This window comes from Pseudohaliea rubra DSM 19751, from assembly GCF_000764025.1.
In the GTDB taxonomy this organism is placed as follows: domain Bacteria; phylum Pseudomonadota; class Gammaproteobacteria; order Pseudomonadales; family Halieaceae; genus Pseudohaliea; species Pseudohaliea rubra.
Map to the genome: position 1 here is coordinate 1 of NZ_KN234765.1, position 47,920 is coordinate 47,920.

The 47,920-nt window shown below is 64.2% G+C and carries 41 protein-coding genes; 33 read left to right on the forward strand and 8 right to left on the reverse strand.

Annotated elements, in window-relative coordinates; all coding sequences use genetic code 11:
• Window positions 1-255: 255 nt before the first annotated feature.
• Entirely contained in the window at window positions 256-1,317 is a 1,062-nt protein-coding gene (locus HRUBRA_RS08890; protein ID WP_052094574.1) for a LysM peptidoglycan-binding domain-containing protein, read from the reverse strand.
• 196 nt (window positions 1,318-1,513) lie between these two features.
• On the opposite strand from HRUBRA_RS08890, the gene def reads away from it, so the two are divergent.
• The 5 genes from def to HRUBRA_RS08915 all read left to right on the forward strand — a co-directional run bounded on the left by def (window position 1,514) and on the right by HRUBRA_RS08915 (window position 7,178).
• Window positions 1,514-2,020 (forward strand): peptide deformylase, encoded by a 507-nt coding sequence (def, locus tag HRUBRA_RS08895; protein ID WP_035516421.1) that lies wholly within the window; start codon window positions 1,514-1,516, stop codon window positions 2,018-2,020.
• A gap of 4 nt (window positions 2,021-2,024) precedes the next feature.
• Complete coding sequence (gene fmt, locus HRUBRA_RS08900; RefSeq protein ID WP_035516423.1) at window positions 2,025-2,972, forward strand: methionyl-tRNA formyltransferase; 948 nt, start codon at window positions 2,025-2,027, stop codon at window positions 2,970-2,972.
• Window positions 2,972-4,264 (forward strand): 16S rRNA (cytosine(967)-C(5))-methyltransferase RsmB, encoded by a 1,293-nt coding sequence (rsmB, locus tag HRUBRA_RS08905; RefSeq protein ID WP_035516425.1) that lies wholly within the window; start codon window positions 2,972-2,974, stop codon window positions 4,262-4,264. The genes fmt and rsmB overlap by 1 nt, the downstream gene beginning before the upstream one ends.
• A 73-nt stretch (window positions 4,265-4,337) precedes the next feature.
• The gene (trkA, locus tag HRUBRA_RS08910) at window positions 4,338-5,714 is read left to right on the forward strand and encodes a Trk system potassium transporter TrkA (RefSeq protein WP_035516426.1); all 1,377 of its coding nucleotides are present in this window, start codon (window positions 4,338-4,340) and stop codon (window positions 5,712-5,714) included.
• A 15-nt stretch (window positions 5,715-5,729) separates the two neighbouring features.
• Window positions 5,730-7,178 carry a TrkH family potassium uptake protein gene (locus HRUBRA_RS08915; RefSeq protein ID WP_035516428.1) on the forward strand — a complete coding sequence of 483 codons (1,449 nt, stop codon included), beginning with the start codon at window positions 5,730-5,732 and terminating at the stop codon, window positions 7,176-7,178.
• Window positions 7,179-7,188: 10 nt separating this feature from the next.
• On the opposite strand, the gene djlA is transcribed toward HRUBRA_RS08915, so the two are convergent.
• Window positions 7,189-7,980, reverse strand: a complete 792-nt coding sequence (gene djlA, locus HRUBRA_RS08920) for a co-chaperone DjlA (protein WP_035516430.1) — start codon at window positions 7,978-7,980, stop codon at window positions 7,189-7,191.
• 161 nt (window positions 7,981-8,141) lie between these two features.
• Between djlA and glyQ the strand changes: the two genes are divergently transcribed.
• Genes glyQ through HRUBRA_RS08935 form a run of 3 tightly spaced genes read left to right on the forward strand, consistent with a single transcriptional unit; the run spans window position 8,142 to window position 12,561 of the window.
• Entirely contained in the window at window positions 8,142-9,086 is a 945-nt protein-coding gene (gene glyQ / locus HRUBRA_RS08925; protein ID WP_035516432.1) for a glycine--tRNA ligase subunit alpha, read from the forward strand.
• Window positions 9,083-11,158: a glycine--tRNA ligase subunit beta gene (gene glyS, locus HRUBRA_RS08930; RefSeq protein ID WP_035516433.1), complete on the forward strand. Its 2,076-nt coding sequence runs from the start codon at window positions 9,083-9,085 to the stop codon at window positions 11,156-11,158. The genes glyQ and glyS overlap by 4 nt, the downstream gene beginning before the upstream one ends.
• Before the next feature lie 29 nt (window positions 11,159-11,187).
• On the forward strand, window positions 11,188-12,561 hold the full coding sequence (locus HRUBRA_RS08935) for a DNA recombination protein RmuC (protein ID WP_052094575.1): 1,374 nt from the start codon (window positions 11,188-11,190) through the stop codon (window positions 12,559-12,561).
• Window positions 12,562-12,609: 48 nt separating this feature from the next.
• On the opposite strand, the gene gyrB is transcribed toward HRUBRA_RS08935, so the two are convergent.
• The 4 genes from gyrB to dnaA form a co-directional block, all read right to left on the reverse strand.
• Window positions 12,610-15,033, reverse strand: coding sequence for a DNA topoisomerase (ATP-hydrolyzing) subunit B (gyrB, locus tag HRUBRA_RS08940; RefSeq protein WP_035516434.1), 2,424 nt, complete (start codon window positions 15,031-15,033; stop codon window positions 12,610-12,612).
• Entirely contained in the window at window positions 15,030-16,181 is a 1,152-nt protein-coding gene (gene recF, locus HRUBRA_RS08945) for a DNA replication/repair protein RecF (protein ID WP_052094576.1), read from the reverse strand. The genes gyrB and recF overlap by 4 nt, the downstream gene beginning before the upstream one ends.
• Before the next feature lie 270 nt (window positions 16,182-16,451).
• A complete protein-coding gene (gene dnaN, locus HRUBRA_RS08950; RefSeq protein ID WP_035516435.1) occupies window positions 16,452-17,555 on the reverse strand; it encodes a DNA polymerase III subunit beta in 1,104 nt (367 codons plus the stop codon).
• Window positions 17,556-17,656: 101 nt separating this feature from the next.
• On the reverse strand, window positions 17,657-19,072 hold the full coding sequence (dnaA, locus tag HRUBRA_RS08955; protein WP_035516437.1) for a chromosomal replication initiator protein DnaA: 1,416 nt from the start codon (window positions 19,070-19,072) through the stop codon (window positions 17,657-17,659).
• A gap of 534 nt (window positions 19,073-19,606) precedes the next feature.
• Between dnaA and rpmH the strand changes: the two genes are divergently transcribed.
• The 21 genes from rpmH to glmS all read left to right on the forward strand — a co-directional run bounded on the left by rpmH (window position 19,607) and on the right by glmS (window position 39,539).
• Window positions 19,607-19,741 (forward strand): 50S ribosomal protein L34, encoded by a 135-nt coding sequence (gene rpmH / locus HRUBRA_RS08960; protein WP_035516438.1) that lies wholly within the window; start codon window positions 19,607-19,609, stop codon window positions 19,739-19,741.
• 38 nt (window positions 19,742-19,779) lie between these two features.
• Complete coding sequence (gene rnpA / locus HRUBRA_RS08965) at window positions 19,780-20,136, forward strand: ribonuclease P protein component (RefSeq protein ID WP_035516440.1); 357 nt, start codon at window positions 19,780-19,782, stop codon at window positions 20,134-20,136.
• A complete protein-coding gene (gene yidD / locus HRUBRA_RS08970) occupies window positions 20,133-20,360 on the forward strand; it encodes a membrane protein insertion efficiency factor YidD (protein WP_035516441.1) in 228 nt (75 codons plus the stop codon). The genes rnpA and yidD overlap by 4 nt, the downstream gene beginning before the upstream one ends.
• 6 nt (window positions 20,361-20,366) lie before the next feature.
• Complete coding sequence (yidC, locus tag HRUBRA_RS08975) at window positions 20,367-22,055, forward strand: membrane protein insertase YidC (RefSeq protein WP_035516442.1); 1,689 nt, start codon at window positions 20,367-20,369, stop codon at window positions 22,053-22,055.
• Between the two features lie 10 nt (window positions 22,056-22,065).
• On the forward strand, window positions 22,066-23,445 hold the full coding sequence (mnmE, locus tag HRUBRA_RS08980; protein WP_035516445.1) for a tRNA uridine-5-carboxymethylaminomethyl(34) synthesis GTPase MnmE: 1,380 nt from the start codon (window positions 22,066-22,068) through the stop codon (window positions 23,443-23,445).
• 438 nt (window positions 23,446-23,883) lie between these two features.
• Window positions 23,884-25,782, forward strand: a complete 1,899-nt coding sequence (mnmG, locus tag HRUBRA_RS08985) for a tRNA uridine-5-carboxymethylaminomethyl(34) synthesis enzyme MnmG (RefSeq protein ID WP_035516447.1) — start codon at window positions 23,884-23,886, stop codon at window positions 25,780-25,782.
• A gap of 1 nt (window position 25,783) precedes the next feature.
• Complete coding sequence (gene rsmG / locus HRUBRA_RS08990) at window positions 25,784-26,416, forward strand: 16S rRNA (guanine(527)-N(7))-methyltransferase RsmG (protein ID WP_035516449.1); 633 nt, start codon at window positions 25,784-25,786, stop codon at window positions 26,414-26,416.
• Window positions 26,413-27,204, forward strand: coding sequence for a ParA family protein (locus HRUBRA_RS08995; protein ID WP_035516450.1), 792 nt, complete (start codon window positions 26,413-26,415; stop codon window positions 27,202-27,204). Before rsmG ends, HRUBRA_RS08995 begins: the two co-directional genes overlap by 4 nt.
• On the forward strand, window positions 27,204-28,085 hold the full coding sequence (locus tag HRUBRA_RS09000) for a ParB/RepB/Spo0J family partition protein (protein WP_035516451.1): 882 nt from the start codon (window positions 27,204-27,206) through the stop codon (window positions 28,083-28,085). Before HRUBRA_RS08995 ends, HRUBRA_RS09000 begins: the two co-directional genes overlap by 1 nt.
• Window positions 28,086-28,269: 184 nt before the next feature.
• On the forward strand, window positions 28,270-28,698 hold the full coding sequence (locus HRUBRA_RS14715; protein WP_052094577.1) for an ATP synthase subunit I: 429 nt from the start codon (window positions 28,270-28,272) through the stop codon (window positions 28,696-28,698).
• A 41-nt stretch (window positions 28,699-28,739) separates the two neighbouring features.
• Window positions 28,740-29,618, forward strand: coding sequence for a F0F1 ATP synthase subunit A (gene atpB / locus HRUBRA_RS09010; RefSeq protein WP_035516452.1), 879 nt, complete (start codon window positions 28,740-28,742; stop codon window positions 29,616-29,618).
• Between the two features lie 39 nt (window positions 29,619-29,657).
• Window positions 29,658-29,894, forward strand: a complete 237-nt coding sequence (gene atpE, locus HRUBRA_RS09015; RefSeq protein WP_035516453.1) for a F0F1 ATP synthase subunit C — start codon at window positions 29,658-29,660, stop codon at window positions 29,892-29,894.
• Window positions 29,895-29,968: 74 nt separating this feature from the next.
• Window positions 29,969-30,439 carry a F0F1 ATP synthase subunit B gene (locus HRUBRA_RS09020; RefSeq protein WP_035516454.1) on the forward strand — a complete coding sequence of 157 codons (471 nt, stop codon included), beginning with the start codon at window positions 29,969-29,971 and terminating at the stop codon, window positions 30,437-30,439.
• A gap of 12 nt (window positions 30,440-30,451) precedes the next feature.
• Window positions 30,452-30,988: a F0F1 ATP synthase subunit delta gene (locus HRUBRA_RS09025; RefSeq protein WP_035516456.1), complete on the forward strand. Its 537-nt coding sequence runs from the start codon at window positions 30,452-30,454 to the stop codon at window positions 30,986-30,988.
• Window positions 30,989-31,004: 16 nt separating this feature from the next.
• Window positions 31,005-32,549 (forward strand): F0F1 ATP synthase subunit alpha, encoded by a 1,545-nt coding sequence (atpA, locus tag HRUBRA_RS09030; protein ID WP_035516458.1) that lies wholly within the window; start codon window positions 31,005-31,007, stop codon window positions 32,547-32,549.
• 15 nt (window positions 32,550-32,564) lie between these two features.
• Window positions 32,565-33,428 (forward strand): F0F1 ATP synthase subunit gamma, encoded by an 864-nt coding sequence (atpG, locus tag HRUBRA_RS09035; protein ID WP_035516460.1) that lies wholly within the window; start codon window positions 32,565-32,567, stop codon window positions 33,426-33,428.
• Window positions 33,429-33,479: 51 nt separating this feature from the next.
• Window positions 33,480-34,877, forward strand: a complete 1,398-nt coding sequence (gene atpD, locus HRUBRA_RS09040) for a F0F1 ATP synthase subunit beta (protein ID WP_035516462.1) — start codon at window positions 33,480-33,482, stop codon at window positions 34,875-34,877.
• A gap of 18 nt (window positions 34,878-34,895) precedes the next feature.
• A complete protein-coding gene (locus tag HRUBRA_RS09045) occupies window positions 34,896-35,324 on the forward strand; it encodes a F0F1 ATP synthase subunit epsilon (protein ID WP_035516464.1) in 429 nt (142 codons plus the stop codon).
• Window positions 35,325-35,463: 139 nt separating this feature from the next.
• Window positions 35,464-36,141 (forward strand): TIGR00153 family protein, encoded by a 678-nt coding sequence (locus HRUBRA_RS09050; protein ID WP_035516466.1) that lies wholly within the window; start codon window positions 35,464-35,466, stop codon window positions 36,139-36,141.
• 129 nt (window positions 36,142-36,270) lie between these two features.
• A complete protein-coding gene (glmU, locus tag HRUBRA_RS09055) occupies window positions 36,271-37,707 on the forward strand; it encodes a bifunctional UDP-N-acetylglucosamine diphosphorylase/glucosamine-1-phosphate N-acetyltransferase GlmU (protein WP_052094578.1) in 1,437 nt (478 codons plus the stop codon).
• Between the two features lie 2 nt (window positions 37,708-37,709).
• Entirely contained in the window at window positions 37,710-39,539 is a 1,830-nt protein-coding gene (gene glmS / locus HRUBRA_RS09060) for a glutamine--fructose-6-phosphate transaminase (isomerizing) (protein ID WP_035516467.1), read from the forward strand.
• A 13-nt stretch (window positions 39,540-39,552) separates the two neighbouring features.
• On the opposite strand, the gene HRUBRA_RS09065 is transcribed toward glmS, so the two are convergent.
• Window positions 39,553-39,900: a UrcA family protein gene (locus HRUBRA_RS09065; RefSeq protein WP_052094579.1), complete on the reverse strand. Its 348-nt coding sequence runs from the start codon at window positions 39,898-39,900 to the stop codon at window positions 39,553-39,555.
• Window positions 39,901-40,234: 334 nt separating this feature from the next.
• Here HRUBRA_RS09065 and HRUBRA_RS14720 point away from each other — a divergent pair, with 334 nt between their 5' ends.
• Entirely contained in the window at window positions 40,235-41,968 is a 1,734-nt protein-coding gene (locus HRUBRA_RS14720; protein ID WP_052094580.1) for a tetratricopeptide repeat protein, read from the forward strand.
• Between the two features lie 22 nt (window positions 41,969-41,990).
• On the opposite strand, the gene HRUBRA_RS09075 is transcribed toward HRUBRA_RS14720, so the two are convergent.
• Complete coding sequence (locus tag HRUBRA_RS09075) at window positions 41,991-44,093, reverse strand: TonB-dependent copper receptor (RefSeq protein ID WP_052094581.1); 2,103 nt, start codon at window positions 44,091-44,093, stop codon at window positions 41,991-41,993.
• Window positions 44,094-44,313: 220 nt separating this feature from the next.
• Here HRUBRA_RS09075 and HRUBRA_RS09080 point away from each other — a divergent pair, with 220 nt between their 5' ends.
• From HRUBRA_RS09080 to HRUBRA_RS09090, 3 genes are all read left to right on the forward strand, one after another.
• Window positions 44,314-46,167, forward strand: coding sequence for a choice-of-anchor I family protein (locus HRUBRA_RS09080; RefSeq protein WP_035516468.1), 1,854 nt, complete (start codon window positions 44,314-44,316; stop codon window positions 46,165-46,167).
• A gap of 210 nt (window positions 46,168-46,377) precedes the next feature.
• Window positions 46,378-47,394: an arginine N-succinyltransferase gene (locus HRUBRA_RS09085; protein ID WP_052094582.1), complete on the forward strand. Its 1,017-nt coding sequence runs from the start codon at window positions 46,378-46,380 to the stop codon at window positions 47,392-47,394.
• Window positions 47,395-47,396: 2 nt separating this feature from the next.
• The coding region (locus HRUBRA_RS09090) for an N-succinylarginine dihydrolase (protein WP_035516470.1) at window positions 47,397-47,920 on the forward strand (524 nt) is incomplete at its 3' end.

Here is a 47,920-nt window from a genome sequence, read left to right on the forward strand (position 1 = left end):
CGTCGCAGGCTGCCGCCGGCACGCCGGCGCGGCGCCAGGCTCCGGGGCCGGCAGCAAGGCACTGTTCACTGTCGGGAGAAGCAGCCAGCAGCGCGCGGGCGGCCGCGGGCGTCAGGCCGTCACAGAAGTCGAGCAGCAGGCAGTGGGCGAGGCTGTCCCCGGGCATAACTCATCCCTGGCCGGGCGGCGCCTGGTGCGCCGCGCGCGCCGCGTCCCTGCGGCGCGCTTGTGTCCCGTTCAGCGTAAGAGTCTACCCTAGGGGTTTTTCACTTTGTCCATCACTTTCAACACCCGGCTGGCCTTGAGCACGAGCGCGTAGCTGGCCTTCTCGGACACCTCGAAGACCATCGCCAGCCCCGCGCGCACGTCCGGCAGGCGCACGTTGTCGCGGGCGATCTCGTCAAACTGCATCGCCCCGGCCTTGTAGATAGCGAGCACGTGTCCGCGCTCGAGGCCGTCGCGGGCGCCCTTGTTAAGAACCACGATGTCGGTGGTGCCAATCTGACTGACGCCGCCGTCGACAGCGATCATGAACGCGTTGTCGAGGTTCACGGCCGGCGCCCGGGGCTGGAAGGTGGCGTCGAGGATACGCTCCTCCAGCGGCAGGAGCCGGTCGGTGATGCGCACTTCCTCGGTCACCCGGGTCACTTCCAGTTCCGTGACCTCGTCGCGGTTACTCGAAAGCAGCTGCGCATCGCCGATATCCTTGCCCTGGTAGCCGAGGATCTCCAGGGTCAGTGGGTCCCGGTAGACATCACCGGCGCGATAGATCCCGTAGCTGCGCTCGCCATCGGGGAAATGGCCCCGACCGTAGACGCGATCGCCGGCCGCGCTGATGAGGCGCTCTTCCGAGGCGGCGACCACGTAGGCGGCGTTGTCCAGTTGCTCGGCGTTGAGGATACGGTGCCGACGCAGGAAGGCACCGATCTGGTCCAGGGGAATCACGGGGATCGCAAGATCCCGCTGGGAGACACGCATGTTGGGGGTGAGCTTGACGTCCCGGCCCCGGCGCACCGCGAGCCGCGGCTTGCCATCGACCCAGCTCAGATAAAGCTGGTCACCGGGAAAAATAAGGTGCGGGTTGTCGATCTGCGGGTTGACGTCCCAGAGCTCGGGCCAGAGCCAGGGCTCATCGAGGTACATGCCGGCAATGCCCCAGAGCGTGTCGCCCTTCCTGACGACGTAGGTCTCCGGCGCGCCCTCGGCCAGTTCCAGCGCGGCGGCCGGCGGCGCGACGATCCCCAGCAGCAGCGCAAGGAGCACGGCGCAAAGTGCCCCCGTTGAGACATTGCTACCGAGTGATCTCGAGTTGCTCATGGCTGGCCCGCTGTTTTTGTGCAGTCGTCCTGGACGGCTGCTTCCCCCGACGTCTGCGTTGCAGCCGACGTCGCCGGGCGCAAAACAGACCTGTATAATCAGAGTTTGCTGTGACGGCGGGCAACTGACAAGTCCCCGCGGGACTATTCACGCCGCCCGCAGGATTTCCCGGGAGAACGCACAAGGGCTGCTGCCAATGGCAATCATGGACATTCTTTCTTTCCCCGATCCGCGGCTGCGCACCCGCGCCGCTCCCGTGGAGTCCGTGGACGACACGCTGCGCACGCTCGTCGATGACCTCCTCGACACCATGTATGACGCTGGCGGCATCGGCCTGGCGGCGACCCAGGTCAACGTCCACCAGCGTCTGCTGGTCATGGACACCTCTGCGGAGCGCAATGAGCCCCGGGTCTACATCAATCCCGAGTTCGAGGTACTCGACCAGGAGCTGGGGGAATACGACGAGGGCTGCCTCTCCGTCCCCGGCTTCTATGAAGCGGTTAACCGGCCGCAGCGCATCCGCGTGTGCGCCCTCGGCCGCGACGGCGAGGTGTTCACAGAAGAGCTGGAGGGTCTTGCCGCGATCTGCCTGCAACACGAGGTGGACCACCTCGACGGCAAGCTGTTCGTCGACTACATCTCGCCCCTCAAGCGCCAGCGCATCCGCCGTAAGCTGGAAAAAGCCCAGCGCGTGCGCGCCTGAGCCAGTGAAACTCCTCTTCGCGGGCACGCCCGAGTTCGCGCGCATCCATCTGGAGGCGCTGCTGGCAGCGCCGGCTCACGACGTGCTGGCCGTGCTCACCCAGCCGGACCGGCCCGCCGGGCGCGGCAAGCGCCTGAGCGCCAGCCCGGTGAAAGAGACCGCGAGCGCCGCCGGCGTGCCGGTGCTGCAGCCGCCGACCCTGCGCGATCCCTCGGTGCAGGAGACGCTCGCCGCCTACGCGGCCGATGTGCTGATCGTGGTCGCCTACGGCCTCATACTGCCCCAGGCCGTGCTTTCCCTGCCGGCCCGCGGCTGCCTGAACGTACACGCCTCGCTGCTGCCCCGCTGGCGCGGTGCGGCACCGATCCAGCGCGCCATCGAAGCCGGGGACAGCGTGTCAGGGGTAACCATCATGCAGATGGATGCCGGCCTCGACACCGGCGCCATGCTCGCCACCGCCAGCTGCCCTGTCGACGAGGAAACCACCGCCGCTGACCTCCATGACCGCCTGGCGGCCCTGGGCCCGCCCCTGCTCCTTTCCGTGCTCGCCGACCTGCCCGCGCGGCAGGCCGCAGCCGCTGCCCAGGACGACAGCGCCGCCAGCTACGCCAGCAAGATCGACAAGGCCGAGGCGGCCCTGGACTGGACGCTGCCCGCGGTACAGCTGGCGCGACAGATCCGCGCCTTCAATCCGTTCCCGGTCTGTTTCACTACCTTGAACGGGGAACGGCTGAAGGTCTGGCACGCGGTCACGGCGACGGGACCCTCCGGCGCACCGGGAACGATCCTGGCAGGCGACGACAGCGGCCTGCTCGTCGCCTGCGGCGAGGGCTGCCTGCGTCTCACGGAGCTGCAATTTCCCGGTGGCCGTCGCCTGCCCGTGGCCGAGTTGCTGCGTGCCCGCGCCGACCGGCTGGCGCCGGGCACGCGCTTCGGCACAACGCCGGCCTGATGGCCGCCAATTCCCGGGCCGTCGCCGCCGGCGTTATCGCCGGAGTGCTCGCCGGCCGCTCCCTGGATGCCCTCCTCGCGAGCGCCCAGGAGCAGATCGCGGAGCGCGAGCGGCCACTGCTCGCCCAGCTCTGCTACGGCACCCTGCGCCTGGCACCGCGCCTGGAGGCCCTCGCCGGTAAACTCCTCGACCGCCCCCTGCGCCGCAAGGATCAGGACGTTCATGCCCTGCTGCTTCTTGGCCTGTACCAGCTCGACGCCACCCGCATTCCGGATCACGCGGCGGTGGCAGAGACAGTGGCCGCGACAGCCACGCTCGGCAAACCCTGGGCCCGCGGACTGCTGAATGCCGTGCTGCGGCGCTACCGGCGGGAGCAGGCGGCCCTGGAAGCAACCCTGCCGCCGGCGGCTGCCGCAGCGCACCCCGCCTGGTTTTTCCGGGCGCTTGCAGCGGAATGGCCGCAGGCGCTGGAGCGTATTGTCAGCGCCAACAACAGTCAGCCGCCCCTCACGCTGCGGGTGAACCGCCAGCGCAGCAACCGCGCCGCGGTACTTGCGGCGCTGGCGGGCGCCGGGATCGAGGCGCGGACGGGAACGCTGTCCGCAGATGCCATCACCCTGAGTCGACCGTGCCCGGTGGAAGCACTGCCCGGTTTCGCTGCCGGCCTCCTGAGCGTCCAGGACGAGGCGGCCCAGCTGGCGGCACAGCTGCTCGCTCCCCGGGACGGTGAGCGCGTGCTGGACGCCTGTGCAGCGCCCGGCGGAAAGGCCTGTCACCTGCTGGAGATCGCCCCGGGCTGCGCACTCACGGCCCTGGACGTGGACCGGCATCGCCTCCGGCGCGTTGAAGAGAATCTGAACCGCCTGGGACTGGCTGCGCGCTGCCTCACCGGCGATGCTGCCGATCCGGCTTTGCTGGCCGGTGAAGAGCCTTTCCAGCGCATTCTAGTGGACGCCCCCTGCAGCGGCAGTGGGGTTGTTCGCCGGCATCCGGACATCAAGGTGTTGCGCCGGGATGACGACGCTGACCGCCTGGCGACGCGCCAGCGGGCAATCCTCGAGAGCTGCTGGGCCCGCCTCGCGCCGGGGGGCCGGCTGTTGTACGTCACCTGCTCGATCTTCGGTGCCGAAAACGATGCCGTCGTCGAAGCGCTGCTCAAGGCAGGAAGTGACGCCGGCGAGTGCACGCTGGCGATCGCCGGGGCCGAGCGCACTGCCCATGGTTATCAGCTGCTACCGGACGCAGACGGCACCGACGGGCTCTACTACGCGCTACTGGAAAAAGCGTCCTGATGCCGGCGAAGGCTTACAATCGCCGCGGGTTTTCTTTAAGGTTCATGCACGTCAGCGGGGCGGTCAGCGCGGCATGAAAATCATCATCCTCGGGGCAGGACAAGTCGGGGGTACCCTCGCCGAACACCTTGCCGACGAGAAGAACGATATCACCGTCGTCGACACCAACAGCGACAAGCTTCGCGCTCTCCAGGACCATCTGGATATCGGCACCGTCACCGGCGAGGCCTCCCACCCTGATACGCTGGAAAGCGCCGGCCTTGCCGATGCGGAGATGCTCATCGCGGTGACCAACAGCGACGAGATCAACATGGTCGCCTGCCAGGTCGCGCACACACTCTACCGCACCCCGCGAACTATCTCGCGCGTCCGGGCCACGGCCTATCTCGACCGCCAGGAATCGCTCTTCAGCCGCGAACACATCCCCATCGACGTCATCATCGGGCCCGAGCAGCTGATCACCGACAGCATCCGCCAGCTCATCATCAACCCCGGCGCGCTGCAGGTCATGGACTTCGCCGGGGGCAGCGTGCAGCTGGTGGCGGTGCGCGCCGTGCACGGCGGCCCCATCGTGGGCCAGGAGCTGGCGGCCATCCGCAAGCACATGCCTGACGTGGACACCCGGGTAGCCGCCATCTTCCGCCAGGACCGGGCCATCATCCCCGAGGGTGACACGGTGGTGCAGGCCGATGACGAGGTGTTCTTCATCGCAGCCCGCAAGCACATCCGCCAGGTAATGGCCGAGCTGCGCCGGGTTGACAAGCCCTACCGCCGGGTGATGATCGCCGGTGGCGGCAACATCGGCGAGCGCCTGGCCGCCGGCATCGAAAAGGATTACGCGGTCAAGCTCATTGAAAACAGCTACGCCCGCTGCCGCGATCTGTCCGAGCGCCTCAAGCACACGCTAGTGATCGACGGCAGCGCCTCGCAGCCGCAGCTGCTCAAGGAAGAAAGCATTGAATCCGTTGATGTCTTCTGCGCCCTGACCAACAACGACGAGTCCAACATCATGATGTCGATGCTGGCCAAGCGCCTTGGAGCCAGAAAGGTGATCACCCTGATCACCAACAAGGCCTATGCGGAGCTCGTCGGCGACGAGATCGATATCGCCATCTCGCCCCAGGAGATCACCATCAGCAGCCTTCTCGCCCACGTGCGCAAGGGGGAGGTCAGTAACATCCATTCCCTGCGCCGCGGCGCCGCCGAGGCGCTGGAACTCACGGCCCTTGGCGATGCCTACTCATCACGGGTCGTGGGCCGCAAGCTGGAAGACATCGCGCTGCCGGAAGGCGTGACGATCGGCGCCATCGTCCGCGGCGATCAGGTACTCATCGCCCATCGCCACGTGGTGGTGGAGACCGGTGACCACGTGATCCTCTTCGTGGTGGATAAGACGCGCATCCCGGCAGTGGAGAAGCTCTTCGCCGTCGGCCTCGGCTTCTTTTCCTAGGCCCCGGGCAGGCGCATGCAGCTCGCCATCTCCCTGCGCATTCTCGGCCTGCTGCTGACACTTTTCTCCAGCGCCCAGCTGGTGCCGCTGGTGGTGGCGGTGGTAGCCGAGGACGAGACCGTGCCGGGCTTCCTGACTGCCTTCGCCATTACCCTTTCCTCCGGTCTGCTGCTCTGGCTGACCCTGAGCGGTGCGCAACGGGAGCTTCGCATCCGCGACGGTTTCCTGATCACTTCGCTTTTCTGGACGGTACTCGGGCTGTTCGGCGCACTGCCCTTCGCCCTCACCGGGTCCCTGGATGTGAGCCCGGTGGACGCCGTCTTCGAATCGGTCTCCGGGCTCACGACTACCGGGGCGACGGTACTCGTGGGCCTGGACGACCTGCCCACGTCGCTGCTCCTGTACCGCCAGCTGCTGCAGTGGCTCGGCGGCATCGGCATCATCGTGGTCGCGGTGGCTATCCTGCCGATGCTCGGCATCGGCGGCATGCAGCTCTACCGCGCGGAGACGCCGGGGCCGAGCAAGGACAGCAAGCTGACCCCTCGGATCGCGGAGACGGCAAAGGCCCTGTTCATCATCTACCTGGCCCTTACCATTACCTGCGGCCTGGCCTACTTTGCCGCCGGGATGACGCCCTTCGATGCGCTCTGCCACGCCCTATCCACCGTGGCCATCGGCGGCTTCAGTACGCACGACGCGAGCATGGGCTACTTCGACAGCAACCCCATCTACCTGATCTGCACCCTGTTCATGCTGGTTTCGGCCATCAGCTTCGGCATGCACTACAGTGCCTGGAGCCGGCGCACCTTGAGCCACTACCGGCAGGATTCTGAAACCCGCTTCTTCGGCAGCGCCATGCTTGTCTGCGGCACCGCGACCATCGCCTACCTAATTGCCTCAGGCACCCTCGAGGTCGAGGACGGTATCGTTCACGGCCTGTTTCAGGCCGTGTCGATCACCACCACCACGGGCTTTGCCACCCACGACTTCGCCGCCTGGCCCGGCTTCCTGCCCATGATGCTGATCATGTTCTCCTTCATGGGCGGCTGCGTCGGTTCCACCGGCGGGGGCATCAAGGCCATGCGCCTCATGCTCATCTACAAGCAGGGCATCCGTGAACTCAAGCAGCTGGTGCATCCGCACGCGGTGATCCCCCTGAAAGTCGGCAACCGGCGGGTGGAAGCCACCGTGGTCAGCGCGGTCTGGAGCTTCTTCGCCGTCTATACGTTTGTATTCATCGTGCTGATGCTGGTGCTCATGGCCACGGGGCTGGACTTCCTGACGGCCTTCTCGGCCATGGCGGCGACCCTCAACAACCTCGGCCCGGGCCTGGGTGCAGTAAGCGCTAACTACGCCGATATTGGAGATTTTGCAAAGGGTGTACTCTGCCTGGCCATGCTGCTCGGCCGCCTTGAGATCTTCACGCTGCTGGTTCTGTTCACGCCAATGTTCTGGCGCCAGTAGACCGGCGGTCTCAGCCCCGGTCCCGGGCTTTGCGGATCATCTCGTAAGCCACCTGGATCTCCTGAGCGCGCTCCGTCGCCACCTTCAGCATGTCCTCCGGAACCCCCCGGGCGATGAGCTTGTCCGGGTGATGCTCACTCATGAGCTTGCGGTAGGCGCGCTTCAGCTCCCGGTCGTCGACCTCCGGGCTGACCCCCAGGGCGGCATAGGCGTCCTCGAGGGAGGTGCCTGGCTGAACGGCCGCGCCGCCGGCGCCGTGAAAGTGCTCCTGGGCCCGGGTCATGCCGAGGATCTGTTCCAGCTGAGCCTCCGTGTAGCCGAGGAGGCCGGCGACCTCGCCGAGGACGCGCCGCTCTGCCGCATCGAGCTGGTGATCCGCCAGCGCCAGCGACACCAGGAAGAACAGCAGCGTCTGCTTCAACAGCCGCTGACCGCGACAGGCCTCGAGGAAGCGCGCGACCACGGGCGCCGGGTCAAAGCCGGGGCCGGTGCCCTCCTTGAACAGCGCGATGGCCTCTCTGCGCTGCTCGGGGTTCAGGCGCAGCTGGCGAAACAGCGCCTCCGTGTGATCGACCTCCGCCTGGGAGACCCGCCCGTCAGCCTTGGCGATGTAGCCCAGCAGCAGGAAGCAGCTTTCGAAGAAGCTGCGCTGGATACGGGCAATGCCCTCGCGGCCACCCAGAGCAAACTGGGCCGCGAGACCGCGATCGAAAAGATGGCCGAGGAACAGGCCGAGAAGCAGCCCCAGGGGGCCGGCTACCAATAGGCCAAGGAGGCCGGCGACGAGTTTACCGTAGAACATGCGCGACTCCGCTTAAAGGATGGGGTTCGCTGGTGGCCGGGAAAGCCTGGATGGACGCCGCAGCAGCGGCGCACGCGCATATTATGCCGGGGGCACAGCCTGTATAATAGCTGCTTTTTTGTTCCCGGCTCCCGAGCCGGGGCGCTGCGGACGGACTGAGCATGAGCGACAAGCTGACCTTCCAGGAGCTGATCCTGCGCCTGCAGACCTTCTGGGGCGAGCAGGGCTGCGTGATCCTGCAGCCGCTGGACATGGAAGTGGGAGCCGGCACCTTTCACCCGGCCACCTTTCTGCGCTGCCTGGGGCCGGAGAACTGGAACGCCGCCTACGTGCAACCCAGCAGGCGCCCCACAGACGGGCGCTATGGCGAAAACCCGAACCGGCTGCAGCACTACTACCAGTTTCAGGTTGTCATGAAACCCTCGCCGCCGGCGTTCCAGGCCCTGTACCTCGAGTCCCTGCGCGCCCTCGGCGTCGACACGGCCATCCACGATGTACGCTTCGTGGAGGATAACTGGGAGTCGCCCACCCTCGGCGCCTGGGGCCTGGGCTGGGAAGTCTGGCTCAACGGCATGGAAGTCACCCAGTTTACCTACTTCCAGCAGGCGGGGGGCCTTGAATGCTTCCCGGTCACCGGCGAAATCACTTACGGCCTTGAGCGCATCGCCATGTACCTGCAGGGCGTGGACAGCGTATATGACCTCGTCTGGACACGGACGCCGGCGGGCACCGTGACCTACGGCGACGTGTTTCACCAGAACGAAGTAGAGATGTCGCGCTACAACTTTCGCGAGGCAGACACGAAGGAGCTCTTTCACCAGTTCGACCACTATGAGGTAGAGGCCAGCCGGCTCGTCGAGCTGGACCTGCCCCTGCCCGCCTACGAAATGGTCATGAAAGCGTCGCACACCTTCAATCTCCTCGACGCGCGCCACGCGATCTCCGTGACCGAGCGGCAGCGCTTCATTCTGCGCGTGCGCACCCTGGCCCGGTCCGTAGCCGCCGCCTACGTCGAAGCGCGGGCCCGCCTCGGCTTTCCCATGGCCGACGCGGCGCTGCGCGAGGCGGCCCTCGCCGAACGACAGACAGCGGAGGCCGGCGCATGAACACAGAAACACTGCTGGTTGAACTGGGCACGGAAGAGCTGCCACCAAAGGACTTGAAAACACTGGGGCTGGCCTTTCGTGAGGGTGTCCTCGGGGGCCTGTCAGCACGGGAGCTGGCCCACGGCGAAGCGCGCTGGTTCGCGACTCCCCGCCGCCTGGCAGTGCTGGTTGAGGACGTGGCCGCGGCGGCCCCGGCCCGCCAGCTGGAGCTCCTCGGCCCACCGGCTGAACGCGCCCGGGACGACAGCGGCGCCTGGACGCAGGCCGCCGCGGGCTTTGCGCGCAAACAGGGCGTGGCGCCCGACGACCTCGAGCTCATCGACACCCCCAAGGGGCAGCGCCTCGGGCTGCGTCGGGAGGAAGCCGGCGCCCGCACGGCGGACAGTCTCGGTACCATCATCGACGAGGCCCTGGCCGGCCTGCCGATCAGCAAACGCATGCGCTGGGGGGCGAATCGCATGGAGTTTGTGCGCCCCGTGCACTGGGTCGTCGCCCTCTTCGGCGACGAACTGCAGCCCTGCGAGGTTTTCGGCATCGCTGCCGGCAGCTGTACCCGCGGCCACCGGTTCCACGCAGACCGGGACATCCCGCTGGCCCACCCCGCAGACTATGAGCAGGCCCTCGCCGAGGCCTGGGTGGTGCCGGACTTCGAGCGGCGCCGGAGCATGATCCGCGAGCAGGTGGCGGTCGAGGCGAGTGCCCTCGGCGCCAGGGCGGTGATCGACGACGACCTGCTGGACGAGGTGACCGGGCTGGTGGAGTGGCCCGTCGCCCTCACTGGCGCCTTCGACGAGCGCTTCCTCGCCGTGCCGCCGGAGGCCCTGGTCTCCGCCATGAAGGAGCACCAGAAGTATTTTCATGTGGTGGACGCAGACGGTGAACTGCTGCCGCACTTCATCACCATCGCCAACATCGAGAGCCGGGACCCGGCCCAGGTCATCGCCGGTAACGAGCGGGTCATCCGCCCACGCCTTGCCGACGCCGCCTTTTTCTATGAGCAGGACCGACAGGCAACGCTCGCCAGCCGCGTCGCTGCGCTTAAAGACGTCGTCTTCCAGAAAGACCTCGGTACACTCTGGGATAAAACCTCCCGGGTGCAATGCCTTGTACGCGAGCTCGCCGGCGCCCTCGGCGCTCCCGCCGATGACTGCGAGCGCGCGGCCCACCTGGCCAAGGCCGACCTTACCACCGAGCTGGTGCTGGAGTTCGGCGATCTGCAGGGCATTGCCGGCACCTACTACGCGCGTTACGACGGCGAGGCGCCCGGCGTTGCCGAAGCTCTGCAGCAGCAGTACTGGCCTCGCTTTGCCGGCGATCGCCTGCCGGAAGGGCCCGTCGCCACGGCCCTGGCGCTTGCAGACCGGCTGGATACGCTGGTGGGAATCTTCGGCATCGGCCAGCCGCCCACGGGCTCCCGGGATCCCTTTGCCCTGCGCCGCGCGGCCCTCGCCGTGCTGCGCATTCTCGTGGAAAAGGCGATCGACCTCGACCTGCGCGACGCCCTCGCCCTGGCGGCGGCCCAGTTCCCCGCCGGGACCCTGGCCGACGACACGATCGAGCAGACGCTCGCCTACAGCATCGAGCGCTTCCGCGCCTGGTTCGAGGACGAGGGTATTCCCGGCGGCACCTTCCGCGCCGTCGCCGCGCTCGGGCCCAGCCGACCGCTGGACATCCATCGGCGCGTGCACGCGGTCCACGCCTTCAGCGATTTGCCGGAAGCCGAGGCCCTCGCCGCCGCAAACAAGCGCGTAGCCAATATCCTCGCCAAAACGGACGACGACAGCGCGGCGGTGGCGGTCGACCCGGCCCGCTTCGTTGAGCCCGCGGAAAGCGCGCTTTGGGATGCACTCACGCAGGCAGGCGCCGCAAGTGAGGCACAGCTGACCGGCGGCGCCTACCGCGAGGCGCTGGCGGCGCTCGCCACGCTGCGCGAGCCTGTAGACCGCTTCTTCGATGAGGTCATGGTCAATGCCGAGGACCCGGCCCTGCGCGCCAACCGGCGGGCCCTGCTGCAGGCACTGCGCCAGCAGTTCCTCGCCGTCGCTGACATCTCTCTGCTGGAACCGCGCTGAAACCGGCGGCGGTGCTTTACACTGCGCCTATGACCAACCCGGAATTCCTCTATCCCGCGCTGGCGTTAGTCATCGCGCTACTCCTTGGCGCCGGCACCGGCGCCCTCCTGCGCGGCCGCGCACTGGGACGATGGCAGGCGCGCTGCGAGGGGCTGGAGGGACAACTCGCTGCGGCGGCGGCAGAGAGCGAACGCGCCCGCGCAACCCTCGCGGAGGCGCGGGCCGACAGTGCGCAGCTGTCTCGCCGGGAGGCGGAGCTCAAGGCAGAGCTCAGTCACCGGGAAAGCCGCTACAGCGAACAGCTCGCGCTCCTCAAGGACAGTCGGGAACAGCTTTCCCGGGAGTTCGAGAATCTGGCCAACCGTATTTTCGAAGCCAAAGGACGGCGCTTTTCCGACCACAATCGCCAGTCGCTGGAATCACTGCTCAAGCCTTTCCGGGAACAGATCGAGGGCTTCCAGCGGCGGGTCAATGAAGTCCATGGCGATACGCTCAAGGGCAATACAGCGCTGGAGAAGGAAATCCAGAAAGTCCTCGACATCGGTCTGAAAATGAACGAACAGGCCGACAACCTGACCCTCGCCCTGAAGGGGGACAATAAAGCCGCCGGCAACTGGGGGGAGGCACAGCTTGAGCGAACGCTGGAGATGGCGGGCCTCCTGCGCGAGGAACACTACGCAACCCAGGCGAGCTTTCGCGACGCCGAGGGCAGGCGCAAGCAGCCGGACTTCCTGATCAAGCTACCGGACGGCAAACACCTGGTCATCGACAGCAAGGTCTCCCTCGTGGACTACGAGCGCGCGGTCACCGCCGCCAGCGACGCGGAGCGTCAGCAGGCCCTGACCGCGCATGTACAGGCGGTCCGCCGGCACATCGATGACCTCGCCGGCAAGGACTATGCCAATCTGCCGGAACTTGGCAGCCCAAGCTTCGTGCTCATGTTCATGCCCATTGAGCCCGCCTATATCGAGGCGATGAAGGAAAACCGGGACCTGTTCAACTACGGCTACCAGCGCAACGTGGTCATGGTATCGCACACAACGCTCATGCCGATTCTGCGCACGGTGGCCAACCTGTGGATGGTGGACCGCAGCAATCGGGAGGCCCGGCAGATCTCCGACGCTGCCGGCGACCTGTTCAACCAGGTTTGCCTGGTCTCCGAGCGCCTGTCGAAGCTTGGCAAGTCCCTGACCGCCGCCGGCAACCACTACAACGATACGGTCACAGCCCTGGTCGGCAACCAGGGATTGCACGGGAAGGTCGAGCGCTTCAAGACACTCTCGGCCAAGGCCAGCAAAGAGCTGCCGGCCATGGAGCCGCTGCATCCGGAGCTGGACGATGCACGCCTGGATCTGGTCCTGGCGCCGCCGGAGCCCGGCGACACGGAGGAACCATCAAGCTAGGCGACCGGCCGCGGAAAACTCCGGGGCCAGCCGTTACCGGGCCGGCAGTCAGACGTCGAGGTTGGCAACGGAGAGCGCGTTCTCTTCGATAAACTCCCGTCGCGGATCCACCTGATCACCCATCAGGGTAGTGAAGATCTGATCAGCCTTGATCGCATCCTCAACGGTCACCTGCAGCAGACGCCGGGTCTCCGGGTCCATGGTGGTTTCCCAGAGCTGGTCCGGGTTCATTTCGCCAAGGCCCTTGTAGCGCTGGATACTGTAGCCCTTGCGGGCCTCCGCCATGAGCCAGGCCAGGCCCTCGGAAAAATTGCGGGTCTCGAGGGTCTTCTCGCCGCGCTGGAAGTAACCGCCCTCATCGATAAGGCTGTTCAGCTCGTCACCGAGCTCAGCGAGGCTGCGATACTCGCCGGAGGCGAAGAAATCACGCTGGTAATCGTGCTCGGTCTCGACACCGTGAGCCAGCAAGCGCACAACGGGGTAGAAGTAGCCCTGCTCCGGTGCGCGCCGCACCAGGACGGTGTAGCGCTCGCCCTGGCCCAGGGCGGGTTGTAAGCGCTCACTCAGGTCCTCTGCGAAGCGCGCTACGGCTGCCTCGTCTGTCAGCTCCTCTGCAGCCAGGCGCAGTCCATCGACAATGGCCCACAGCACCGAGGGCGAATAGCGGCGCGACAGCCGATCGATGGTAGCGGCAACGGCCCGGAAACGCCCGACCAGCGCCGCCAGGGACTCGCCGGTAATTGCCGGAGCCTCCGCATTCACATAGAGCGCGGCCCCGTCCAGTGCTGCCTCGGTCAGATACTGCGTCAGCGCAGCTTCGTCCTTCAGGTAATTGTGCTGCTTGCCACGGCTGATTTTGAACAGCGGCGGCTGGGCGATAAAGACGTGACCGCGATCGATAAGTTCCCGCATATGCCGGAAGAAGAAAGTCAGCAGAAGGGTTCTAATATGGGACCCATCTACATCAGCATCGGTCATGATAATAATGCTATGGTAGCGAAGCTTGTCGGCGTCAAATTCTTCCTTGCCGACACCGCAACCAAGCGCTGTCACCATGGTACCGACCTCGGCAGAACCCAGCATCTTGTCGAAACGCGCTTTCTCAACGTTCAGGATTTTACCCTTCAACGGCAGGATCGCCTGAAAACGACGGCTCCGGCCCTGTTTTGCAGAACCTCCAGCGGAATCGCCCTCCACCAGGAACAGCTCGGACAACGCGGGATCTTTTTCCTGACAGTCCGCCAGCTTGCCGGGCAGGCCGGCGATATCCAGGGCACCTTTGCGCCGGGTCATTTCCCGGGCCTTCCGCGCGGCTTCCCGTGCCCGGGCGGCATCAAGCATCTTGCCGACGACGGCCCTGGCCTCTTGCGGATTTTCGAGCAGATAGTCAGAAAAATGCGTATTCATAGCCTGCTCAACGGCAGTTTTCACCTCTGAAGAAACCAGCTTGTCCTTGGTCTGCGAGGAGAACTTCGGATCCGGCACCTTGACGGAGATGATAGCGGTAAGCCCTTCGCGCGCATCATCGCCCGTAGTATTTACCTTGGCCTTTTTCGCCAGACCTTCCCGCTCGATATAGGCATTCAGACTGCGAGTCAGACTGGCGCGGAATCCGGCAAGGTGGGTACCGCCATCCCGCTGCGGAATATTGTTGGTGTAACAGAAGATGTTTTCCTGGAACGCATCGTTCCATTGCATCGCCACCTCGACGGTCATCCCGCCCTCAACATCCACCAGGAAGTGAAAGGGCCGGTTGATGAGCGTTTTATTGTGATTGAGGTAGTTCACAAACTCCTGCAAGCCGCCCTCATAGTGGTAGGTCTCGGCCTTGCCACTACGCTCGTCTTTGAGGTCGATATGCACGCCGGAATTGAGGAATGCGAGCTCCCGGAGCCGCTTTGCCAGCAAATCGAAGTGGAATTCGATGTTTGTAAAGGTCGCAGCGGACGGTTTGAAGCGAATCAGGGTGCCGGTCTGCTCCGTCTCGCCGATCACCGCCAGCGGCGCCTGAGCAACACCGTGGTGGTAGACCTGCTCGTAAACCTTGCCATCCCGCCAGATCGTCAGGCGCAGCTCCTCCGACAGCGCGTTGACCACCGACACGCCCACACCATGGAGGCCACCGGACACCTTGTAGGTATTGTCGTCGAATTTGCCACCAGCGTGGAGCACCGTCATGATCACTTCAGCGGCGGAAACGCCCTCTTCGTGCATCTCTGTGGGAATTCCGCGGCCATCATCGGACACCGACACCGATTCATCAGGGTGAATCGTGATGCGAACAGTGCTGCAGTAGCCGGCGAGCGCCTCGTCGATGGAGTTATCCACCACCTCGAACACCATGTGATGCAGGCCCGTACCATCGTCCGTATCGCCAATGTACATACCGGGCCGCTTGCGCACCGCATCCAGGCCCTTCAGAACCTTGATACTGGAGGAGTCGTACTGGCCAGAGTTGTCTTGTTCGCTCATGCGTCGTTCTCACTGTCCGCTATCGACGGTGCTGGCGCGCCGGGATTGGCACGCCCCACCGAAGTCACCTGCCCCTGTTCCACGTGGAACAATTGCGGTGGCGCCGCTGCTGCGGGCCACATACCTGCGATCGCGTCTTCCGCGATGCAGGTGATAAAAACCTGAGCCCCAAGGGCCTCGAGCTGCGCGCAGACACGCCGAGTGTGCCCCGCATCCAGCTCCGAGGGCAGATCATCGATGAGATAGGCACATGTCATCGATCGATCCTGCTGCTTCAGCACATAGCCTTGCGCAAGCTTCAAAGCACACACCACGAGCTTCTGCTGCCCCCTCGAAAGGGTATCCGCCGCACTGTGGCCGTCTACCGTCACAATAATCTCAGCGCGCTGCGGTCCTACGTGCGTATATCCCTGGTCACGATCGGAAGCCGTTGAGGCCTTGAGCGCTTCCGCATAAGACAGCGTTGCATCCCAACCCTGGCGAAAACGCAGGGCCAAGCTGCCACACTCCGGCACCAGTTTTTCAGCGACTTCGTGAAAGACTGGCACGAGCTGCTCAAAATAACGGTGCCGGCACATCGTCAGTCGCTCCCCTGCCAGGGCCAGATCATGTGTCCAGGCATCAAGCTCTTCAGTTTGCAGTTTATCACGCCGGAGTAGCGTGTTGCGCTGCTTGATGCAGCGCTGAAAACGCTGCCAGGCCGCAAAGAATTCGTGTTCCACGTGGAACACACCCCAATCCAGGAAGCGTCGCCTGGCCGCAGGCGCACCAACCAGGAGCTGAAAGCTGTCGGCATTGATCACCAGCACCGGCAGCTCCGCAACCAGGCCCGACACGTTACGTACGGGCCGACCGGCAACCTTGAGCATGGCCATACCCGATCGCTCCCGCTGTACTCCCAATGCGCGGACTGCGCCGCCCCCGTGCGACACTTCGCCATAGACCGTGCAATGCGACTCCCCGTGACGGATAACAGAGCGGGCGCTACTGGCGCGGAAGGAACGGGCGAGGCTGAGCATGTGAATCGCTTCAAGCACACTGGTCTTGCCGCTGCCGTTCTCCCCGAACAGCACACAGACCCGGCCGAGGTCATGCAGACGCACTGCCTCGAGGTTGCGGATGTTGTAGATATCGACGCGGGTCAGCATTTCAGACGGTGAAGGCCAACGGTCATCTTGCAACTCCGGACTGAGGGCGGGAGGCCTCTCTCAGTCGTTCCCCGATACACGCTTTGTGAAAGAGGCCTCCCGCCCTCAGCTCTACCGCCTCATGCATACCGAAAGCGGCAGGGCAGACTTTCAGGCGGTAGGAGCGGAGATGATCAGATCCGGGAAAACGGGCCACTCAGCAGACGAGGCTGGACCTTCTCCCGGCATCCGCCCGGTAGAACGCCAGTCACCCGGGAAAAAACAACCCCATCAAAGCCGCATCGGCATGACGACATAGAGCGAGTCGCCTGCCTCAGACTCCTCCAGCAGAGCACTGCTGTTCGGGTCAGAAAGAGAGAAACGCACCTCTTCACCGGACAGCACCGCGAGCACATCTAGCAGGTAGCCCACGTTGAAGCCGATTTCCAGCCCGTCTCCGGCGTATTCTACCGGCACGACTTCTTCCGCCTGCTCCTGTTCCGGGTTGTTCGCAACAATCTCCAGCGTGTCCGGAGACAGCTTCAGGCGCACTCCACGGTATTTCTCATTGGAGAGAATTGCGGTCCGGGTGAACGCCTGCCGCAAATCAAGACGGGACCCGACAACGACTTTTTCAGCGGACCGGGGCAAGACCCGCTCATAATCCGGAAACTTACCGTCCACGAGCTTCGAGGTGAAGGTAAACCCGGCGGTGGTCGCACGCAGGTGGTTGTTGCCGAGGATAACCGTCACCGCCTCGTCATCATCGTGGAGGAGACGGCCCAATTCCAGAACCCCCTTGCGCGGCAGAATCACCTGTGCATCGTCTACGCCCTCGAGGGCACCGGGCAGCGTACAAATCGCCAGGCGGTGCCCGTCAGTCGCGACGAAGCGCAACCGGTTGGCCTTGATTTCCCAGAGCATCCCATTGAGGTAGTAGCGAACGTCCTGCTGCGCCATAGCGAAGCTGGTGCGTTCGATAAGTCGACGCAGCTGTTGCGGTTCAACGCTGAACCGGTGAGTGCCGATGCTGTCTTCGATATTCGGGAACTCACGCGCCGGCAGCGTCGCCAGAGTAAAGCGACTGCGACCGGAGGTGACTATCGCTTTGGCGTCGGTCACAGTGATCTGCACATCGCTACCTTCAGGTAAAGACTTACAGATATCCAGGAGTTTACGCGCCGGTAGAGTTACCTCCCCGGCCTCGCCGGGTGTCGGCAGCTGCACGCGACCGACCAGCTCGACCTCAAGATCCGTGCCGGTCAGGGAGAGTTGATCCCCTTCAAGCTGTACCAGCACATTTGCCAGTACCGGCAGCGTGTTGCGCCGTTCGACAACCCCGGCCACCAGATTCAGGGGTTTGATGAGGGCATCCCGGGGTATGCTGAATTTCATGGATGTTCCTTAACCGGCCGCTGTTGCTGTTGTAAGTTAGGGCTTACTTTTTTCTTTAACATCAATGCGATGCGCGCCGGGGCGCCATCCCTCCATTGTGCTCAAGTTGTCAGAGAGCGCAACAGGTTCTTGTAATCTTCGTGGATATCGGAGCTTGTTTCCCGCAGTTCCTTGATCTTGCGACAGGCATGCAGGACCGTCGTGTGGTCACGCCCGCCGAAGCTGTCGCCGATTTCCGGGAGGCTGTGGTTGGTCAGCTCCTTGGCCAGTGCCATGGCTACCTGCCGGGGTCGCGCCACCGAGCGGCTACGCCGCCGGGACATCAGATCGGCTACCTTGATCTTGTAATACTCAGCGACGGTCCGCTGAATGTTATCGAGGCTCACCTGTTTGTCCTGGAGCGCAAGAAGGTCCTTGAGGCTCTCCTTGACGAGATCGACGTCGATGGCCCGACGGGTGAAGTTTGCGCTGGCGATCACGCGCTTGAGTGCACCCTCGAGCTCACGGACATTGGAACGGATGCGCTGGGCGATAAAGAAGGCAGCGTCCGGCGGCAGCTCGAGTTGGGACTGGCTGGCCTTTTTCATAAGGATAGCAACGCGTGTCTCGAGATCCGGGGGCTCCACGGCAACCGTGAGGCCCCAGCCGAAGCGGGACTTCAAGCGCTCCTCCAGCCCGTCGATCTCCTTCGGATAGCGATCGCAGGTGAGAATCATCTGCTGCCCACCTTCCAACAGGGCGTTGAAGGTGTGGAAGAACTCCTCCTGGGACCGATCCTTTTTCGCAAAAAACTGGATATCGTCGATCAGTAGCGCGTCCACCGACCGGTAATAGCGCTTGAAGTCGGTAATGGCATTGAGCTGAAGGGCCTTGACCATGTCGGCAACGAAACGTTCGGAATGCAGGTAGACGATCCGGGCCTCCGGGTTGCTCTCCTTGAGGGCGTTGCCCACGGCGTGCATGAGGTGGGTCTTGCCGAGGCCGACGCCCCCGTAAAGGAAAAGCGGGTTATAAGCATCTCCGGGGTTTTCGGCGACCTGGTTGGCAGCGGCGAGGGCCAGCTGGTTTGACTTGCCCTCGACAAAATTGCGAAATGTATAGTTGGCAACCAGGTTGTGCTGATGCTGCAGGGCCTCATGCACCTCTGACTGCTGCGCGTGCCCAAAGGTCGGTGTATTCACGCTGGCCAGCGTGGGCGCCGGACGCGAAGCCGGCAGCGGCGCCTCCCGCGCCGGCGCGGCGACGGCACCGGCGACTGCTGCCAGGGAAACAGACTGCCTTGCCTCCATGATCTCGAGAACGACATCCTGCTGAATACCCACATCCCGCAGCAGTTCTGCGATGCGCGGGGCAAACTTATCAGCCACAAAATCACGGATAAACCGGTTGGGGGCGAGAAGCCTCAGGCAGCGCGCATCCTCACGCGCTTCGAGGGGGCGTATCCAGGTATTAAACTGCTGCGCCGGCAATTCGTCCTGCAGCTGGTTCCTGCACTGCGTCCATACCGCTTCGGGCAAAGATCACCTCGCTCGTGCCCCGCGCACAACGGGACACCGATGGTTCCTGGTCTGGTTTCCGGTGCTTTTCGCTGCCTGTTGACATCTTTGTGTCACTGGGCGACGGAACGGTGCATCATAACCCGCTAAAAGTCACTTATCCACACATCACGACAAAAAAAATGTATTTTTTTATTCTTTTAAATCAATGACTTGTGATTACAAATAACAAAGACCCCCTATTGATACCCATAGTCATCCCACCTTACATGCCTGTGTATAACCTGTTACTATCTTTGGGGGAATTTGTTGGCCGATGGCTACAACCCCCGGTGTTGCTACCTTTGCTCGCAATGCCCGGACAGACCGGCCGGCGGTCTCTCCACGACCGCTGACCACAACCACCGGTGGGGGCCCGCCTGGACCTGCCGGAAGTCATTGAATAAGTTGAGCGTTTTCTCTACACTCTTCGTCCTTTTTTGGCTGTGTCACCCCCGGCACCGCGGCGGGGACGCAACTGCCCTCCTTTTATTTAGAGCTGATCGAGTCACTGACATGAAAAGAACGTTCCAACCCAGCGTGCTCAAGCGCAAGCGCAACCACGGCTTCCGCGCGCGGATGGCGACCAAGAACGGCCGCCTGGTTCTCGCCCGGCGCCGCGCCAAAGGTCGCAAGCGCCTTTCCGCGTAAGCCGGTGCCGCGCACAGCGAGCGCCGGTACCTTCGCTGATGGCCGCGTCCTTTCGTAAGCACCACCGCCTGCTCACCGCCCGAGATTACCGGGAGGTGTTCTCTTGCGTGAGCGTCAAGGCCGGCCAGCGCGAATTTCTGCTTCTGGCTCGCCCTTCAGAGCAATCGCATCACCGGCTGGGCCTGGCGGTTGCAAAGAAACACGTCGCCAGAGCCGTGCGCCGTAACCGTATCAAGCGCATTGCGCGGGAATGCTTCCGGCACCTGCCAACGCCGACCGTACCTCTGGATATCGTGTTTCTCACCAGACCCGGTGCGGGGGACCTCGACAAGGTCGCCCTCGCCCGTGGTATCGATCGGCAGTTCCGCCGCCTGCTTGAGCGTGCGACGGCATGAAGGGCCTGTTGCTCGCGGTACTCCGGCTGTACCAGTGGTGTCTCAGCCCCTTCCTGGGGCATCACTGCCGCTTCTACCCGACCTGTTCCCAGTACGCCAGGGATGCCATCGAGACCCACGGCGCCGGGCGTGGCAGCCTGCTGGCCCTGCGCCGGCTGTCAAAATGCCATCCCTGGCACGCCGGCGGTGCCGATCCGGTACCCGCTGCCCGACGCACAGACTGAGAGATTATGGATATCCAGCGAACCCTGCTCATCGGCGCTATCGCCCTGCTCTCGTTCATGCTGCTAACCGAGTGGGTCGCTTTCCGCGACGCCCGCGAAGCGAGCGTTACGCCGGCCACGCAGCGCCTCACTGCAGATACCACGGAGGTTGACCGGGCTCCCGGGGGGGGCAGCAGTGAGACACCGGCCACCGACGAACTGCCCGCCGACCTGCCGCCGCCACCTGACGACAGCGCGACGCCCGCGTCAACTGCGAGCGAGGGCGCAGAGATCGTCCAGGTCTTTACCGATACGCTGCAGCTGGCCATCGATCTTAACGGTGGCGATATCGTTGAGGTCGCCCTGCCGAAACACCTCGCCGAGCTCGACGGCGACGATCCCTACGTGCTCCTGGAGCGCAGCAACCGCCGTACCTATGTAGCGCAGAGTGGCCTCGTCGGTCCGGATGGCATCGATGCGCCCCGGCGGGCCCGCTACAACGCGGCGCAGACCCGCTACGAGCTGGCACCCGGCCAGGACACGCTGACCGTCGATCTCAGCTGGACCGGCAGTAATGGCGTCATCATCACCAAGCGCTTCACGCTGCGCCGCGGCGACTACGTGCTCGATGTCAGCTATCTGGTCGAGAACAACACGGCTACGCGCTGGCAGGGCAATCTCTTCGGCCAGATCAAGCGAGACTCGAGCCCCGACCCGTCCGCTGATGCGGGCCTTGGCCTGCAACCCTTCCTCGGCGCGGCCACCACACAGCCGGATGATCGTTTCACCAAGTTCGACTTCAAGGACATGCGTGAGGACCCCTTTAAGCGTCAGCTCGAAGGCGCCTGGATAGCCATGATCCAGCACTACTTCCTGAGCGCATGGATTCCCAACCCCGAGCAGACACATACGTATTCCACGCGGGTTACCAGTGCCGGCTCCAACATCGCAGGCTTTACCAGCCCGGCGTTGGTAGTCGATCCGGGTGAGCGCGGCAGCAGCACGGCGCGCTTCTACGCCGGCCCCAAGGATCAGTATCGACTCGAGGAAATCTCGCCGTTCCTCGAACTCTCCGTCGACTACGGCTGGCTCTGGTGGATAGCCCAGCCGTTGTTCTGGCTACTCAACACGATCCACGCCTTTGTCGGCAACTGGGGCATTGCCATCATCGCCCTGACGGTGCTGATCAAAGGCGCCTTCTACAAGCTGTCGGCCACGAGCTATCGCTCCATGGCCAACATGCGGCGCATCACACCGAAGGTCCAGGACATCCGGGAACAATACGCTGACGACAAGCAGAAGCAGTCGCAGGCGATGATGGACCTCTACCGCAAGGAGAAAATCAACCCGCTGGGCGGCTGCCTGCCGATCCTCGTGCAGATGCCGGTCTTCATCGCACTGTACTGGGTGCTGATGGAAAGCGTCGAGCTACGGCATGCACCGTTCATGCTCTGGATTGATGACCTTTCTGTGATGGATCCCTACTTCGTGCTGCCGGTACTGATGGGTGCGAGCATGTTTTTCATGCAGAAGCTCAACCCACCGCCACCGGACCCGATGCAGGCGAAGATAATGCAGTGGCTGCCGGTGGTATTCACCTTCTTTTTCCTTTGGTTCCCCGCGGGGCTGGTGCTCTACTGGCTGGTCAACAACCTGCTCTCCATGGCCCAGCAGTTTATTATCACCCGGCAGATTGAGAACGCCGGGAAGGCCTGATGCCCAGCCCATGGCCGGTGCCCCTCCCGAAGACACCATAGCCGCTGTCGCCACAGCGGCAGGCCGTGGCGGTATCGGCATCCTGCGTCTCTCCGGCGCTGCTGCCATCACTATCGCCCGGCAACTTACCGGGCGGGACGGCTTCGAGCCGCGCCATGCACACCGCACCGGTTTCTTCGCCGCCGGCGGCGAGCGCCTCGATGACGGACTGGTGCTGTACTTCCCCGGCCCTCACTCCTTTACCGGAGAGGACGTGGTGGAATTCAACTGCCACGGAAGCCCGGTAGTCCTCGACCTGCTCCTCGAGGCAGCCTGCACCCTCGGCGCCCGCCCGGCGCAGCCGGGGGAGTTTTCCCGCCGCGCCTTTCTTAATGACAAACTCGACCTCGCCCAGGCCGAGGCCATCGCCGATCTCATTGACAGCGCCAGTGCCGAAGCCGCACGCAGCGCCCTGCGCTCTCTTAGCGGCGCCTTCAGTGAACGGGTCAATGAGCTGGTAACGGCGGTAACCCGCCTGCGTGTCTACGTCGAGGCCGCCATCGACTTCCCCGACGAGGAGGACGTGGACTTCCTCGCCGAGGGAGACGTTGCCAGGCAGCTCAGCCATATCGCTGAACGCCTTGGCGCCGTGCGCGAGAGCGCCCGGCAGGGCAGCCTCCTGCGCGAAGGGCTTAAACTCGTCATCGCGGGACGACCCAACGCAGGCAAATCCAGCTTGCTCAACGCCCTCGCTGGCGAAGAGCGAGCCATCGTCACGGCCATTGCAGGCACCACCCGGGACGTGCTCCGGGAAGCTGTCCTGGTGCACGGGCTGCCGCTGCATATTGTCGACACGGCAGGGCTGCGCGAGAGCGATGACCCGGTGGAGCAGGAAGGCGTGCGCCGCGCCATGGCCGAGATCGCCAGCGCGGATCGGGTACTGCTTGTCGTTGATGACAACGCCGGGGACGCAGTGCCTGCCCTGACGAGCCTGCTTCCCGCCGGGGCAGCACCCCCACCCCCCGGCACGCCGGTGATTTGCGTTCACAACAAGATCGATCTGTCCGGCGCTGCGCCCGCGTTTCGCCCCGCCGCCGGCGGTGCGGACGTGTGGCTATCCGCCACCACGGGTGAGGGCCTGGATCTGCTCCGGGACCACCTGCGCGACAGTGTTGGGCTGCAGGCCGCAGGGGAAGGCACCTTCAGCGCCCGTCGACGCCACCTTGATGCGCTGGACCGCGCCGGTGAACATCTTGCCGCTGCCCGGGAACAGCTGGCGGTAAGCGCTGCAGGCGAACTTGTCGCGGAGGACCTGCGTTATGTGCAGGCCAGCCTCGGAGAGATCACGGGCAGGGTCAGCAGTGATGACCTCCTGGGAGAAATTTTCTCCAGCTTCTGCATAGGTAAATAACAGCCTGTGCACAGGCCCTACCCCCGGCCCTGAAGTCTATCCTCCAGTCCACCGCTTACCCCCGGGTTATACCCTATTGTTTTCACAGCTGCCGTCGGCCTGTGGGAACAGTGGTAGCGGCCGCTGTTTTAGTGGTGGATGAAAACGCGTCTTATCCCCCGGTGCGGCCGGTGATCTTCGCCCTCCACAATCCCTACCCAGCCTGCTACCGCCAGCTACCGCGGGAGCCCACAGAGCTGACGCTGGCGTAAGTCCTTGCTATGCGCAAGGAAAACCGGGTTTTCCCCAGGAACCTCCGCGCCTAATAATCACTACAATAATTCTTCATCCTTAACCCCATACACTAACTACTCTTTCATTCTTGTAAGAAAAACCGCGTTTGGCGCAACGGCAAAGCGCCCGTATAATCCGCAGCCCTCTGCCGCAGGTGTGTTGACCATGCGCTACCCGGACAGCTTTGACGTGATCGTGATCGGCGGCGGCCACGCCGGGACCGAGGCGTGCCTGGCCGCCGCGCGCATGGGTTGCCGTACCCTGCTCCTGACACACAGCATTGATACGCTGGGCCAGCTGTCCTGCAATCCCGCTATCGGCGGTATCGGCAAAAGTCATCTTGTCCGCGAGGTCGATGCCCTTGGTGGCGCCATGGCCGCGGCGACGGATCAGGCCGGTATTCAGTTCCGCGTGCTCAATGCCCGCAAGGGTCCTGCGGTGCGCGCAACGCGGGCGCAGGCGGACCGGGTGCTCTACCGATCAGCGATCCGGGGCATGATCCAGGCCCAGCCCGGGCTGCAACTTTTCCAGCAGCCGGTCGATGATCTCCTCATGGATGGCGATCGGGTGATCGGGGTGCGCACCGCCATGGGCCTGGACTTCCATGCGCCGGCCGTCGTGCTGTGTACCGGCACTTTCCTCGGCGGTCGCATCCATATCGGCCTCGAAAGTTCCAGTGGTGGACGCGCTGGTGATTCGCCTGCGCTTGCTTTGGCCCGGCGTCTGCGGGAGTTGCCTTTCCGCGTCGACCGGCTGAAGACCGGGACCCCGCCACGCATCGATGCGCGCAGCGTCGACCTCGCCTCCCTTGAGCAGCAATGGGGCGATGATCCGCGCCCGGTGATGTCTTTTCTTGGCAATTCAGCGACGCATCCCGACCAGCGCTGTTGCTGGATTGCGCACACGAATGCGCGCACCCACGATCTTATCCGTGCGAACCTTGATCGTTCGCCCATGTATTCCGGCGTTATTGAGGGTACGGGGCCACGCTACTGCCCGAGTATCGAGGACAAGATTCATCGCTTTGCGGACAAGGATGCACACCAGATTTTTGTGGAACCGGAAGGTCTCGATACGCCGGAGCTCTATCCGAACGGGATTTCCACCAGCCTGCCTTTCGACGTTCAGCTGGCGTTTGTGCGTTCCCTTGCCGGTTTTGAGCAGGCGGTCATCACTCGCCCCGGCTATGCTATCGAATATGATTTCTTCGATCCCCGGGACCTGCGCCCGTCTCTCGAGACACGTCCCGTGGCAGGACTTTTCTTCGCCGGGCAGATCAATGGGACCACCGGCTACGAGGAGGCGGCGGCTCAGGGGCTGCTTGCCGGCATCAATGCCGCCCGCCTGGTCAAAGGCGAGGCGCCGTGGTGTCCGCGCCGCGACGAGGCCTATCTCGGTGTGCTCGTGGACGACCTGATTACCCTGGGAACCCGTGAGCCCTATCGCATGTTCACCTCCCGTGCCGAATACCGCCTCCTTCTGCGGGAAGACAACGCCGATCTTCGTTTGACCGGTATCGGACGCAGTCTGGGGCTTGTGGACGATCATCGCTGGGCGCACTTTGAAAGCAAGCGAGAGGCCATTGAGCGCGAGCAGCAGCGCCTGCGTACAACCTTTCTGCATCCAGGAACACCGGCGGCACTGCAATTAACCAAGAAGCTGGGCACTGAGCTGAAGCGAGAGTATGCACTTGCTGACCTGCTAAAGCGCCCCCAGCTTGACTATGCCGCTATCGCTCCCCTGGCGGCAGGTGCCGTGACGGATCCTCAGGTCGCCGAGCAGGTGACGATTCAAGCCAAATACGCAGGCTATATCGAGCGCCAAGCCGAGGATATTGCCCGCCTGGCCCGCCATGAGACCTTCGCACTGCCCGAGGGGCTCGATTACAGTGCTGTCGATGGCTTGTCTCATGAGGTTCGGGGCAAGCTTGACGAAGCGAGGCCTGCGACTCTGGGACAGGCCGCGCGGGTGCCGGGGGTGACGCCGGCCGCCGTTTCCCTGCTGCTGGTGCACCTGAAAAAGCGCGAGCGTCAGGACCGCGACGCGACGCGGATCAGCGCCTGAGGTGCGCGACCCGGCGCTGGCAGCCGGCTGCGCCGCGCTCGGTCTGAGGCTGCCGCCGGCGACCCTGGCGGCGCTCTCGTCCTACCTTGATCTTCTCGAGAAGTGGAACCGGGCCTATAATCTCACGGCAGTGCGGACCCGCGACGCGATGGTTACCCGCCACCTTTTGGACAGCCTTGCCCTATTGCCCCACCTCCCCGTTGCGGGGTCTTTTATCGACGTCGGTACCGGTCCGGGTCTGCCTGGCGTACCTCTTGCCCTCTGCGCACCGGAGCGCGCTTTCTGTCTCCTCGACAGCAACGGTAAAAAGACCCGCTTCCTGTTCCAGGTGAAAACTGCCCTGGCCTTGGCTAACATACGCATCGCGTCGGAGCGCGCGGAAGACCATCGGCCCGAGGGCGCTTACGCCGGTATCCTGAGCCGGGCCTTCGCAGCGCTGCCTGCGATGGTGGAGAGCTGCCGCCACTTCCTTGCTCCCGGTGGCGCTTTCTACGCCATGAAGGCCCAGGTAGCTGCGGAGGAGCTGGCGGCCGCTGAAGCGCTGGGCTATCGGGCGACGGTGACGGCCCTCGTCGTGCCTGGCCTCGACGAGCAACGCTCTCTTATCACCCTGCGGCCGGAGACCAGCGCGTGACACGAACTATCGCCATCGCGAACCAGAAGGGCGGCGTCGGCAAGACCACGACCTGTGTCAATCTCGCCGCTTCCCTGGCCGCTATGAAAAAGCGCGTGATGCTGGTGGACCTTGATCCCCAGGGCAATGCGACCATGGGCTGTGGCGTTGACAAGTACGCCATCGAGCGGAGCATCTACGATGTCCTGGTGCACCGGGTGCCGGTGGCCGAGGTGCGCTGTTCCGCCGGCGATGCCGGCTTCGACGTGCTGCCTGCAAATGGCGACCTTACCGCCGCGGAAGTCGAGCTCCTGCAGGTGGATGGACGCGAGCGTCGGCTTCGCGCCAGCCTTGCCACAGTTACCGGCGATTACGATTACATCCTCGTAGACTGTCCCCCCTCGCTCAATATGCTCACTGTGAATGGACTGGTGGCGGCCGATGGTGTGATCGTCGCCATGCAGTGTGAATACTTTGCCCTCGAGGGCCTCTCGGCTCTCCTCGACACCATTCGCCGGGTCGCCGAGAGCGTGAACGCCTCCCTCGAGCTCGAGGGTATCCTGCGCACCATGTACGATCCGCGCAACAGCCTCACCAATGAGGTTTCCGCACAGCTCCATGCGCACTTCGGCGACCGGGTCTTTCGTACGGTGGTGCCGCGGAATGTCCGTCTTGCGGAGGCGCCTAGCCACGGTATGCCGGCGATGTATTACGATAAGTATTCCCGGGGGTCCAGGGCCTATCTGGCGCTGGCGGGAGAGATGATTCGTCGCGAGGAACGTCTCGCCGCGGAAACAGGGAGCGACTGATGGCCGGCAAAAAAGCGCGCATGGGCCGGGGCCTCGATGCCCTGCTGGCCTCTTCCGCTTCGGCGGCGGGTCGGGAGCAGGCGCCGGCACCGACCGAAAGCGACGGTGAACTGCGTGATGTCCCCGTGGATCTGATCCAGCGCGGCAAGTACCAGCCGCGCAAGGACATCGAGCCCGAGTCCCTGCAGGAGCTGGCGGAGAGCATCAAGGCCCAGGGGCTCATGCAACCGATTGTGATCCGGCCTATCTCGGACAAACGCTACGAGATCATCGCGGGCGAGCGGCGCTGGCGTGCCGCGCAGCTCGCCGGCCTGGGTGAGATTCCGGCGCTGGTGCGCGATGTACCCGATGAAGCCGCCATCGCCATGGCGCTTATTGAAAATATCCAGCGTGAGGACCTGAATCCGATCGAGGAAGCTGTGGCCCTTGAGCGACTGCAGCGGGAATTCGAGCTTACGCAGCAGGAGGTGGCTGACGCCGTCGGCAAATCGCGCTCCACTATCGCCAATCTGCTGCGCCTCATGAGCCTCGAACCGGAGGTGCGGACGCTCCTTGAACACGGGGACATCGACATGGGGCATGCGCGCTGCCTGCTGGCCCTCAGTGGTGTCGCGCAGTGCCAGGCGGCGCGGCAGGTGGCCTCCCGCAGCCTGTCTGTCCGCCAGGCTGAAGCGCTGGTGCGACGGCTGCTGGCTGACGCTCAGCAGAGCGCAGGCGAAAGCCCCGCCATCGACCCGAATATCCGCAGCCTGCAGGACGACCTCGCGGAGCGTCTTGGCACCCGTGTTCAGATACAACATGGCAAAGGCGGCAAGGGTCGTCTGGTGCTTTCCTATAACAGCCTGGATGAGCTGGATGGCATTCTGGGTCATATCCAGTAGAGTAATCGGCAATATCTTACTTCTTTATATACCCATATACTGTCGCAACGGGGTCATTCAACCCCCACATGCTGTGTTTTTCTCGCTGGCGCCGCGATCGACGCCGCTGAGACCTTCTCTGTCCGGTTGATGGGTACCGGCATAGCCCCTATAATGCGCGCGCCCGAAACGAGGACCCACTTGCGTGACTGACGGCAGAGGGGGAGCGAGCGGGATCGCGTCGACAGGGGCCAGGTTGAAGCCGCCGCCGGTTCACCGCATCACGCTGGCCCAGCTGGCGGTCCTCGGTTTTCTGTCTACCGTGACCCTGGCGTTGGCGGACATCGCAACAACGGTGTCGCTGGTCGCCGGCGCGGCGTGCAGTGCATTGCCGCAGGCTTGGTTCGCGTTGCAGCTGTTCGGGCGTGGTGAGCGGCGCGGGGCCGAGGTGGCCTTGGCCGGGTATGCCGCGCAGGCGGGTAAATTCTTCCTCAGCGCGGCGGGGTTTGCCCTGGTCTTTGCGCTGCTGCGGCCGCTGGTACCGATGGCCGTTTTTGGCGGGTTTGCCGCCATGGTGCTCGTGCAGGCTGCGGGCGGCATCTGGCTCCTGCGCCGTGGGCAGGCGAGCCGGTAGACAGACACCCCGCGGCGAACAACGAGCAGAGAGCGAGTTGCATGGCAGGCGAGACGCAGACGGTATCCGAGTACATCGTCCACCACCTGACGAACCTCACCTATGGCAAGTTGCCGGCGGGTTACGAGCGCTACGATGGCAGCATTGTCGCGGACGGCGGCGCGTGGGTTATGGCCCACGGTGGTGACGAGGCCGCGGCCATGGGCTTTAATGCCGTCCACGTTGACTCCATGGTGTGGTCCCTCGGTCTTGGCATCTTTTTCTGCTGGTTTTTTCACCGCATGGCAAAGCGGGCCAGTACGGGCGTTCCGACCGGCGCGCTCAACGCTGTGGAGATGATTGTCGGCTTCATAGACAAAACCGTGCGTGATACTTTCCACGGCCGCAATCCGATGATCGCTCCCCTTGCCCTGACGATTTTCGTCTGGGTGTTTCTTATGAATCTTATGGACCTTGTTCCCGTCGACCTCGTGCCGCACACGCTTGCGCTGCTTGGGGTTGAGTACCAGAAAATTGTCCCCTCCACAGACCCGAATATCACCTTCGGCCTGTCTATTGGTGTGCTGCTGCTGATTTTGTACTACTCGATCAAGGTAAAGGGCTTTGGTTTCGCGCGCGAGCTGGCCATGAACCCCTTCAACCACTGGTTGCTTATTCCCGTGAACCTGTTCATGGAAGTGGTCGGGCTGCTGGCCAAGCCCTTCTCTCTCGCTCTGCGGCTCTTTGGCAACATGTACGCTGGCGAGATGATCTTTATCCTGATCGCCGCCCTGTTCAGCGCCGGCGTGATGTGGATGGTTCCCGCCGGCCTCCTGCAGATCGGCTGGGCCATCTTTCACATCCTGGTCATCACCCTGCAGGCTTTTATTTTCATGGTGCTGACCATCGTCTATTTAAGCATGGCCCACGAAGACCACTGACCCCTTTAACCTTTGGTAATCAACAGCTAGGAGAAACACATGGAACTCGTCCTCATCGCCGCAGCGATCATGATCAGCTTTGGCGGCCTTGGCGCCGCCATTGGTATCGGCATGCTCGGTGGCAAGCTCATTGAAGGTTCTGCCCGCCAGCCGGAGCTGGCCCCCAAGCTCCAGGTCACCTTCTTTCTCGGCGCAGGCCTGGTAGACGCCATCCCGATTATCGGTGTGGGCCTTGCCATGTATCTCATCTTCGTCGTTGCGCCGGGTATGGCCTGAGGCCGGCGCTCTGGAAGCAATGACGCGCAGGGTCGCCGTTCCGGCGGCCCCGCCACAGCAGTGAGGAGCACGGCGTGAATATCAACCTTACGCTTATCGGACAGGCAATCGCTTTCTTCGGCTTCGTGTGGTTCTGCATGAAGTTCGTGTGGCCGCCCATGGTCGCTGCCATGGCGGAGCGCGAACACAAGATAGCCGAGGGCCTCGCCGCGGCGGATCGGGCGAACCGCGATCTCGAAATTGCTCAGGAAAAAGCCCTCGAGCGGCTGAAAGAGGCGAAGCAGGAAGCGGCGGGCATCGTCGAGGCCGCGAACCGGCGGGCGACGCAGCTTATCGAAGAAGCCAAGGACACGGCGCGCCTTGAGGCCGATCGGGTCAAGGCGGCTGCGCAGGCTGAAATCGATCAGGAAGCCAATCGTGCCCGTGAGCAGCTTCGCAGCCAGGTCGCGGTGCTTTCCCTTGCCGGCGCCGAGAAAATCCTCGGCGCTTCCATTGACCGGCAGGCGCACGCACAGCTGGTTGACCAGCTGGCAGCCGAGCTGTAACGAGAGGTCGCGATGGCTGAACCAACAACGCTGGCCCGTCCCTACGCAAAAGCGGCCTTTGAGTATGCGAGTGAGAAGGGCGATCTGGACAGCTGGCAGGCGCAGCTTCAGCTGGCGGCGACCGTCTCTGCGGAGCCGCGAGTCCGGACCCTGCTCGACGACCCGGCCCTTACCGCGGCAGAACAGGGCGAGCAGTTTGGCTGTCTTCTCGGGGACAGCATCGGCGAGCAGCTCGGCAACTTTCTCGCCCTGCTTGCCGCAAACCGGCGTTTGGTGCTACTGCCGCACATTCTTCGGCAATTTGATGCGCTGAAGGCCGAGCGCGAACGGGTTATCGAGGTGCAGGTCGTCTCCGCTTTCGACCTGCCCGCGGACGTCAGCGAGCGCATTGCTGCCGCCCTCGGCGAGCGCCTGCACCGCGAGGTTATGGTAAGCAGCGCTACCGATGCCTCGTTGCTGGGGGGCGTATTGATACGGGCTGGCGATATGGTCATCGATGGCTCCGTGCGCGGCCGGCTGAACAAGCTGGCCGACGCACTGACAAACTGAATCTGAGGAAGCGATCATGCAGCAACTCAACCCCGCGGAAATTAGCGATATTATCCGGCAGCGCATCGATCAGCTCGATGTCGGTACCGAGGCGCGCAACGAGGGCACGGTCGTTTCCGTGACCGACGGTATCATCCGCATCCACGGTCTCGAGGATGTGATGTACGGCGAAATGATCGAGTTCGACGGCGGCATCTTCGGGATGGCCCTGAATCTCGAACGTGATTCTGTCGGCGCCGTAATCCTGGGTGATTACAAGGGGCTGGCGGAAGGCCAGGCCTGTCGCTGTACCGGGCGGATTCTGGAGGTTCCGGTCGGCCCGGCCCTGCAGGGTCGCGTGGTCGATGCACTCGGTTCGCCGATCGATGGCAAAGGCGCCATCGACGCGGAATTCACAGATGCCCTTGAGAAGGTGGCGCCGGGCGTTATTGCCCGCCAGTCCGTCGACCAGCCTGTGCAGATCGGGCTCAAGGCCATCGACGCGATGGTGCCGATCGGCCGCGGCCAGCGCGAGCTGATCATCGGCGACCGCCAGATCGGCAAGACGGCGATCGCCGTCGACGCCATCATCAACCAGAAAGGCACCGGCATTAAGTGTATCTACGTTGCCGTGGGCCAGAAGGCCTCTTCGGTGGCCGCCGTGGTACGCAAGCTTGAAGAACATGGCGCCATGGAGCATACGATCGTTGTAGCCGCCACGGCCTCCGATCCGGCTGCCATGCAGTACCTGGCCCCCTTCGCGGGCTGCACCATGGGTGAATACTATCGTGACCGCGGCGAAGACGCCCTGATCATCTATGATGACCTCACCAAGCAGGCCTGGGCCTACCGCCAGATCTCCCTGCTGTTGCGCCGTCCGCCGGGCCGCGAAGCCTATCCCGGCGACGTCTTCTATCTGCACTCCCGTCTGCTCGAGCGGGCCGCGCGAGTAAATGCTGACTACGTTGAGCAGTTTACCAACGGCGAGGTCAAGGGCAGGACCGGCTCGCTTACCGCTCTGCCGGTCATCGAGACCCAGGCCGGTGACGTCTCGGCTTTCGTGCCGACGAACGTCATCTCCATTACGGATGGGCAGATCTTCCTTGAGACCGATATGTTCAACGCCGGTATTCGCCCGGCCATGAACGCAGGTATCTCTGTCTCCCGGGTTGGTGGCGCGGCGCAGACGAAGATCATGAAGAAGCTGTCCGGCGGTGTGCGGACGGCCCTCGCCCAGTACCGCGAGCTGGCGGCATTTTCGCAGTTCGCTTCTGATCTTGATGAAGCTACCAAGGCGCAGCTTGATCACGGCAAGCGCGTGACAGAGTTGATGAAGCAGAAGCAGTACTCGCCGCAGAGCATCGCCGAAATGGGCCTCATGCTGTACGCCGCGAACGAAGGCTTCCTCAAGGACGTCGACGTCGAGAAGATCGGCGCCTTCGAAGACTCGCTTCTACCCTATATGCACGCCGAGCACGGTGAGCTTATGGGCAAGGTCGTGGAAACCGGCGCCTGGAACGACGAGATCGAAGCAGCCTTCAAGGGCGCTATCGAGTCCTTCAAGTCGACGCAAACCTGGTAAGCCCCGGAGGCTCCGATGGCAGTCGGTAAGGAAATCCGCACCAAGATCTCCAGTATCCAGAGCACGCAGAAGATCACCAGCGCCATGGAAATGGTCGCGGCGAGCAAAATGCGGAAAGCTCAGGAGCGCATGGAGGTCGGCAAGCCCTACGCGCGGCGTATGCGGTCCGTCGTCGGTCATCTGGCGAATTCCGCGCCGGAGTACCGCCATGTCTACATGGAAGAGCGCGAGCCGAAGCGCGTGGGCTTTATTCTTGTCGCCACGGACCGTGGCCTGTGCGGCGGCCTCAATATCAACCTGTTCAAGGCGACGATCCGGGCCATGAAGGCCTGGGACGAGCAGGGCTGCGAGATTGACCTGTCCCTTATCGGTGCCAAGGCAGCAGCCTTTTTTAACAGCTACGGCGGCAATGTGGTTGCGGCGACCCGTGATATCGGCGAGGAGCCTACCCTTGAGGATCTCATCGGCGGTATCAAGACCATGCTCGACGCCTATGCTGAGGGCCGCATCGATCGCCTCTTCCTGGTCAGTAACGAGTTCGTCAACACCATGACGCAGACTCCGACGGTCGAGCAGCTTCTGCCACTGCCGGCGGAAGACAGCGAGGCAATGAAGCATCACTGGGATTACATCTACGAGCCCGATGCCCGGGAGCTCCTCGATCGCCTGATGGTGCGCTACGTCGAGTCCCAGATCTATCAGGCGGTGGTGGAAAACGGCGCCTGTGAACAGGCGGCGCGCATGCTGGCGATGAAGAACGCAACTGACAATGCCGGCGAGATCATTGATGACCTGCAACTGATTTACAACAAGGCCCGCCAGGCGGCCATTACCCAGGAGCTCTCGGAGATCGTGAGCGGCGCTGCAGCCATCAGCTAGCGCCCCGGTCACAGCGAGCCAGGCAATCTTTCAGAGACAGAGGATCCGGACATGAGTAGCGGACGAGTCGTTCAAATCATCGGCGCGGTCATCGACGTGGAGTTCCCGCGCGACAGCGTCCCGCAGGTTTATGATGCGCTGATGGTCACCGAGAAGGGGCTGACCCTCGAAGTGCAGCAGCAGCTCGGTGACGGGGTGGTACGGACCATCGCCATGGGCGCCTCGGAAGGCATTTCCCGAGGCCTCGGGGTCGATAACACGGGCGCCCCGATCTCCGTCCCCGTGGGCGGCGAAACCCTCGGCCGTATTATGGATGTGCTCGGTAACCCCATTGACGAGCGCGGCCCCATCGGTGAACAGGAGCGGGCCTCCATCCACCGTGCCGCGCCGAGCTATGAAGAGCTCGCTGCCTCCAGCGAACTGCTGGAGACCGGTATCAAGGTTATCGATCTGGTCTGTCCCTTCGCCAAGGGCGGCAAGGTCGGCCTGTTCGGTGGCGCGGGCGTCGGCAAGACCGTAAACATGATGGAGCTCATCAACAATATCGCGCTCCAGCACTCTGGTTTGTCGGTGTTTGCCGGTGTCGGGGAGCGTACCCGGGAAGGCAACGACTTCTACTATGAAATGCAGGAGTCGAAGGTCGTCGATATTGAAAACCCGGCCAACTCCAAGGTAGCGATGGTCTACGGCCAGATGAACGAGCCGCCGGGCAACCGTCTGCGCGTGGCGCTTACGGGTCTGACCATGGCGGAGAAGTTCCGCGATGAAGGTCGCGACGTGCTCCTGTTCATCGACAATATCTATCGCTACACCCTCGCCGGTACCGAGGTGTCCGCACTGCTGGGTCGTATGCCCTCTGCCGTGGGCTACCAGCCGACCCTGGCCGAGGAGATGGGCGTGCTGCAGGAGCGGATTACTTCAACCAAAGTCGGCTCGATCACCTCCATCCAGGCCGTTTACGTGCCGGCGGACGATCTGACGGACCCTTCCCCGGCCACGACCTTTGCCCACCTGGACTCCACAGTAGTGCTGTCGCGGGATATCGCCGCCAAGGGCATCTACCCGGCGGTGGATCCGCTCGATTCGACCTCGCGCCAACTCGACCCGCTGCTGATCGGCAGCGAGCACTATGAAACGGCGCGCGGTGTGCAGAATGTGCTGCAGCGCTATAAGGAGCTCAAGGACATCATCGCCATCCTCGGCATGGATGAATTGTCCGAGGAAGACAAGCTGACGGTGTCCCGGGCGCGGAAGATCGAGCGTTTTCTGTCCCAGCCCTTCCACGTTGCAGAGATTTTCACCGGTGCGCCGGGCAAGTACGTCTCTCTTAAAGACACCATTTCAAGCTTCAAGGGAATCCTCGCGGGCGAGTATGATGAGCTGCCGGAGCAGGCGTTCTACATGGTCGGCACCATCGAGGAAGCCGTCGAGAAGGCGAAGAAGCTCTAGGGTCAGCGAGGCCGGATCATGGCAATGACAATTCACTGTGACATCGTCAGCGCGGAAGAGGGCATCTTTTCCGGGCTGGTCGAGTCTCTGGTCGCCACCGGTGAAATGGGTGAGCTTGGTATCAATTACGGTCATGCGCCGCTGTTGACTGCCCTGCACCCCGGGCCTGTGCGCATCGTTACCCAGCACGGTGACGAAGAGGTTTACTACGTCTCCGGCGGGTTCCTGGAAGTACAGCCGGGGGCGGTGACCATTCTGGCGGATGCGGCTCTGCGTGCCGACGATGTCGACGAGGCTGCCGCCGAAGAAGCCCGCCGCGAAGCGGTACAGACCCTGACCAACCAGTCCGGCGACTTTGATTACGGCCGCGCTTCGTCCCAGCTTGCCGAGGCGGCAGCGCAGCTGGCCACGCTGCGCAAGATGCGCAACCGCGCCGGTCGCGGCTGACCTTTATCCCTGCCGCCGCGGCGGCCACCCCCTCTGTGAACTGCCTGCCCGGCCTCCGGGCGGGCAGTCGCTGCTGTCCGTTTGCTGTTACACTGCCATGACGTTTTGATGACAGCGGTTTTACCGCGGGAGAAGGCACGTGTTACCCAACCTCGTCGGCGAATCGGTGCTGCGATCGCCGATGCTTGCCCTGCAGGAGCATATGGTTGTGGTCCTGCAGGCGGTGGAGGGACTCGGCGATTTCGTCACGGTCGCCCAGGCCGGAGCCTGGGACCGGGCCCTGCAGGCCCAGCAACGGGTCGCCGATCGAGAGAGCGACGCCGACCATCTCAAGCAGCAGCTGCGCGGTGACATGCCCAAGCGTATGTGGATGCCCGTAGCACGCAGCGACCTGCTTGATCTCCTCTCGGCCCAGGACAAGATCGCCAATCGTGCCAAGGACGTCGCCGGGCTTATGCTCGGCCGTCAGCTTGCTTTCCCGGCCACCATGACCGACAGCATCAACAGCTACGTGGCGCTCTCGGTGCAGGCCACCGCCAGCGCCCTCACCGCCGTAGAGGCGACCCAGGCCCTGTACCGCAGTGGCTTCGGCGAACGCCAGGCGGCGGAGGTGGAACGTCTCATCGTCGAGGTGGAACGCCTTGAGCGCGCGTCGGACCGCCGCCAGGTCGAGCTGCGCGCTCAGCTGTTCCAGGTGGAGCGGGACCTGCCACCGGTAGATGTGATGTTTCTCTACCAGATTCTGGACTGGATCGGGAGCATTGCCGACCGCGCTGAGAAAGTCACGCACAGGCTTCTTCTCGTCATCAAGTCCTGACCGGCCTGTGATGCAACGCACGGTGCTGCGATACACAGCGCGCCAGCGCCGTTGTATTGCTTCCGGGGACCGCTAAGATACGGGGCTTTCCCTGCGGTTCCTACGCCTACCCGGAGGCAGGACGATCCCATGAAGCTCACTGTTGTTATTCTAGCCGCCGGCCGGGGCAAGCGCATGGGTTCCGCCCTGCCCAAGGTGCTGCACCCGGTCGCCGGTCGGCCCATGCTTGCCCACGTGCTGGAGCTCGCCCGGCGCCTGGAGCCGGTGCGGATCTGCGTGGTCGTCGGCCACGGCGGTGACGTCGTACGTGCGGCGTTCGCTGGTGAGGCTATCGAGTGGGTCGAGCAGCGCGAGCAGCTCGGTACCGGTCATGCGGTGCGCCAGGCGTTGCCGCTAATTGCAGAAGCCGATGCCCGGGTGCTGGTGCTCTATGGGGACGTACCCCTGCTGCCCGAGGGTCCCGTGCGCGAGCTGGTGGCGGCGGGGAATGCCCTGCTCACTGCCCGCCTGCCGGATCCCGCCGGCTACGGCCGTATCTGTCGCGACGCTGCCGGCGTCTTTACCGGTGTGGTCGAGGACCGCGACGCGACAGCGTCCGAACGGGCGATCGATGAGATCAACACCGGCGTTCTCGCCATCGAGGCAGCTGTCCTCAAGCGCTGTCTTCCTGCTGTTAGTAACGACAATGCTCAGGGCGAGTACTACCTCCCCGACGTCCTGCCCCTTGCCATGGACCGGGGTCATGATGTGCAAACGGTGTGCACCGGGGACCCCGGAGCGGTGCTCGGCATCAACGACCGTCTTCAGCTCGCCCGCGCCGAGCGCGAATACCAGCGCCGGGCTGCCGAGGCGCTGCTGCGCGATGGTGTGAGCCTTGCCGACCCTGCGCGCTTCGATCTGCGCGGCACTCTGCGCTGTGGCGAAGACGTTTTCATCGATGTTGGCGTGGTCTTCGAGGGCACTGTCACTCTCGGCGACGGCGTGCGTGTGGGTCCGCACTGTGTGCTCCGCGATACCCGCGTTGGCGCCGGTAGCGAAGTGCATCCCTTCAGCCACCTTGATGGTGCGAGCGTCGGTGCCGGTTGCAGCGTCGGTCCCTACGCCCGTCTTCGTCCTGGCACTACCCTTGCGGATCGCGCCCGCGTCGGCAACTTCGTCGAGGCGAAGCAGGCCACCATCGGCGTCGGCAGTAAGGTCAACCATCTGAGCTACGTCGGCGATGCGACCCTGGGCGCGGGCGTCAATGTCGGTGCCGGGACCATCACCTGCAACTACGACGGCGTTGCCAAATACCAGACGGCGCTCGGTGACGGCGTGTTCATCGGCTCCAACAGCACGCTTGTGGCGCCGCTGGCTATCGAGGACGGCGGCTTTGTGGCCGCCGGCTCCACGGTGACCCGCGACGTCGGTCGCGACCAGCTGGCGGTCGGTCGGGGCCGGCAACGCAACATTGACGGCTGGCGCCGTCCCGGTGCCAGGCGCAATGACAATGACAACGGCAACGGCAACGGCAACGGCAACGGCAACGGCAACGGCAACGGCAACGACGAACAGGGAGGGCACTGACCATGTGTGGCATTGTGGCGGCGGTCGCCCGTCGGGAAGTGTCGGAAATCCTCCTCGAGGGATTGCGGCGTCTGGAATATCGGGGCTACGACTCGGCCGGTATGGCCCTGGTTGACAACGAGGGCCAGCTGCAGCTGCACAAGGTTCAGGGCAAGGTCGCCCGCCTTGAGGAGGCGCAGGCCCTGGATCCGATCCTCGGCTGTACCGGTCTTGCCCATACGCGCTGGGCCACGCACGGACCGCCGGCGGCAGTGAATGCACACCCGCATGTCTCCCACGAGCGCATTGCCCTGGTGCACAACGGCATTATCGAGAACCACGAAGAGCTTCGTGAGGAGCTCGCTGCCGCCGGCTATGCCTGTGTCTCTGCCACCGACTCGGAGGTGGTGGCTCACCTGCTGCACCGGGCGATGGCCGCCGGTGACAGCCTCTTCGATGCACTCCGCGGGGTCGTCGCACGGCTGCGCGGGGCTTATGCCATCGCCGCCGCCGACAAGGAAGACCCTCACACCATTGTGGCCGCCCGGGAGGGCAGCCCGCTGGTCGTGGGTGTCGGTATCGGTGAGAACTTCCTTGCGTCAGATACGCTTGCCCTGCGTCAGGTCACCGACCGTTTCATCTATCTTGAGGAAGGCGACCTGGTAACCATGACTGCCGCGTCCCTGACGGTCTGCGATGCGGCCGGCGAGAGCGTCGAACGTCCGGTGAAGCGCGTGGCCACGGGCATCGAGACCGTGGACCTCGGCGCCTATGAGCACTACATGCTCAAGGAGATCCACGAGCAGCCCCAGGCTCTGGCGGCCACCTTCAGCAGTGGTGATGGTCACAGGATCCGCGACGCGGTCTTTGGCGACGGCGCCGCCGCTGCCTTCGATAGCACCCGGTGCGTGCAGATCGTGGCCTGCGGTACCAGTTATCACGCGGGGCTTGTTGCCCGTTACTGGCTGGAAGAGCTCGCCGGTATCCCCTGCCAGGTGGAGGTGGCGTCGGAATTCCGCTACCGCAGACGCGTGGCGCACCGGGATACGCTGCTGGTGACCGTGTCGCAGTCGGGAGAGACCGCCGATACGCTGGCGGCACTGCGCCACGCAGGTGCCGGGGAGTTCCTTGCCAGCCTGGCCATCGCCAACGTCGACAACAGCTCCCTCGTGCGTGAGAGTGATCTTGTCTTTCTGACCCGGGCGGGTACGGAGATCGGTGTGGCCTCGACCAAGGCTTTCACTACACAGCTGGTGGCCCTGCTCATGCTCACCATCGCCCTCGGCCGGCGCAACGGCATGGCGGAAAGTCAGCAGCAGGCCCTTATCGACGGTCTCCATGCGCTGCCGGAACTGGTCGCCCGGGTGGTCGCCCTGGATAGTGCGATCGAAGAGCTGGCGGGGGCCTTCATCCACAAGCACCACGCCCTGTTCCTGGGCCGCGGCGTCGAATACCCGATCGCCCTCGAAGGGGCGCTCAAGCTGAAAGAGATCTCTTACATCCACGCCGAGGCCTATCCCGCCGGGGAGCTCAAGCACGGCCCGCTGGCACTGGTGGACGCGGACATGCCTGTGGTAGCCGTGGCGCCCACGGATGAGCTGCTGGACAAGCTCAAGTCGAATCTCGAGGAAGTGCGCTCCCGCGGCGGTGAGTTGTATGTCTTCGCCGACGGGGACGCCGGTTTCAGCGCAGCGCCGGGGCTGCACCTGCTACCGATGCCGCATGCCCCGGAGGTGCTGAACCCGATTCTCTACACGGTGGCCTTGCAGCTCCTTGCCTACCACGTGGCCGTGCAGAAGGGCACGGATGTGGACAAGCCGCGCAACCTGGCCAAGTCTGTGACCGTGGAGTAAGGCCGGCTCGGACTCAGCGGGTGCTCGCCAGAGACCGGGTTTTCACATCGATGGCACTGCGCGCCTCCGCTATGGCCTCATCGATACAGCGCCGGTTTGCCGCCGCTGTGCTCAGCCCGCCGGCGTTTCGGTAGCTGGTTGTGCCGCAGACCTGCCGTGCTGCGGCCCGGATACGCTGCTGCAGCGCCTCCTGGCCGGCGGTAGAGGCCAGGTTAAGATCCCCGTAAGCAACGGCCCGCTGTGCCCTGAGTGGCTCCGTGGTTTGGCCGCTCGACGGGCCATCTTCGGCCTTCACGGCGCCGGCGCCGAGGGTGAATGCGGCGAGCACTGCGACAATGCTGCCTATGATCGAATCGTCCATAGAGGTCACCTGCTGCTCGTTATTCAGCTCTGAATTCAGCTTCGATAGTAGCCTAAAGGTTAGCGATCGCTCACAGACGCATCACCGGAAGGCTCCTCCAGGCCCGTGTCCGTGGCCCACGCCTGCAATGCTGGACCGTCTTCCCCAGGCCCTTGCAGTGACGTCCGGTGACATTCGGTGACAGGCGCTGTGTTGGCCGAGCACAGGAGTGGTGAGTCACGAGAGGAGACATTACGTGACAGTTACTGTGACATTTGGGATCAACTCCCCGGGATGAGTGCTATTATCAGACCAATAGTTGCGTTGCGAAAAAAAAAGCAAACTTGGAGCCCCTGTGGCCCCCGACGATCCAAAACGGACTGCCTTCGATCCCGACGATCCGAACAATGCCCGCGGGGGCTTTTCGGAGGCGTCAATTCGCGCACAGCTTCAGCGCCTGCAGTCCAGTCGCTCCTTTGCCCGCGCCCACCGCCTTCTGCACCTGTTGATCTACCTGGTTGAGCACTCCCTGACCGCTGGTGATCGCGATCTGCACGAAGCCATCATCGGCATCGAACACTTCAAGCGCGGTAGCGACTTCGACTGCCAGACTGATACCATCGTGCGGGTCAACGCCCGCCGCTTGCGCGACCGTCTCGCCGCTTACTACCGGGAAGAGGGCGCTGAGGATCCCATCCGCTTTGAGATCCCCAAAGGTCGCTATCGCGTTCTCTTTCACCCCGGCGCGCCGCAATCGGTTCCCGATCCTGTGCCGGCCGCCGACGCTGCTGCGCTGCCGCCGACGGCACCGGTGACGCCAGCACCCACCGTGCCGTTGTCGGCCACCGCAACGGTGGACTGGCCAGCGGATACCGGGATCCGGCCTGAACCGGCCGCGGTGACGGGCCCGCCAGCCGTAGCCGACACCCTTGCGCAGCCGCGCCGGTGGCGATTCTCGCCGGCCGTGGCGGCCCTTGTGGTTATGACTGCCCTTGTCGGCCTGATTGCCGGCGTGACGCGCAACGGTGAACCGACAGCCGCGGCAAGCGTGCCGGTGAGGCCTTCGACTGCCGCTCCGATCCTGGCGGTGCAGGAACAGGAACAGCTGGCCCTTGCCGACTTCTACTACGGCCGCCGGGCGAGCGGTGATGTCTCCCTTGCCCTGGAGCACTATGAGCGCGTTCTCGCGCTGGACAAGGGCATCGCGGATGCCTGGGTTGGTGTGGCCAAGTGTATTCGGGTGCTCTGGCTTGAAGAGGGTCTGCTGTCCTCAGAGGAAGCGCTGGTGCGGCAGTTCGCCGCCCTGCGCACGGCCCTGAGCCTCGACTCTTCTCATGCGGAGGCGCACGCGCGGATGGCGACGCTCCAGCGGCGCTGGCTGGACGACCGCGAGGCCGCCAGTCAGTCCATGGCCCTGGCGCTGCAGTACGGCGGCGGTGACCCGGAGGTTCTGTCGATGGTGGCGGGCTACCGGGGGCTGCAGGGCGATCTCGAGGGCGCCATCGACGCCCTGCGCGCCGCGCTGGAGCGGGAGCCCACCAATGCGCTTTACCGCCGCAATCTGGGCAGTTATCTGTTGCTCGCCGGCCGCCTCGAAGAGGCCCGGGAACAACTCCTGCACGCGCGGCATCTCAATCCCGGCCGGCCCCGGATCGAGCTGGACCTTGTCGAGGCCCTCCTCGGCCTCGACAGGAGTGCCGAGGCCCGGGCCGTCGTGGCGGCGATGCCCCCGGGGCCCGAAGCCACGCTGGCCGCCGCCCTGCTGGGAGCGGCTGAAGGCCAGCTGGATGAGGCCCTCGGGGCCCTGGAAAGCCTGGCCGCCTCGGGCATTGCCGCCCAGACGGTGCTCGCCCTTCGCGGTTACCTGTTTGTCGGTGATCTGGACCGGGCCGTGGCCTGTCTCGAGCGGAGCCGGGACCTGTTGCTTGCCCGCGAGGGCCCCGGCGTGCCGCCCATCTTCGATCTCTACAATCTTTACCTCTCACCCACAGGACGTCGTGCCAGCGGGCACCCGGCCTGGCGACGCTGGTGGCAGGGCGCGGGCCTCGTCGCCCGGGAAGATGGCCAGCCGTCCCTTATCGACTGGTAACCGCCCGGTCTGAGGGCCGGCCTCAAAAGCGGTATTCGTAGCGGGCCCAGAGCACCCGGCCAGGCTCATTGACCCGGATTGCTACCGGGTTGAAGGGGTCGAGGTTACTGCGGTTCAGGTGCTCCGCATAGCGACGGTCGAAGAGGTTGTCGACCCCGGCGCGCAGGTCGCCGAAGCTGCCGAGACTCATGCTCGCGTAGAGGTCGAGCACGGCCCAGTCCGGCGTTTCACCGGCATCGAGTCCGCTGTTTACCATAGGATTTGCTTCTACCCGGTCCTGCTCCGCGGCCCAGCGCAGGCTGGCACCGGCGCGCCAGCGGCTGGTGTCGTAGTCCAGGTTCAGGCTGCCGTTCAGCGGCGGTGTTTGAGCGATGTCCCGGTTTTCGCTGGTGTTCTCGGCACGGACCCAGGCGAGGCTCGCCGAGGCCTCCCAGCCGCCGCCAACGCGCCAGGTCCAGCTGCCTTCCACGCCATGGAGGCGTGCATCCACGTTACGGTAGACCGTCGCGTTGTCATCTGGGAGGACATCGCCCTGGCCGTGAGCGCGATCGCGCAGGATGTAATCGCTGACGCTGTCGTAAAAGGCCACACCATCTATCCGGTGTTTTCCCGCCAGGAGTACGAGACCGGCATCGGCCTGGCGGTGGGTTTCCGGGTTCAGTCCCGGGTTGCCGATCCAGCGCATCATGGGCGCTGTATTGGCGGCAGCGAGGAAGCGTTCGGACGCATCGGCGGTGCGCACCGTGCGGCTGATTCCGGCGAAGGCGGTCCAGCGGTTGCCGAGCTGCTGCTCATAGCGCAGCAGGCCCCCCCAGTTGTCTTCGTTGATCTGGTCCGCGTGCGTAACACCGTAGTACTGCTCGTAGAGGGCGTCTGGACCGGGGAGCATCGGCGACGCCGGCTTTGCGCCGGTGGCGTCGGCCTCGGCGCTGACGCGGTCGTAGCGCAGGCCGGCCTTCAAGCTGCGATCCGCTGCGACAGACCAGCGCAGTTCTGCGAAGGCACCGGCCTGCTCGAGGCTTGCGTCGGGCCAGAGAAAGCTCTGAATCATCTGCACGTTGTCTGTCGTCGGGCCCAGGTAGCGGGTTGCGCTGCGTTCATTGCGCTGATAATCGAGGCCCAGGGTCCAGGCGAAAGCCTCTCCTGTGGTGAATTCGCCGATGATCCGCGCGCCGGTGGTGTCGGAGCGCGAGGGGACACGCAAAGCCATGGGCGCGGTCAGAGGCCGATTGCTGTAGTTGTCCATGAGGTGCCCGACCTCCGTGCGATAGAGCTCCACGGACAGCTCGTCCAGGCCTGCGAGGTTATAGCCTCGATAGCGCAGCCGGTACTGGTCGCTGGTGTCCTCCGGTGCATCCATGCCGGCACCGGGAAACAGCGCGTCTGTGGTCTCGGTGCGCTCCACGGCAAGTTCAAGCCGATCCCTGTCGCGCAGGCGCAGGCCGCCGGCGAGGTAGACCGAGTCTTCTGCATAGGCCGAGCGGACGGCATCGCCACCGCCATCGCGATAATTGTCCGCCGAGCGGTCCTCGATATTCAGGCGCAGGTAGCCGGGCTTGCCGGCCCAGGCCAGCTCCGCAGCGATGTCGCGTTCCAGGCCGTTGCTGGTGGTGCCGGCGCGGAGACCGCCGCTGAAACCATCCCTGTCCGGCTCGTTCTCGCGCTCGAAGAGCAGCGTGCCGCCGCTGCCGCCGCCGCCATAGCGCAGCGTCTGTACGCCCTTCAGCACGGTGATGCGCTCGAAGGTGTTCACGGAGGCGAAGGAGGTGGGCGGATCCATGCGGTTCGGGCAGCCGCCGTGTAGATAGGCACCGTCCAGGAGAACGTTGATGCGCCCCTGGCTCTGACCACGCAGGGTCGGCTCGAGGCCGCGGCCGCCGAAGCGACCGAGGCTGAGCCCGTTTACGGAGCGCAGAAGTTCGGCCCCGTCGGCGGCGGGGGCACCGTTTTCCCGGTCGAGGTTGAGGACGTCCTCGCCCAGCGAGCTTTCGCGGACGCCGATAACGATGATGTTGGGCAGCTCGTCGCCGGGCGTCTTTTCCGCAGCCAGGGCGAGAGGGGTGGACAGCACCGCGGCAAGGCAGCTTACGAGAATCGAACGGCTGAACGGGGGGGGCGGACGCATGGCGGGCAGGTTTCTGTCTGCATGTATAAAGGCCGTAAGGATATAGCCATCCGCTTTGCCTGCCGTGTGGCATAGTGTCGCAGCCGCCCGCCGGGAGCTCCCGTCAGGCTCTGTCACACAACCTTCACGAGAGTTTCACGGTTTCGACACGCTGGATTCATCTTACGCTGTCAGGTTGCTCCTATCGTTCCCGGTGATTCCGCAGAGAGAGTAGGCAGTCATGATGACACGCAACCCCCTTTTCGCCGCCGTTGGCGGCCTGGTCCTGGCAATGGCTCTCGCCGGCTGCGAGGGTGACGATGGTAGCGACGGGACCCCGGGCCCTGCCGGAGCGCCGGGGACCGATGGTGCGCCCGGTGCGGAGGGCGCCCCGGGCAGCGATGCCAACGCCGCTCTGGCGCTCACGTTTCTCGGCCGTACGGCACCGCTAGGCGCCTTTGATGAATCGGCGGCGGAGATCGTTGCCTACCATCCGGCCACGGTCCGTGCCTTCGTGGTCAACGCCGAGGTCGGCAAGGTCGATATTGTTGACCTGCAGGACCCGACAGCACCGAACCGCATCGACACCCTGGATGTGGCCGCTGACGTGGAAAGTGCCGAGGGACTGCCCGAGGGCGCCATGGGCGACGTAAACAGCGTCGATATCAGCGGTGATACGCTGGCGGTCGCCCTGGCGGCGGACGTGGCCCAGGAAAACGGTTATCTCGCCTTCTATTCGACCGACGGCACTTACCTCTCGGCCGTGGAAGCAGGCGCCCTGCCCGACAAAGTCGGCTTTTCACCGGATGGCCGTTACGCCGTGTCCGCCAACGAGGGTGAGCCCAACGACGACTACAGCGTTGACCCCGAGGGCAGCCTGACTATAGTCGATCTTTCCGCGGGCTTCGACAACCTCGTCGCTACTACGGCGGATTTCACGGCTTTCAACGTCGGCGGCAGTAAGACGCTGACCGGCCCGGTGCGTGTGTCCGCAAAGGCCGAATCCGTTGCCCGGGACCTCGAGCCCGAGTTCGTTGCCTTCTCTGCGGACAGCAGTACGGTCTACGCCACGCTGCAGGAGAACAATGCGGTGGCCATCGCCGACCTCGCCAGCGGTACCGTGTCTGCTGTGCTCGGCATCGGCTTCAAGGACTATGGGCTGCCGGGCAATGAGTTCGATGCCAGCAACCGTGACGGCGGCGTGAATATCCGCAACTGGAGCGTTTACGGCACCTATATGCCGGACGGGTTTGACAGTTATGAGGTGGCCGGCACTACTTACCTGGTCACCGCCAACGAGGGTGACGGGCGCGAGTACGTGACCGACGCCGCCGATGACGCAGCTTGTGCGGCCCAGGGTGGTTTCCTCTTCGATGATGGTGACTGTTTTCACTATTTGGATGAGCTTCGCGTCAAGGATCTCGACCCGTCTCAGTTCACCGACGAGCTCAAGGCCCGACTCGGACCGGATTTCCAGGCCAACGAGAACCTCGGCCGCCTGAAGATGATTACCGATCTCGGTCTCGTGGATTCGGACGCCTGCGTCACCCTGGCGACTACGGGCCAGCCGCTGCTGTACCCGGATGAAACGCCGGCAGCCGGCTGTGTCTACGAGGCGCTTTATTCCTTTGGCGCGCGTTCCTTCACGATCTGGGATACGGACACGGGCAGGCCGGTCTTCGACAGCGGCAGCGACTTTGAGGTGATCACTGCGCAACAGCTCGGTGAGGGCTTCAATGCGAGCAACGACGATGACGAGGGTGACGCACGCTCCGACGACAAGGGACCGGAACCGGAAGCCGTCGAAATCGCCGAGCTGGGTGGCAACGTCTTCGCCTTCATCGCTCTTGAGCGCGTGGGTGGCATCATGGTCTACAACATCACCAATCCGCAGAACGCCAGCTTTGTGCAGTATGTCAGCAGCCGTGCTTTCTCCGAGGGCGCCGAAACGGACGTGGCCGCGGGGATCTCAGACCTGGGTCCTGAGGACATCAAGTTTGTGCCGGCCGCCGATAGCCCCACCGGTGAGCCCCTGCTGCTGGTGAGTAATGAGGTTTCCGGCACGCTTGCGGTTTACAGCGTCACCCTTTTATAGCGGCGCCTCCCCCGCATGCAGGCCCGCCGCTTGCGGCGGGCTTTTTTTGATTCATTGCAGCTGTCCGGCGCCGATGCGGGGGTTGCCCTCACCCCTGATGACTACCGTACCCCCAGGGCGGGCGGTATCACCCCGGAAGTATGCAAGGCCCATGGCGACCGATCCCGGGGCGAGCTATGCTGGCGGACCACTTCCTGTGAAGCAGCCGGCATGATCATCGTCCGCTCCGTCCGCGAGGACGATCTCGACAGCCTTTACGACCTTGCCCGGGAGGCGTCCCCGGGCATGACCACGCTGCCCCCCGACCGGGACGCGCTCGCTGCAAAAGTTGCGCTGTCGAGCGCCAGCGTGGCAAAGGCGGTGACAAAACCCGGGGGCGAGGTCTACATGCTGGTTATGGAGGACACTGCCACGGGGGCGGTGGTGGGGACCGCGAGCGTGATCGCCTGCCTCGGCGAAGAGGAGCCCTTCTACTCCTACAAGCTCAACAAGGTCACCCACAAATCGCGGGTGCTCGACAAAAAGGTCACCGTTGCGACTCTTAACCTGTCCAACCACTTCGAGGGGTTTGCCGAGGTCGCTACCCTGTTCCTGTCCCCGGCCTATCGCCAGGGCGGCAACGGCAAGCTCCTCGCCCGCAGCCGCTACCTGCTCATGGCCGCGCACCGGGTGCGTTTCCCGAAGGCTGTCATGGCAGACCTGCGTGGCCATTATGAGGACGGGGGCCGCTCGGCTTTCTGGGAGGCGGTGGGCCGGCACTTCTTTGACATGGATTTTGCCGAAGCGGACCTGTTCGGTGCCCTCCACGGCAACCAGTTTATTGCCGAGCTCATGCCGACGCAGCCGGTGTACGTGAACCTGCTGCCGGCCGACGCTCAGGCGGTGATCGGGCGGGTCAACACGGCCGGTGAGCCGGCGCTCAAACTGCTCGAGCGGGAGGGCTTCCGCTGGCAGGGGCACGTCGATATCTTCGACGCGGCGCCGAGCGTGGATGCGGAAATTGACACCCTGGCGACCGTTGCCGGTACCAGCCGTGCGATCTTCGCCGGGGCGCTGACCGGGACGGAGGCGACGACACCCACGCTGGTGGCCGCTGGCGCCATCGACACCTTCACCGCCTGCCTCGTGCCGGCGGCGGCAGGTCCTGAAGGCCTCAGGCTGCCGTTAGAAGCCATCAAGGTGCTGCCCGTGGAGATCGGCAGCGACCTCTGGTACGCGGAGCTCTGAACATGGCAGGCAGGAACGACAGCCCCTCGGCAGTGGTTGAGGCGAATTTCGACGGCCTTATCGGCAACACCCACAACTATGCCGGGCTGTCTCCCGGCAACCTCGCCTCGGCAAGGCACGCGCAGACGCCCTCCCATCCCCGGGCGGCGGCGCGGCAGGGGCTGGCCAAGATGAAGCGCTTGCACGACCTCGGCCTGGTGCAGGGATTCCTGCCGCCGCACGAACGGCCGCACCTGCCCACGCTGCGGGCCTTTGGTTTCAGCGGCAAGCCTGCCGCGATGCTCGCCCGGGCCGCCAGGGAGGCGCCTGCCCTGCTCGCCATCGCCTGCTCTGCCTCACCCATGTGGGCTGCGAACGCGGCCACCGTGTCGCCCAGCGCCGATACAGCGGACGGTCGGGTTCATTTCACCCCGGCGAATCTGGCCAGCATGGCGCACCGGGCCATCGAACCGGCGTTTACCGGGCGGGCGCTGCAGCAGATCTTTGCCGATGAGAGACATTTCGCACACCATCCGCCGGTACCGGC

Excerpts from the sequence above, each read along its gene's own strand:
- rpmH (WP_035516438.1), top strand. The coding sequence starts at position 19,607 with ATGAAAAGAACGTTCCAACCCAGCGTGCTCAAGCGCAAGCGCAACCAC.
- rnpA (WP_035516440.1), top strand. The coding sequence starts at position 19,780 with ATGGCCGCGTCCTTTCGTAAGCACCACCGCCTGCTCACCGCCCGAGAT.
- glmU (WP_052094578.1), top strand. The coding sequence starts at position 36,271 with ATGAAGCTCACTGTTGTTATTCTAGCCGCCGGCCGGGGCAAGCGCATG.
- HRUBRA_RS08890 (WP_052094574.1), bottom strand. The coding sequence starts at position 1,317 with ATGAGCAACTCGAGATCACTCGGTAGCAATGTCTCAACGGGGGCACTT.
- HRUBRA_RS09025 (WP_035516456.1), top strand. The coding sequence starts at position 30,452 with ATGGCTGAACCAACAACGCTGGCCCGTCCCTACGCAAAAGCGGCCTTT.
- HRUBRA_RS09000 (WP_035516451.1), top strand. The coding sequence starts at position 27,204 with ATGGCCGGCAAAAAAGCGCGCATGGGCCGGGGCCTCGATGCCCTGCTG.
- HRUBRA_RS09075 (WP_052094581.1), bottom strand. The coding sequence starts at position 44,093 with ATGCGTCCGCCCCCCCCGTTCAGCCGTTCGATTCTCGTAAGCTGCCTT.
- dnaN (WP_035516435.1), bottom strand. The coding sequence starts at position 17,555 with ATGAAATTCAGCATACCCCGGGATGCCCTCATCAAACCCCTGAATCTG.
- HRUBRA_RS08935 (WP_052094575.1), top strand. The coding sequence starts at position 11,188 with ATGACCAACCCGGAATTCCTCTATCCCGCGCTGGCGTTAGTCATCGCG.
- atpD (WP_035516462.1), top strand. The coding sequence starts at position 33,480 with ATGAGTAGCGGACGAGTCGTTCAAATCATCGGCGCGGTCATCGACGTG.
- def (WP_035516421.1), top strand. The coding sequence starts at position 1,514 with ATGGCAATCATGGACATTCTTTCTTTCCCCGATCCGCGGCTGCGCACC.
- trkA (WP_035516426.1), top strand. The coding sequence starts at position 4,338 with ATGAAAATCATCATCCTCGGGGCAGGACAAGTCGGGGGTACCCTCGCC.
- yidC (WP_035516442.1), top strand. The coding sequence starts at position 20,367 with ATGGATATCCAGCGAACCCTGCTCATCGGCGCTATCGCCCTGCTCTCG.
- atpG (WP_035516460.1), top strand. The coding sequence starts at position 32,565 with ATGGCAGTCGGTAAGGAAATCCGCACCAAGATCTCCAGTATCCAGAGC.
- atpE (WP_035516453.1), top strand. The coding sequence starts at position 29,658 with ATGGAACTCGTCCTCATCGCCGCAGCGATCATGATCAGCTTTGGCGGC.
- atpB (WP_035516452.1), top strand. The coding sequence starts at position 28,740 with ATGGCAGGCGAGACGCAGACGGTATCCGAGTACATCGTCCACCACCTG.
- atpA (WP_035516458.1), top strand. The coding sequence starts at position 31,005 with ATGCAGCAACTCAACCCCGCGGAAATTAGCGATATTATCCGGCAGCGC.
- glyS (WP_035516433.1), top strand. The coding sequence starts at position 9,083 with ATGAACACAGAAACACTGCTGGTTGAACTGGGCACGGAAGAGCTGCCA.
- HRUBRA_RS09085 (WP_052094582.1), top strand. The coding sequence starts at position 46,378 with ATGATCATCGTCCGCTCCGTCCGCGAGGACGATCTCGACAGCCTTTAC.
- mnmE (WP_035516445.1), top strand. The coding sequence starts at position 22,066 with ATGGCCGGTGCCCCTCCCGAAGACACCATAGCCGCTGTCGCCACAGCG.
- HRUBRA_RS08915 (WP_035516428.1), top strand. The coding sequence starts at position 5,730 with ATGCAGCTCGCCATCTCCCTGCGCATTCTCGGCCTGCTGCTGACACTT.
- gyrB (WP_035516434.1), bottom strand. The coding sequence starts at position 15,033 with ATGAGCGAACAAGACAACTCTGGCCAGTACGACTCCTCCAGTATCAAG.
- rsmB (WP_035516425.1), top strand. The coding sequence starts at position 2,972 with ATGGCCGCCAATTCCCGGGCCGTCGCCGCCGGCGTTATCGCCGGAGTG.
- glmS (WP_035516467.1), top strand. The coding sequence starts at position 37,710 with ATGTGTGGCATTGTGGCGGCGGTCGCCCGTCGGGAAGTGTCGGAAATC.
- HRUBRA_RS09080 (WP_035516468.1), top strand. The coding sequence starts at position 44,314 with ATGATGACACGCAACCCCCTTTTCGCCGCCGTTGGCGGCCTGGTCCTG.
- HRUBRA_RS09065 (WP_052094579.1), bottom strand. The coding sequence starts at position 39,900 with ATGGACGATTCGATCATAGGCAGCATTGTCGCAGTGCTCGCCGCATTC.
- yidD (WP_035516441.1), top strand. The coding sequence starts at position 20,133 with ATGAAGGGCCTGTTGCTCGCGGTACTCCGGCTGTACCAGTGGTGTCTC.
- djlA (WP_035516430.1), bottom strand. The coding sequence starts at position 7,980 with ATGTTCTACGGTAAACTCGTCGCCGGCCTCCTTGGCCTATTGGTAGCC.
- mnmG (WP_035516447.1), top strand. The coding sequence starts at position 23,884 with ATGCGCTACCCGGACAGCTTTGACGTGATCGTGATCGGCGGCGGCCAC.
- recF (WP_052094576.1), bottom strand. The coding sequence starts at position 16,181 with ATGCTGACCCGCGTCGATATCTACAACATCCGCAACCTCGAGGCAGTG.
- glyQ (WP_035516432.1), top strand. The coding sequence starts at position 8,142 with ATGAGCGACAAGCTGACCTTCCAGGAGCTGATCCTGCGCCTGCAGACC.
- HRUBRA_RS09045 (WP_035516464.1), top strand. The coding sequence starts at position 34,896 with ATGGCAATGACAATTCACTGTGACATCGTCAGCGCGGAAGAGGGCATC.